This is a genomic window from Blautia sp. OF09-25XD (assembly GCF_003482095.1).
GTDB classification, from domain to species: Bacteria; Bacillota; Clostridia; order Lachnospirales; family Lachnospiraceae; genus Fusicatenibacter; species Fusicatenibacter saccharivorans.
The window spans coordinates 1-57,671 of the sequence record NZ_QUMG01000019.1; the positions used below are offsets into that span (position 1 = coordinate 1).

Here is a 57,671-nt window from a genome sequence, read left to right on the forward strand (position 1 = left end):
ACCACCTATGGCGAGTTTAAGACCGTCAGAGACGATTTACACCGTCTTTGGAAGGTCAAGTCATGTGTAGATACTGCCGCCCGATTTAACGAGCGTACAGAGGAACAAATGCTCCAAAATCGACCCCAAACACGACACAAAAAGGAGGAACTATCACGATGAATTACACCCAAGCGCAGATTGACCGGGCAAACGCCGTCAGTCTGGAAGATTTTCTCCGCACACAGGGAGAGACGCTTATCAAAAGCGGACGGGAATACCGCTGGAAAGAACATGACAGCCTGACCGTTCGTGGAAACAAATGGTTTCGCCACAGCCAGAGCAAGGGCGGCTATCCCATTGATTTTGTCATGGAGTTTTACGGCAAGTCCTTTCCCGAAGCAGTCCAGCTCTTAACCGGCGAAAGCGCCGAGGGACAGAGCGAAGCCAGCACAGCACCGCCCACAGCGTTTCACTTGCCCTTGCACAACAGAACAGCCGGCAGAGCAATTCAATATCTTTGCGAAAGCCGAGGTCTCAACAAAACGCTTGTTGAGGCTTTTCTTCTTTCCGGGGATATTTACGAGGACGCAAAGCGGCACAATGTTGTGTTTGTCGGCAGAGACCGAAGCGGTACGCCGAGATACGCCCATGTGCGAGGAACGGCAGACCCATTCAGGCAGGACATTGCCGGGTCTGACAAATCCTATCCGTTCCACTATGAGGGAAACGGCAACCAGCTCTTTGTCTTTGAAGCACCGATTGACCTTTTGTCCTTTATCTGCCTTTATCCGCAGGACTGGCAGACAAGGAGCTACCTTGCCCTGGGCGGCGTTTCAGGCAAAGCCCTTGACCGTTTCCTTTCTGAACGTAAGGACACCCGAAAAGTGTTCCTCTGCCTTGACAGCGACACCGCAGGAAGTGAAGCCTGCACCCGGCTGGCACAGGACATTCCCGGCGAGATCGCCGTCATTCGCCTTGTCCCGGCAAGGAAAGACTGGAACGATGTTCTCCGTCAGCAAGGGGACATTCCCAGCCGCAAATTCATAGCCGAGACAATCACGCTGCGAGAGCTGCCCACCGCCCAGCCTGTCCCAATGCTCCGTATGGCAGATGTGGAGCTTACGAGCGTGGATTGGTTATGGTTTCCGTATATTCCCTTTGGAAAGCTGACCATCATACAGGGCAACCCCGGCGAGGGCAAGACCTACTTTGCCATGCGTCTTGCGGCGGCTTGCACCAACCGAAAGCCTTTGCCCGGTATGGAGACAATTGAGCCTTTCAATATCATCTACCAGACCGCAGAGGACGGTCTGGGCGATACCGTCAAGCCCCGGCTGATGGAAGCGGAAGCAGACCTTGAAAGAGTGCTTGTCATTGACGATAGGGACACACCGCTGACCCTTGCCGATGAGCGCATAGCAAGGGCAATCCGTGAGAACAACGCAAGGCTTGTTATCATTGACCCGGTACAGGCGTTTCTGGGCGCAGATGTGGACATGAACCGGGCAAATGAAGTCCGTCCCATCTTCCGCAGTCTGGGAGACATTGCACAGGCTACTGGGTGCGCTATCGTGCTGATTGGACACCTGAACAAAGCCGCAGGAACGCAAAGCACCTACCGGGGATTGGGGTCTATCGACATTACGGCGGCAGTCCGCAGTCTGCTGTTTATTGGCAAGCTGAAGGACAGTCCGACAACGAGGGTGCTTATCCATGAGAAAAGCTCCCTTGCGCCGCCCGGACAGTCCCTTGCCTTTTCTCTGGGAGATGAGAAAGGTTTTGAGTGGATAGGGGCTTATGACATTACCGCTGACGAGCTTCTTGCCGGGACAGACACCGCCAAGACCGAGAGCAAGACCGCACAGGCGCAAATGCTCATTCTGGAACTGCTTGCGGACGGAAAGCGTATGCCGAGCGCAGAGTTGGAAAAGGCAGTCAATGAGCGTGGGATTTCTTCACGCACCATGAGAACGGCAAAGAGCCGTATCGGGGACAGACTTGTGACCGAGAAAGACGGCACAGCATGGGTCTGCTATCTCCGAAACTGACAACAGGAACACGGCAAGCGTGGCAAAGACGGCAAGGTTTTTATAGATACCTTAATGTTGCCGCCTTGCCTTGTTCCATCATACCGACACCGCCCGATGATGAACAGTCACCGGGCATTTTTCATTTACAGGAGGATTTTGAATGAACAATACCGCAACTAACACCGCCACTTGCCCGACTGTCAGAAAGCAGATCGGCAAGACAACCTATATCGTCCGTGTCCATTTCAGCCAGACCGCAAAAGAGACGATGGAGGACAAAATCAAGCGTCTGCTCCGTGAGGAAGTCCGCAAAATGTGACTTCTTTGTGAATTTGATGAAAAAGTCCTTGACTTTTCGTCTCTGGAAAAACAGCCAAGTCGATCCTGATTTCCTGTGGTGCGCGCCTTGCGGTATTCGACATTGCAGAGCTGCGTGAGGTCACAGCCTATGATGAGCTGGAGCTGGACACTCTGGGAGACCAGAAAACTGCCCTGTTCCTCATTATGAGTGATACAGATGACAGCTTTAACTTCCTGATCTCTATGTGCTACACCCAGCTGTTTAATCTGCTCTGCGAAAAAGCCGACGATGTGTATGGCGGCAGGCTCCCGGTCCATGTGCGCTGTCTCATTGACGAGTGCGCCAATATCGGCCAGATCCCTAAGCTGGAAAAGCTGGTGGCCACCATCCGAAGCCGTGAGATTTCCGCCTGTCTGGTGTTGCAGGCACAGAGTCAGCTGAAGGCGATCTATAAGGATAACGCAGATACCATCATCGGCAACATGGATACTTCCATCTTCCTGGGCGGTAAGGAGCCAACCACCCTCAAGGAGCTGGCTGCCGTGCTGGGAAAGGAAACCATCGACACCTACAACACCGGAGAGAGCCGTGGGCGTGAAACTTCCCACTCTCTCAACTATCAAAAGTTGGGGAAAGATATGCCATACTTGTTCGTGAAGAGTTCAGTTGCCTTGAATTTATCATGAACAGGGACACGATCAACTGGATTCTGAAATAACTGAATACAGGAGGTCGAACATGGAGCATTTACCAAAGAAAATCCATCAAAACGGAATCAGCTACACGCTGGTGGGAGACTACTACATCCCCGATCTGGAGCTACCGGAGGAAAGCCGCCCCATTGGGCGGTGGGGCCGGATGCACAAAGCGTTTCTGCAAGAACACCGGCCCGGCCAGTACAATGCCCTGCTTCTGTCGGGAAAACTCTGGACATATCTTGCTGACCTGAACGAACAGGCCGCTGACCGGCTGGCGTGTATCGTCTCGCAGATGCAGGAGGCGGAGGGTGTCACCGAGGAACTGAAAGCCCGTGACCAGCTTGCGTGGGTCGGGGGCATGAACAGCATTCGCAGCCGAGCAGAGGAAATCATCCTCTCTGAGATGATTTTTGTTTAAGGAGGTGCCTGTCTATGAGATACCGTATCGAATACGCCGATGGGCGTTATTGTAACTTTGCCAACGGCAGGGCTGAGCTGCTGAAATGGCTGAAACTGCTGAAGCAAGAGGAAATCTCCGACATCCGCAAAGTATATAAAAGCGGTGTGTCAGATTCCGTCCTGGAAACATACCGGAATTATATCCGCCCAGCATAAGGAGGGGCGCTTATGGGTACAGATATAGAAAAATTGGTTGATTTGATGATTCAGGAGCGGATGCAGAGCCAGTTTGCTAAGTGGCGGGAGGCAGAAACCGGCACGGAGAAAAAAGAGGACTGCCTTCGCTTGGAAAACGAGTATGAAAAAGCAATCAGCGCATTGTCTGAGGAACAGAAGGACGCTGTAAGACACTACTGTGATTCTATTTTCGATTCTGGTGCAGAAAGCGAGTGCTTCTTTTACCGGCTGGGCCTCAAAGATGGCATCCGTCTCTGGAAGTTTATGAAAAAGCTGATGAAAACGGTCAGCTAACGGATGTATAACCACATATTTTATTCCGCCCACAAACGGGTCGAAAGCCGTCCAACGGTACAGATTGGGCGGCTTTCCTGTTATCTGCGTTTCTTCCGCTTGGGCGCATAGTACGGCTGCGGCTTGGCCTTTCCTCTCATGTTGTTGGGATTTTTGAGCATTTTGGACAGGCTCAGTATCCGCAAAAATGCAGAGAAGTCCTCTGAGGAAATCTTCTCGAAGGGTATCTGCATTCTGTCGCAAAATTCGTGGATTACCACTTCCTCTTGGCTGCCCTGTTCGAGCGCCTGTTCAAACTTTTCCTTGACGTCATCCAGCGTGGGCTGCGGGTCGGCGGTGGTCTTGTCCTTGCGGTGTGCTTCCCGGATGTCCCGGACGATGCTGTCCAGATCATCGTGCATGACATGGCTGTAAAAATCGCTTTCCTGCACCTGCCCCAGTTCCAGCGTCCGCATATAGAGGTCATCCTCTCCGGGCGCATACTTGCTCATGACGGTCTGCCGGGTGGCCTCCAACACCAGATTCATCTGCTCCACCCGCATATTGGCGATCTGGTCGATGCAGATTTCCATATCTATCATCAGCCGCCGGAAATTCGGGTGGGCAGCCAGTTCGCAGAGAAGCCGGTTGTTGATTTTGCCGCTGCTCAAAAGTTCCACCATATCATCACTCAGATGCAGAGATTGAAGTTCTGTGTTTGGGTGATTTTTATTTTCCGTCAGCCCCATCAGATAGTCGGTGGACACGCCGTAAAAGTCCGCCAGCGTTGCAATCGCAAACGGGCTGATGTCCTTGTAGTCATCGGTTTCGTATTTTCCCAGCGCGGATTTAGACAGGCCGGTCTGCTCCGCCAGTTGTTCCAGCGTCAGGTGCTTGTCCACCACCCGCAGGTCTTTGAGCCGCTCCGGGATTGTCAGCTTTGCGTACATCCAAAGCCCCCTCTCTCGTTATCTTTTTCAGTGATTACACCCATTATAGCACGATTCCATAAGCGTGGAAATATGCGGATTTCGAGCGTTTTTCCGACGTTTTGGATATACGGGAAAGGGCCTCTTTTTTCGGTAAACTGGTTCTTGCAGACAGGCACAGAACCTTGAAAATCGAATGACCGGCTGCAAGGGGTATGGCCTCCGGGGAAGTGACGCCAGGACAGAAATCGAGCACACCAAAGAGGCCGATACGCCGGGAGAAATTCCGGGCAGGAGCGGCTTGCAGGCAGACCGGCGGACAGGAAACAAGTTTATCATGCGGGGCGCATGGCTCCGCAGCAAAGAAATGGAGGAAATCATTATGACACTGAGTATGAAAGAAAAGAAGATTCTCTACGCTTACGGCTGTCTCAGCCACCACAATACGGTGACACGGCTGAAATGGCTGACGGCTCTGACGGTTGACCCGGAGGCCAAACGCCGGATGCTGGGGCTGGCCCGGAAGGTGGAGACGGAGATGAACGAAAGCTGGTACGAGGATTTTTATCACCATCTGCGCATGGAGATGGACGAGTACCGCCGTCTCAAGCGCAACCTGCGTGTGCTGAAATCTTACACCGATTATGAGGAGGATCTGTATGAAGAAGCTGTCTAAGTATGAGAAAGAAACCATCATCAACTGGAACGAGGCGGAGAACCTTGCCAGCGTCTACACCTTCAACGCCAGCTTGAAGCGCAGGCTGGCTGATTTCAGCCGGAAGTACCCACTGTTGTGCCGGTTGGAGCGCAGCACGCCGGAGGGCAGCGTGACCTATGTGCTGGACAAGTCCCGGCTGTCGATCCGGCTGGTGCCTCCGTACAGCGAAGAACGGAAAGCCGCCGCAAGGGAGTACGCAAAGGAGCATGGCTTTCAGGTGGTGGTAACGGAAGAAAAAATCGCCTAAAATCGGGGTGTTTACGGGAAAAATGACGGGTCTGCACCCGATGTTTTGACCGGCAATCCCCGCAGGCGTATTCCGTATCCACTCCCCGCCTATGGGCGCAAATGTGTGGATACGGAGCCGGTGAAACTGGCAAACACCGTCCTGCGGTGGAAGCCAGCTTCGCCGGTGCGGAAGTACAGAGGCGGCCAGCCCTTTGTGGCGGGGTGCAGGGGCGGCAGCGCACTGCTGGGGTCAAGGGGCAACGCCCATTGGCAGGTTAAGGGCGGCAGCCATTATCGGGTCAAGGACGAAGTGCTTGGCAGTTGAGGGCAGCCGCCCCATCGGGTCAAGGGTGAAACGCCTTGCCCAGGGAAAGTTGATGCCTGCGTCAACTTGTATTGGGTATTACCTGACGCAAAATTCGCAGGATTTGCGGCTTCGCCGCCCCTTCCCCGGCCCCAGAACATCTTCGCAGGAAGGAGGAAATCTGTTTGAAACTGACACGACACAATGGACGCTCCGGCAAGCATGGCACCTATAATCCCCGCCACAATGACCGCCGGTTCGATGTGGAGAACAGCGAACACATTGACGCAGAACGGGCAAGGCAAAATGTCTACTGGGACTGCTACCGGGGCTTTACCACCCATGAGTTCCGGGAGAACCCGGAGCAGCCGGATTTCAGCTTTGAGGAAATCGAGCGGATGTATTACTACGAGCATTACGGCGGCTATGTGGAAGCTCAGAACGCCCGGAATGAGAAAACCCGGCACACCGAGCGCAACCGCACTGTGGAGGACTTGCTGAAAAACAACAAGACCTGCCCGGAGGAAAGTATCTACCAGATCGGCACGATGGGAGAATCCGTCTCGCCGGATACGCTCTTTTCCATCGTCAATGAGTTTTATCAGGAATTTGAGCGCCGCTTCGGTTCCCATATCCACATCCTGGACTGGGCGCTCCATCTGGACGAGGGGACGCCCCACATCCATGAGCGGCACGTCTTTGACTGTGAGAACCGCTATGGGGAACTGTGCCCCCAGCAGGAAAAGGCGCTGGAAGAACTTGGCATCCCTCTCCCCAACCCGGAGAAGCCCAAAGGCCGGAACAACAACCGCAAGCAGACCTTTGATGCGGTCTGCCGGACGATCCTGTTTGACATCGCCAGACGGCATGGGCTGCATCTGGATCAGGAGCCGTCCTACGGCGGGCGGGACTATCTGGAAAAACAGGATTATATCCTGATGAAGCAGAAGGAGCAGCTTGCGGCGCAGGAGCAGAAGCTGGAAGAACTGACGCTCAAAATCGAGGACGTGGAGACGCTGTTAGATGATGTTTCCGATGCGGCCTATGACAAGGCGGTGGAGGTGGTGACCGATACCGTCCGGCAGGAGACACACAAAGAAGATATTCGTCTGATCGAGGAAACGAAAAAGTGGGTGCTTTCGCCGGAGCGGAAGGCCCCGAAGAAGGAGCGTGACTACGCTGCCGCCCGTCTGGATGGAGTGATTACCAAAATCAAACGGGTCATGCAGAACGCCCTGGCAAAAATCCAGAAAACTCTCATGCAGCCGGAGGTCAAGAAGGCCGGTAAGGAGCAGATTAAGGAGAAGGCCAGAGAATCCATCCGGGAGAAGCTGGCGAAAGGCAGGCTGAACGCTGACCGAGATAACCGGGAACGCTGGGAACGTGAGGGGCGGATTGCTCCGAAAAAGAAACACGATATGGAGTTATGAGGCACCTGATTTTCTGCGGAAACGGGTGCTTTTTTCTCTGCCTGGAGGTGAGAAAATCGAATATATTTGAAGCGGTGAAGGAGTCTGTCACCACAAGGCAGGCTGCGGAATATTACGGGGTGCAGGTTGGCAGGAATGGCATGGCCTACTGTCCCTTCCATGATGACAAACATCCTAGTATGAAGATTGACCATCGGTTCCACTGCTTTGGCTGTCAGGCAGATGGGGATGTGATTGATTTTACCGCCCGTCTGTTTAGTCTGAGCAGTAAGGAGGCGGCGCTGAAGCTGGCGGAGGATTTCTCTGTCCACTATGACGCCAAAGGCCATGACCCGCCCCGCAGGAGGCCGGTCAAGCGAAAAATCAGCGAGGAACTGCGTTACCGGCAGGCGGAGCAGAAATGTTTCCGGGTGCTGTGCAATTACCTGCATCTGCTGGAACGCTGGGAGAAGGAATACGCCCCGCAGACGCCGGATGAAGCGTGGAATCCGCTGTTCGTGGAGGCCCTGCAAAAGAAACCGTACACGGAATATCTGCTGGATATTCTCTTGTCCGGCAGCATGGAGGAACGTGCTTCCGTGGTCGCTGAGTATGGAAAAGAGGTGAGGAAGATTGAGCAGCGAATATCAGAGTTTACCGCTAGCCACCCGGCAGGCCGCCATGAGCGCAGCCGAAGCCTTAGCGCCGGAGCGGAGCGTTGATGAGGTGCGGGAAAGCCTGTCCGTCACCGAGAAGGGCCAGCCCGCCAACACCATCGGCAACTGCCGGACGGTGTTCTGCCATGACCCTCTCCTGCGTGGGGCGATCCGCCTGAACCTTTTGACTGACCGGGTGGACATTGTACAGGATTTAGGCTGGCGCAGGAATACCAGTGCCCTGACGGATACGGACGTGAAATATCTGCTTCTCTATTTTGAGCAGACCTATGGCCTGACCAGTGAGAAAAAGATGACGGCGGCGCTCTCCATCGTGGCGAATGAGAACTGCTACCATCCCATACAGGACGTGCTAAACGGCCTTGTCTGGGACGGGACGCCCCGCATCCGCTCCTGTCTCCATCATTTCTTAGGTGCGGACGAGAGCGACTATGTGGAGGAAATGCTGAAACACTTTTTGCTGGGGGCTATCCGGCGGGTATTCCGCCCCGGCTCCAAATATGAGGAAATGCTCTGTCTGGTGGGCGGTCAGGGGGCTGGCAAGTCCAGCTTCTTCCGCTTGCTGGCGATCCGGGACGAGTGGTTCAGTGACGACCTGAAAAAACTGGACGATGACAGGGTGTATCTGAAGCTGCAAGGACACTGGATTATCGAAATGTCGGAGATGCTGGCTACCAGCAGCGCCAAAAGCATTGAAGAAATCCGCTCCTTTATCAGCCGCCAGAAGGAAACCTACCGGACGCCCTACGAGGCCCAGCCCAAAGACCGGCTGCGGCAGTGTGTGTTCGGCGGTTCGTCCAACACACTGGACTTCCTGCCCCTTGACCGGGCCGGAAATCGGCGCTTTTTGCCGATCATGATTTACCCGGAGAATGCAGAGGTTCACATTTTGGAGGACGAGGACGCCTCCAGAGCCTATCTTTTACAGGTCTGGGCGGAGGCCATGACGATTTACCGCAGCGGCCACTACTCTATGAAGTTCAGCAAGTCCATCCAGCGCCAGCTGGTGGAGGTGCAGAAGGATTTCATGCCGGAGGACACCGAGGCCGGACAGATACAGGGCTTTCTGGAACACTACACCGGCAGCATGGTCTGCTCCAAACAGCTGTTCAAGGAGGCGCTGGGCCACACCTACGATGAGCCGAAGCGGTGGCAGCTGCACAATATCAACGAGATCATGAACACGGTGGTGACGGGCTGGAAACCATTCTCCAATCCCCGGATGTTCACCGGATATGGCAGGCAGAGGGGCTGGGAACGGGACGTTTCCGGCAACGAACTGCCCGGCAACGAAGATGGATTTGTGGAGCTGACCGAGGAAGAATGCTGCCAGCTGGAACTGCCGAAGGAGTGGATCGCATAAAATTAGCGGTCTGTTGCCGGGATGGTTGCCACTTGGTTGCCGGGTTTGTTGCCGGGGATTCTCCGGTCTGGATACGGAAAAAGCCTGTAAATAAGGTATTTTCTAATATCTATCTCTATCTCCGGCAACGAAAACAACGAGATTTTTCAAGAAAATTGATAAAGTAAGATTTGCAGGTCAGACGGTAGTTTACAGGTTTTCAGAGGTTCGTTGCCGGACTTCGTTGCCAGTGCTGCCGTCTGGCCTGCTACTCTATGGAGGTAGCCTATGGAAAAAAGCAAACAGCAGAAAAATAAAGTCCGTTTTGTGGTGGTGCGGGAGTTCTCCGGGGAGAAGTCCATGCGGGAAGCCTTTGAGCAGCTGATCGAGCGCCAGACCTGCGAACACTTCGAGGAATGGCGTCAGCAGCGGGAAATGGCCGAAAACGCTGCGTAAAAACGGTTGATTCAGGGGCAGGGACATGGTACTATAATGGTATCGTGTCCCTGTTCATAGAAGGAGAACGCTATGAGCAGGAAAAAACAAGTCTATGAGAAAATCACCGCTCTCTACTGCCGCATCTCTCTGGATGACGGCGGCGACAACGAGAGTATGAGCATCAGCAACCAGAAAATCATGCTTCGGGACTTTGCTGAAAAGCATGGAATGTTCCAGTATGAATATTATGTGGATGACGGCTATACGGGCCGCAATTTCAACCGCCCTGCCTTCCAGCGCATGATCGCTGACATTGAGGCGGGGAAGATCGGCTGCGTCATCACCAAAGACCTATCCAGGCTTGGTAGGAACTATATTGAAGCTGGCAGCTATATCGAAATCTTTTTCCCCAAACACAATGTACGCTATATCGCCATCACGGACGGCGTGGACAGCCTGACCCGTCAGGAGATGGACATTACGCCCTTTAAGAATATCCTGAACGATATGTACAGCCGGGATATTTCTAAAAAGGTGCTGGCAGGCATCACCACCCGCTCCCGGCAGGGGAAGTTCTGCGGAGGGACGCCGCCCTTCGGCCTGATGCGTGACCCGGAGGACAAGGGGCATCTCATCATTGACCCTGAGACAGCGCCAATCATCCGCAAAATCTATGACTATGCCCTTGACGGGCTGGGCTGCATGAGGATTTCCAAACGTCTGATGGAAGAAAAAATCCCAATCACCCATGTCAAAGCCAACACGGAGTTTGACGCCAACTATTATTTCTGGGGCGGAGCCAGAATCAGTCACATCCTGAGAAATCCATTCTATAAGGCGCACATTTGGTCTTTCGGACGCATCAGAAAGGCATCCGCTCCAACACCTATGACATTATTCCCCGTGACCAGTGGGAAGTGATCGAGGCTGCCATGAGGCCATTGTGACGCCGGAGGAATGGGAACAGGTGCAGGAACTCATTGACCGCAGGCCGACCATTCAGGGGAATTCCTGCCCCTTTTATAATCTGTTCCACGGTCTGGTCTACTGCGCCACCTGCGGGAAGTCCATGCAGGTGCGGTATGAGAAAGTGGGCCGAACCGGGAAGAACCGCTTCACCGGCGAAATGCGGGAGCCGATTGACAAGGCGTACTATATCTGCCAGACCTACAACCGCATGGGCTGCAAGGTCTGTTCCAGCCACAAGATAGAGGCCAGGGATTTATACAATCTGGTGCTGAAAGACATTCAGGAACTGGCGGCGCAGGCTATGAAGGATGCCGATGCGTTCTACCAGCGGCTCAGCCGCCGGATGGAGCACCGGTATCTGGTGGACGCCTCCCAGACAGAAAAGGAACGCCTGCGGCTGGAAGCCCGAAATCAGGAAATTGACGGGATGTTCCTGAGCCTGTACACCGATAAGGCCAAAGGCATCCTGACCGAGCAGCGGTTTGTGAAGCTGACGGCGGCGCTGGAACAGGAGCAGGAATCCAACCAGAAACGCCTGCATGACCTGGCAATGATGCAAGGTCGTGCCGATGCGCAAGAAAGCGAAGTCCGCACTTTTATCAAGGAAATCCGGCGCTATGCCGCCATCGAGGAACTGGACGAGGCGGTGCTGAACCGGCTCATTAGCCGGATTCTGATTGGAGAAATCAAGAAGATTGATGGTCAGAGGACACAGGAGGTTAAGATTATTTACAATTTTGTTGGGGAAATGTCAAGGTAGAATTTAGACGCTAAATACTTTTAATTTATATCAAAAGTGATACAACAATTTTCTTTTAATGCTATCAGGCAATAAAGTTATTCCTTTGGCCAGAGTAAAAGGGATAACTTTATTTTGCTAAAGCATACTAAAAAGGGCGCGTTGCAGAAAATTATCCGCAACACGCCCTCTTCTATAAGTCCTTATGTCAAAATCAAATTATTGGTAATCTTGAATATTGGGATAAGCGGCACCGTTATTATGCGCGTAAGCTGCTTCAAAGTAGTCGAGGCTTTCAAAAGTAATGCCTGATAGTTTCCGACATTCAACACATCAAAAGTTAGATTCAGAACATCACCAGCGGAATATTGGTCAAGAAGATTTCCTGCAAATTTCCATCCTATGTTTTCCTCATAAGTATCCTCGGTAAAATAAAATGTAGTCGCATCCTCAGTCGCATCATAACTAATGTCAATAATTATATCAGAGAAATGAACTTGATCTCCAGCATTAAAGTCTTTGAGATAATCTACAGTTTTTCCATCAGCAGGATTAATAAATTGAGCATTAAGTTGTGTCATATCAACAACCTCTGGAGGAAGAGAATTAAGTCTGTAAGATTCTGCAACAGAGAATTGATAAACTCTGTTATTATCCCCAAAGTAAAATCCATCTTCCGTCATAGGAACACTTGAACGAGCATTGGCATTGTAATAATGGGCATAATACAACTGCCATTTGTATGTCTCAGTTGAAACAAACTGTGCTTTCCATGTACCAGAACTGTCTCCTGCTTTCTTTGTATAAAACATATACTGATTTGTACCAGTAGTTGCTTGACTTACCGTATCACCAGAGGCATCTGACAAGATGAGTGCAATCTGTGTAAAAATATCGACAAAGATAATCCTATGTCCATGCATACGGATAGAACCAACGCTGTTATCTACTTCTGGACGAAAATAAACCTCAGGCCCCATATCACCCGTGTTATATTCTATGCTAGGTGAAACAAGATAGGCCCAACTACTATCCTTTTCACTCTGTCCATCGAGATCGATAAGCTTTTCCACATAATCTGAAAGGATAATCCAGCCAATCTTCCACCAATTCACTTTGCTTGCTTCAGCAGAAGAACTGATATTCTCGTTGTCGGCATAAGCAAAAGTAGTGTTAGAAAAACTTATGCACATAACCAAGGAAAGAGTAAGTGCAACAATCTTACGTGTTAGCTTTTTCATTAAAAGCCCCCCTTCTCTTATAAAACCAAAACAATAATGCAAATGATGGATGCAATAAAAAAGAATACTCCAGCAACCCGCATCAAACCAAGATATAAATCTGTAGGTTCACCGCCTTTTACAGAAAAGAAGTGTCAATTTTCCATAAAAGTTCCGGCTTAAAAATCATAAAAAAAACTTAATAGAAGCAAAAGGATAAGCCATATGTTATCTATGTATAACACTTCCTTTCTGCTAATACTGAAAATTCAAATAAAAAAGCGCATAAGTAGACAAATAATCATGCCTAACTTATGCGCAAATAGAAACAATTTTAATTCTAAGCCTCCAAAGGCTGGCAGCGTCGGTAAAAATGCTCCATTATTAAGTTAGGCAACTTAACCTTAAAACAAATCATCGGTCTTACCTCCCAACAATATAAATTTCGACTTTTCACTTTTATTTTATCACCTAAAGCAGAACTTGTCAATGAATTTGTCTAAAATAAGTCGATTTTCTTTTTTGATTATGTGCATTTTTAACTAATAGAAAGAAAGTTGTATTGAGGGCGATTGGTGTTCCTTATTCCATATGTCGGAACTGTATGAAGTGAAAATAGTTTATCCGTTGAAGAGTCACTCCACAGGTTATGCTTGATTCTTTCAAAGTTATGTTTCTATAATATGCATCCGTACTGTCATATTATAATTCACATTATTGGATAATATAAATTGACAAGTATAAGATAAACAGACAAGGAGTCGCTGCCACCCGTAAAACGGGTGGCTCGGGACGCAGGCTTTAAGCCCACTCTACTTGGCCGCGCCTCAAGGCGCTAGCTTTCTCTTTTAGGCTATACTAAAGTTTTTATTTCCCTGGTACAACCGGGGATTTTTTTGCTTCAAGCCGCCAATTAGAACGGCAGCCACAAAGATTTTTCTTTGCGGCTGCCGTTTTCTTGAATTCATCACTTGACAATGTGGCAAAGAGCTGATGAGCCAGGATGAGCTTGCTGTTATGGATGGCGGCAAGTGTATTCTCCAGCTGCGCGGTGTGCGTCCTTTTCTTTCGGACAAGTACGACATTACCAAGCACCCCAATTTCAAGTACACTGCCGACGCGGATGACAAGAACGCTTTTGATATTGAAGCATTCTTGTCCGCAAGGCTGAAACTCAAGCCCAATGAGGTCTGCGATGTATATGAAGTAGACACAAAGGGCGCTTAATTTCGTTCCGCTTTAGAAGGGAGTGATCTTATCTATTCGCCGCACCTGCCCTCTATGGGCCATTGGCGTACAAAGCGGACAATCGCAAGAAAAAATAATGAAAAAGGAGGACAGCCGGAATCATGCCCCCCGGAAACCGGGCGGCAGATTGTTCCGGCTTTTGTATGCCTATGAAACATGACAAACCTATTTTTTAATCAGATTCCGGCTAACAAACTATATGGCATTTTTTGAACAGGCAATCACCGTTCTTCAGACCCTCGTTATCGCGCTCGGTGCCGGTCTCGGTATCTGGGGCGTTATCAACCTGCTGGAAGGTTACGGCAACGACAACCCCGGCGCCAATGCTCATGTACGGTAAAGAAGCAAGCAACCGAAAACAAGAGATAGACCGCAAGCACCACACTATTCCGAACAAAAGAACCAAAGACAAGCATTATGGAAATGTGCATAACAGGCTATGGAATCATGGATAACTCTATTCACAGGACATGGAAAGCTAAGGTGCAGCTTTCCCACGTTCTGTAAGAAGAATTTACTGGGCTTGTATTCCTGTCTGCTGAAGATATGGGATAATGGGAAAGGCTACTGACCTTTTTACTATTGCATATACAATATTTTTGTATTCTCTCTCCCACCATAATAGTATCATACAAATTTCATGATTACAAGACTGTTTATATAGGCAAACGTGTGCTAAACTAGCCTAGCAATGTATCAGTGAGAATTTTTCTGTTGTTTTTTATCAAGGAGGGTATTTTTTATGGGAAATAATCAATCAGAAAGAGAGTACGAAGAAATAAGATTAAAGCAAACTATATCTTTAGCCGAGGAACAATTAAAACAAGCAAAAGAAGCAGCAGAAAAAAAGAAATCACAAATTATCGAAGCCAAAAAAGAAGTTCGTGAAAACGCAACACATAGTGTTACAAATCTATACACTTCTGACGGATTTGAGGCACTTGTTGAGTTAAGTCAATATATGAACCCTGTTACAGATAAAATTGTAGATTATGAAGAAGAAGAACACAGAATACTTTTACTGGAAAACATGATAAAATCACCATATTTTGCCCGTATTGATTTTAAATTTGATGATGAGGAAGAATGTGAAAAAATATATATCGGACGTTCCTCTCTACGGAAAAACAGTTATCAGGAGATGTATGTTTATGATTGGCGATCACCGATTGCAAGTATTTTTTACCGCTTTATGAAAGGAGAAGCATTTTATGACGCTCCATGCGGGCGGGTAACAGGTGAACTCAAATTAAAACGTCAGTATGAAATAAAGAATGGAGTGTTAAAGTATTTTTTTGATACAGATGTGCAGATTGTTGATGAATTTTTAAGACAACTATTATCACAGAATACCACCGCCAAAATGAAAGCGATAGTTGAAACAATACAACAAGAACAGGACGCTGTTATCAGAGATATGGAAAACGACCTGTTAATGGTGCAGGGCGTGGCAGGAAGCGGTAAAACTTCCATTGCCCTTCATCGGGCAGCTTATCTTATGTATCAAGGATTACAGACAAAGTTGTCCGCAAATAATATTATGATTATTTCCCCTAATACTATATTTGAGCAATATATTTCTAATGTGTTGCCCGAATTGGGAGAAGATAATGTTATCTCCGTTGTATTTGAGGATATTCTAAAAATGCTGTTAAAAGGCAGGAAAATTCAGTCCAAGAACGATTTTTTAGAAAAAATAATTGCTCCCTCACAATACAAAAAAATTTATAAAGACAGTATCGAGTTTAAAGCGTCAAAACTTTTTGGGGAAATATTAGACAAATTTATTTATGATATTCCATGCCAATGGATAGAATTTGATGATGTTTATTATGAAGGAACATGTGTTGTAAACAGGCAGACTCTACAAGATAAGATACTGGGAAGAACAGAAACTCCATTAGGCATAAAGTTAGAGCAATTAGAAGATTATATTTTAGAACTAATATTTGGAACAGGAAAGGGACGGGGACATAAAGCAGAAAAAAATTTAGTAAAGCAGGAAATACAAAAATTTATAAAAATTGATATATTTGAGTTGTATAAAACATTATTTAGCAATGAATCCTATTTTTTCAGTTTATTGCAAAATAATAATTCCTCAGAGAGCATAAAGGAAATCCGGGAATATACGAAAGAAAATCTGGAAGCAGGCTGTATATACTATGATGACGCAATAGCAATGCTTTATTTATATTTAAAAATATACGGAACGAATGAATATAAAAATATCAAGCAGGTTGTCATTGATGAAGCTCAAGACTATTACCCGCTTCAATATGAAATATTCGGCTTATTATTTCCAAATGCTAAATTTACAATCTTAGGGGATATGAAACAAACCCTTGCCAAAAAAGAGGATATATCTTTCTATGAAGAAATTCATAAAATACTGAATAAGAAAAAATCTTCTCTTATCGTGTTGAACAAAAGTTTCCGTTGTACGAATGAGATATTAAATTTTAGCTTAAAATTCATAGAACAAAGTCCACAGATAAAAAGTTTTAATCGGAAAGGGGATAGCCCGGAAGTATTTATTGCGGATAATTCCGAAGTCTTTATTGACAAGATTGTTGAAGAGGTAAAATCATGCCAAGAAAAAGGATTACAGTCAATAGGATTAATTTGTAAAACTGAAAATAATTCCATCTGCTTGTATAACAAAATAAAGCACAAACTAGATATACAAATAATCAGAAATGGAAGTGCAGCAGAGTTACAAGGTGTATTCATTATACCAGTATATATGTCAAAGGGGTTGGAATTTGATGCCGTCTTAATTTGTGATGCAGACAATCAAAACTACTATGATGAAGATGATAAAAATCTCTTATACGTTGCCTGTACCAGAGCACTCCATAGACTTAGCTTATTTTGTGAAAAAGAAGTTAGCCCATTGATATATGCAACTTCTAAACATACAAAACTAGCGCAGACAGAATAGGTCATGAAAACACATGGATAAGTTAATAATAATTCGGACAGATAATCAGAACAACTTATATGAACAAATTATATCGTTAATAACTGCCAATCAAGCTAAAATGGAAACCATGTCTTTTGGTGTTTTTCCTACACTCTTTTTTCCGGGACTGGAAATAAGGCAGCACCAACGCCGGGTATTTAGGGACGGGGAGGAAATAAACCTTACCCGCCTTGAATACAGTACCTTGTATTCCTTGCTTCCAATCCCGGCAATGTCCTCACACAAGAACAGATTTTTGAAGCCGTTTGGAACATGGATAGCGATAGCTGCCATTCAAGTGTTGTCAACGTGATTTACAACCTACGGAAAAAGATAGAGCCGGACAGCAAAAACCCCACCTACATAAAGACCGTTTTAGGCATAGGCTACAAGTTTGCTTCCGGGGAATGACAACCGAATAACCGCCGCCCTTTTTGGCAGTCAGTAAACAGGAAATCAGAAAAAGGTTTCCTGTTTTTTTGCGCCCGTTTTTGTCAAATACTGTTACGAAAACACGAAAAGATTTTCCGGGGGACTTTGCCATATTTTTCTTCCAGTGCGTAGTATAATGACGGGAAAAATATTGCCGCAAAGTTGGCAGAAGCCCCGCCCTCTCCGTCGAGGGTATCAGCAGAAGCCTACACAGCGGAATCCGTCACTTTCTTAGAGCAAGATTCTACCGCAGTACCAAAATTCGCTTTTCGCTCATTTTGCCCCTGCGGGAATCTTGTTGGGGAGTGCCTTCCCCAAACCCTGCTTATGCGGCTTGCGCCGCTTAAAAATCCCTCAAAATATTTTTTCGGATTTTTCAAAAACAGTTCCGCTTCACACCCCGTTTTTCTCCTATTAGTGAGAGGACACCACGCACAGAAAGGAGGTTTTACCATGCGAAAACGATACAACACACCGCACCGCAGCCGGGTAGTCAAGACACGCATGACCGAGGAAGAATACGCCGAGTTTGCGGAAAGGCTTTCTGCTTACAACATGAGCCAAGCCGAGTTTATCCGGCAAGCCATAACCGGGGCAGCCATACGCCCCATCATAACCGTTTCTCCTGTCAATGACGAGCTGCTTGCCGCTGTCGGGAAACTGACCGCCGAATACGGCAGGATCGGCGGCAACTTAAACCAGATAGCCCGGACGCTGAACGAGTGGCACAGCCCCTACCCGCAGCTTGCCGGGGAGGTGCGGGCGGCGGTTTCCGACCTTGCTGCCCTAAAGTTTGAAGTCTTGCAGAAAGTGGGTGACGCTGTTGGCAACATTCAAACATATCAGCTCTAAAAATGCCGACTATGGCGCAGCGGAAGCCTACCTCACATTTGAGCATGACGAGTTTACCATGAAGCCCACCCTTGATGAAAACGGGCGGCTGATACCGAGGGAGGATTACCGCATTTCTTCCCTTAACTGTGGGGGCGAAGATTTCGCTGTTGCCTGTATGCGAGCCAATCTCCGCTATGAGAAAAACCAAAAACGGGAAGATGTGAAAAGCCACCACTATATCATCAGCTTTGACCCACGGGACGGGACAGACAACGGCTTGACCGTAGACCGGGCGCAGGAGCTGGGCGAGCAGTTCTGTAAAGAGCATTTCCCCGGACACCAAGCCTTGTATGCACCCACCCGGACGGGCATAACCACAGCGGCAATATCCATGTGCATATCGTCATCAACTCCCTGCGGATTTATGAAGTCCCGCTTCTGCCCTACATGGACAGACCAGCCGATACACGGGAGGGCTGCAAGCACCGCTGCACCAACGCCGCTATGGAATATTTCAAGAGTGAAGTCATGGAGATGTGCCACCGGGAGGGGCTTTACCAAATCGACCTCCTAAGCGGCAGCAAGGAACGGATAACGGAACGGGAATACTGGGCGGCAAAGAAAGGGCAGCTTGCCCTTGATAAAGAGAACGCCGCCAGAGAAGCCGCCGGACAGCCGACCAAGCCCACCAAGTTTGAAACGGACAAGGCGAAGCTGCGCCGGACGATACGGCAGGCACTTTCCCAAGCTACCAGCTTTGACGAGTTTTCTTCCCTTTTGCTGCGTGAGGGTGTGACTGTCAAGGAGAGTCGGGGGCGGCTTTCCTACCTCACGCCGGACAGGACAAAGCCTATCACAGCCCGGAAGCTGGGGGACGATTTTGACAAGGCTACTGTCCTTGCCCTGCTTACACAGAACGCCCGCAGAGCCGCCGAACAGACCAAAGCCATACCCGAATACCCTGCCGCAGTTAAAAAGCCGTCACAAGGGGAAAAAACCACAAAAACCACCCCGGCAGACAACACCTTGCAGCGCATGGTTGACCGGGAAGCCAAGCGAGCCGAGGGCAAGGGCGTGGGCTATGACCGCTGGGCGGCAAAGTACAATCTAAAGCAAATGGCGGCTACCGTTACCGCCTACCAGCAGTACGGCTTTTCTTCCCCGGAGGAACTGGACGAAGCCTGTTCTGCCGCCTATACCGCCATGCGGGAAAGCCTTACAGAGCTGAAGCAGGTGGAAAAGACGCTGGACGGGAAAAAGGAGCTGCAACGGCAGGTGCTTGCCTATTCCAAGACCCGCCCTGTCCGGGACGGGCTGAAACAGCAGAAAAACGCCAAAGCAAAAGCAGCCTACCGACAGAAGCACGAAAGCGACTTTATCATAGCAGACGCAGCCGCCCGTTATTTTAGGGAGAACGGCATTTCCAAGCTGCCAAGCTATAAAGCCCTGCAAGCAGAGATTGAAACCCTTATCAAAGAGAAAAACAGCGGCTACAACGATTACCGGGCAAAACGGGAGGAATACCGCCGCTTACAGACCGTCAAGGGCAATATCGACCAGATTTTACGCCGGGAGCGCAAGCCTGTGAAAAGGCAGGAACAGGAGCGATAAAAACCACCCCAAAATGTACCTGAACCCATACAGAACAAGGGGGCTGCCCCGTACCCTATCCCCAATACCAAAGGATTTTTTAACGGGCTTACAGGGCAGAAAAACCCCGAAAATGATACCGAGATGATACAGAATTACCGCCGATACCGCCACACCAGCGGAAACGGCAGAAAGGAGCGCACCCATGCCAAGAATGAGCAAGAAACGGCGGCTGGAATGGTCTTTTTTCCTGCGGCAAGTGAAAGTCGGGAATGCCACCTGCGACCGTATCACATACAACGACCTCTGCCGGAGCTGTACCCATAGCTGCAAGCAGAGCTTCCGGGCGGTTATCATACTCTGCCCCCGCTACTACTCCAAACGCCGGAAAAAGGAGGACAGGGACAATGGCAGATAACCGCAAGTATTACTACCTCAAGCTGAAAGAGAACTTTTTTGACAGCGACTCATTGTACTGCTGGAAGATATGAAAGACGGGATTTTATATTCCAATATTCTCTTGAGCTGTACTTAAAATCGCTGAAAAACGGCGGGAAGTTGCAGCTTGACGAGCATATCCCCTACACAGCGCAGATGATAGCGACACTGACCCGCCACCAGATAGGGACAGTTGAGAGGGCTTTAGAGATTTTCCGGCAGTTGGGGCTTGTGGAGCAGCTTGACAGCGGGGCTTTCTATATGACCGACATTGAGCTGATGATAGGACAGTCCTCTACCGAAGCCGAGAGGAAACGGGCTGCAAGGCTGGAAAACAAGGCACTTTTACCGCCCCGGACAAAAGGCGGACATTTGTCCGACATTCGTCCACCAGAGATAGAGATAGAGTTAGAGAAAGAGATAGAGATAGAAAAAGAGAGAGAGGGAGAAACGGGATACCCCGCCCCCGCCGCTTATGGCAGATACAACAATGTGATACTGACCGATACAGAGCTTTCCGGGCTGAAAACAGAGCTGCCCGACAAGTGGGAGTATTATATTGACCGGCTTTCCTGCCATATCGCTTCCACCGGGAAGCAGTACCACAGCCATGCAGCCACCATTTACAAGTGGGCGCAGGAGGACGCTGCCAAAGGCAAGGCTGCCCCGAAACAGGGCATACCCGATTATTCATGCAAGGAGGGCGAGAGCTTATGAAAAACGAGATTGAAGCTATGATTACGGACATTACAGCCACTACCGCCGAAGCAGAGGACTACACAGGCGAGGACGGGCTTTTATACTGCGGCAAGTGCCATACGCCAAAAGAAGCATACTTTTCAAAAGAAACCGCCCAATGGTTAGGGCATGACCGACACCCGGCAGAGTGCGACTGCCACCGGGCAGCCCGTGAAAAGCGGGAAGCCGCTGAAAGCCGACAGAAGCACCTTGAAACAGTGGAGGACTTGAAACGCCGGGGCTTTACCGACCCCGCTATGCGGAACTGGACATTTGAGCATGACAACGGCAGAAACCCACAGACCGAAACCGCCCGCTTTTATGTGGAGAGTTGGGAAACCATGCAGGCTGAAAATATCGGCTACCTGTTTTGGGGCGGCGTGGGGACAGGAAAAAGCTACCTTGCCGCCTGTATCGCCAACGCCCTTATGGAAAAAGAGGTTGCCGTTCGCATGACAAATTTTGCAACGATACTGGGTGACCTTGCCGCCAGCTTTGAGGGCAGGAACGAATATATTTCCCGCCTTTGCAGCTACCCTCTGCTGATACTTGATGATTTTGGTATGGAGCGAGGGACAGAGTACGGGCTGGAACAGGTTTACAGCGTGATTGACAGCCGTTACCGAAGCGGCAAGCCGCTGATCGCCACGACCAACCTCACGCTGGAGGAATTGCAGCACCCGCAGGACACGCCCCACGCCCGTATCTATGACAGGCTGACTTCCATGTGCGCCCCCGTCCGCTTCACGGGCAGCAACTTCCGAAAGGAAACCGCACAGGAAAAGCTGGAACGATTAAAGCAACTGATAAAGCAGCGAAAGGAGAGCCTATGACAGAAACCAAACAGACAAGCACCACCAAAACAGACCGCCGCCCGGACTGTGTAACGGAAATCCGCATGGGCAACTCCGTCCTTACCGTTTCCGGCTTCTTCAAGCAGGGCGCAACCGACACCGCAGCCGACAAGATGATGAAAGTGCTGGAAGCGGAAGCTGCTACACAAAAAACGGCGATTTGACAGACCATAAAGAAGCAGATTTGACGCTTTTGCCGCTATACAGACAGCCGCCCCATGTGGTACAATCAAGGTACGGAATAGTGGGGCTGGCTGTCGGAAACGGAGGATTTTATGTTAAGACAGACCAACCAACAACCAATTACCGCCCTTTACCCAAGACTTTCCCATGAGGACGAGCTGCAAGGCGAGAGCAATTCCATTTCCAATCAGAAGCGTATCCTTGAAACCTATGCGAAGCAGAACGGCTTTTCCAATCTGCGCTGGTACACGGACGACGGTTATTCTGGTGCGAACTTTCAAAGACCCGGTTTTCAAGCCATGCTTGCGGACATTGAAGCCGGAAAAGTCGGGACAGTTATCGTAAAGGATATGTCGAGGTTAGGGCGAAACTACCTGCAAGTGGGAATGTACACGGAAATGATTTTCCCACAGAAAGGCGTCCGCTTCATCGCTATCAATGACGGAGTGGACAGCGCACAGGGCGACAATGACTTTGCCCCGCTGCGGAATATCTTTAACGAATGGCTGGTGAGAGATACGAGCAAGAAAATACGGGCGGTAAAACGCTCAAAAGGCATGAGTGGCAAGCCCATCACAAGCAAGCCTGTGTATGGCTACCTCATGGACGAGGACGAAAATTTCATCATTGACGAGGAAGCTGCACCCGTAGTCAAGCAGATATACAACCTCTGTCTTGCCGGGAATGGTCCGACCAAGATAGCCCGTATGCTCACAGAGCAGCAAATCCCCACGCCGGGAACGCTTGAATACCGCAGGACGGGCAGCACCCGCCGCTACCACCCCGGCTATGAGTGCAAGTGGGCGACCAATACCGTAGTGCATATCCTTGAAAACCGGGAATACACAGGCTGTCTGGTAAATTTCAAGACAGAAAAACTTTCTTACAAAGTCAAGCACAGTGTAGAAAATCCCCCGGAAAAGCAAGTGATTTTCGAGAACCACCACGAGCCTATCATAGACACCCAGACATGGGAACGGGTGCAGGAGCTTCGCAAACAGCGCAAACGCCCAAACCGCTATGATGAAGTGGGTTTGTTCTCCGGCATACTGTTCTGTGCGGACTGCGGCAGCGTGATGTATCAGCAGCGATACCAGACGGACAAGCGCAAGCAGGACTGTTATATCTGCGGCAACTACAAGAAACGCACCCATGACTGTACGGCGCACTTTATCCGCACCGACCTCTTGACCGCTGGTGTACTCTCCAATCTGCGGAAAGTGACCAGCTATGCGGCAAAGCATGAAGCCCGGTTTATGAAACTCTTGATTGAGCAGAACGAGGACGGGGGCAAACGCAGGAACGCCGCCAAGAAAAAGGAACTGGAAGCCGCCGAGAAACGCATAGCCGAGTTATCCGCTATCTTCAAGCGGCTGTATGAGGACAGCGTGACCGGGCGCATATCAGACGAGCGTTTCACAGAACTGTCGGCAGACTATGAAGCAGAACAACGGGAGCTGAAAGAAAGAGCCGCTGCTATCCAAGCGGAGCTTTCCAAAGCACAGGAAGCCACCGTGAACGCAGAAAAGTTTATGAATGTTGTCCGGCGGCATACCAGCTTTGAAGAACTTACCCCTACTCTGCTGCGGGAGTTTGTAGAGAAAATCGTTGTGCATGAGTGCAGCTATGACGAGAACAAGACCCGCAGACAGGACATTGAGATTTATTATTCTTTTGTTGGCAAGGTGGACTTGCCCGAATAACCGCCCGACCTATCCGACACAATGCGCAAGTGCCGGATAGGAACGGCAAAATTTTTTACACTTCTATTACTTCTTTATCGCACATCAGTAAAGAGCCAGGGCATGAAGCAGTTCATGGCTAATTAGTTGGAACAAAAAACGAAAGGAAAAGCACAATCCAGACGGTATCAGCGGCAGGCTACAAGAATAAATTGTGATTTCACAAGATTGGTGCTATAATAAGAGAAAAGTTCCTGCCGGGGCAGCCGCCCCGGTGGTATAGATAGAAAGGCAGGAAAACAATATGCACATCAGCTATAAGCCACTCTGGCACACACTGTTAGAGCGTGATATGAGAAAAGAGGATTTAAGGCTTGCCGCTGGTATGACAACAAATATGATTGCCAACATGAGCAAAGAGGGAAAGCACATCAGCATGGATACATTAGCCCGTATCTGCGAAACGCTGAATTGTGAGATTACCGATGTGATTGAGTTAGTACCAGACGAGCCTGCTTCCACAGGAGGTAAGGAACATGAGCGAATTGAAACCAAGAATAACGGAAAACGGAATTGATTATATCCTTGTCGGAGATTATTACATCCCGGACTTGAAACTGCCGGAGGAACACCGCCCTATCGGAAAGTACGGACGGATGCACCGGGAATATTTAAGGGAAGTCCACCCAGCCAGATTGAATACATTGATACTGACCGGGGAATTGTGGACATATCTTGCAGACCTGAACGAACAGGCACAGGAACGGTTAGACACCATCATGGAGCAGATGAAAACTGCCGAGGGCGTAACCGAGGAATTGAAGCGTACCCACCAAATGGAATGGGTGCAGCGTTGCAATAACATTCATAACCGGGCAGAAGAAATTGTTTTGCATGAGATGATTTATTCATAACGGGAGCAATTAAATCGGAGGTATATAAGATGATTGAAATTGTATTTGGTGAAAGTGCCTGTGGAAGTTTGAAAATTGCCCAAACTTACGGCAAGGGAAAGTATAGAGGAAGTGCTGTTTCAATATTTATGAGGCATGAAGACGGGAGTGTTCCATCTTCAGATGAAATGAAAAAAGCACAGCTTCAAGCACAGGAACAAGAACGCATTGCTTGGGAGAATGCTATTCCATTGGGAGGCAAGAGCTGTGATGTTTATTGTTTTGATATGGCTCTTAGTGTGGGAGATATTTCTGATAATGGAATTGGCGAACAGCGGAAAAATGTTTTCAAGAAAATGCTGTCTGTCTGCTTTGTAGAGGATTTAGATTATCAGGTTGAAGAAAAAATACAGAAAATTAAAACTACATTGACCTCAGTGATTGAACGATATGTAGCTGGGGAAGAAATTCGCATTTGGTATAGCTATAATCCAGATGAGCTTTGTGGTATGTATTGGCTTATGAAACAACTTCAACCCTTAAACTGCCAGACAACAATTTATTTGGTTAAGTTACCTACATGGGAATATGGAAAAGAAAATACTATGACATCCAAAATAGCATGGGGCGAGGTCTCTCCTGGCGAATGGGGAAACTATATAACTCTACAAGAGAAAGCTAATCCTGTATTTCTTTCAGCTTGTGCTATGAAATGGAATCAACTTCAAAATGAAAATGCACCTTTGCGTGCAATGTTAAATGGTAAATTGCAAAGCGTTTCAGAAGATATATATGATAGTTTCATTCTTCGTGAAATTGCGGAACAGCCAGAGCAATTCAAAATGGCTATTGTCATAGGTAATGTTTTAGGAAAATATCAACTTGGAATTAGTGATGTATGGATTTCCAATCGCATTGATAAAATGCTTGAAGATGGTGTGTTGGAAATTATACAGGACGCACCAAAGGGAGAAACAAATTATCGCCGAATATTAAGAAAACGAATGAAGTAATAACCACAGCACAAACCGCTGCTACATGGAATCCAACAAACCATGCAACAGCGGTTTTCCTTTACCGTTTTTTCCTCTGGTTGATAGGCGTTCCCGTTTTCTTTGATTTTTGGAGAATCCGAATAAGCCAGCGAAATTCTTCATCTGACAGATTTTTATAGTTGATACCGAGCTGCTTGCAGTAAAGCACTGCCAGTTTTTCCAAACGGCTGCCCTTGAAATTTTCGACCGCTTCCAGATTTTCTTTCAGTTCATTGGCAACAGTGGTCTGGGGCGCACTCTCACTATCCTTTTTATGGGTTTCCCGAATATCCCGGATAATCAGGTTTAGGTCATCCAGAACCATGTGGCTGAAATATTCATCATCACTGATATGGGCGGCTTGCAGCACTTTCAAATGTGGGTCATCTTCGCCAGGGCGATACCGTTCTATGATTTCATGTCGGACAGTATCGACAAGGGTGTTGAGGTTTTGAATCTGCATGGTGGCAATCCCATCCACATAAATCTCAATGTCCGCAAGAAACTTGATAAAGTCCTTATGGGTGGCAAGTTCGCAGAGCAGACGGTTGTTGATCCGACCGCTTTTCAGAAGTGCAACCATTTCATCGTTCAAATGCAGCTCCGTCAGTGGCGTGTTGATCTGCTCCCTGTTCTCTGTCCGGCACAGCAGATAATCGACGGAAACCCCATAGAAGTCTGCCAGCGTGATAAGGTTGCCATGATTGATTTCCTTAAAATCTTCTTTTTCATAACTGCCAAGGGCTGATTTAGAAATACCCGTTAGTTTTGATAGTTCTTCCAGATTTAAGCCTTTGTCCTTGCGGAGTTCCCAAAGGCGTTCCTGTATGCTTGTTGCTCCTTTCATGGGCACACGCTCCTTTCCAACGGTTTCATTGCTGCCGCTTATCTGGATTATATCACACTTTCCGTAATCGTGGAAATTTCTGATTTTTACCCTTAATTCCTACTTTGTGGACATACGGCACAGGGCACAAAAATGTTCTATGATACAGGTAGTTCATCGATGGATTATTCCAATCGAATGACCAGCCTGTGTGGGATATGCTTCCCCGGCGATGTAGCGCCATGAATTTTGGCAGGGATATGGAGGAACCCTGACCAAAACGAGCGTACCAAAGGGAGCGATACGCCGCTGTGAGATTCAGGGGAGGAACGACACCGGGGAGAACTGGCGAACTGACACCGAAATGATACCGAAACACAACAATCTGATAGGGGGACAGTCTACCCTATCGCTGATACTTCGGGAGATTTTAAGCGGCTCTATGGCTGTAATTTTACCGAAAATCGCCCCGAAACCATACACTAAAACGGGAGGAAGCGCAATATGCCGAGAATGAGCAAAAAGAGGAAGTATGAGCTTTCCTTTTACCTCAATGACCGGGGGCGTGTCACTTACAACGAATTATGCCGGAAATGCCAGCATGGGTGCAAGCAGAGCTTCCGGGCGGTTGTGATTGACTGCCCCTGTTATTTATCCAAACGAGCAAAGAAAAAGGAGGAACACACAGAATGAATTTTGAATTTATGACGATAGACACACCATTGCCGCCCTGTATGCCTTTTCCCAGAGCGTTGACAGGATTTCCAGTCAGCAGCACCGCAAAGGTCATGTACTGCCGGATGCTGGACGCTATGCTCTCCAAAGGGCAGGAGGACGAGAACGGAATCCTCTTTGTCTGCTTCCCTGTCACAGCCATTGCCGCAGTCCTGTCCCGCAGCTCCATGACGGTCAAGCGTTCTCTGAATGAACTGGAAACTGCCGGACTTATCATGCGGGTGCGTCAGGGCATTGGAGAACCAAACCGGATTTATGTGCTGATACCGGGAAAGGAGGACGCTGCCCTTGCCTGATACCTCAAAGCTGGAAAAACTCAATCGGGAGTTGGAAAAAAGCGAAAAGAAACTGCGGAAAGCCATCAATGATGAAAAGGCATTGCAGCACCAGTTGAAACAGCTTACCCGAAAGGAACGGACGCACCGGCTCTGTACCCGTGGCGGTATGCTGGAAAGTTTTCTGCAAGAGCCGGAACGCCTGACAGATGATGATGTCATGCTGTTGTTGAAACTCATTTTTCACAGACAGGACACGCAGGAACTATTGAAAAAACTGCTGGAACGGGAGATGCCGGAACCCCCTTAGTTTACTAAGGGCGCAATTATACACCACCCAAAGGTTGGTGCATTGCGTTCTCCGAAGGCTCCTCGCCGGAGGGCTGTGATTTTCCGCAGTCATGGTCTGCTCCAAATCATACAGGGGACGCTACGCTTCCCCTGCGCTGGCTGTCGCCAGCTACCCTTTTGTGGACTTGCCGCCCGGAAACACCTTGCGCTGCAAGCTGTTCCCGTCCAGCAAGTTTTATCAGTCGAGCTATCCTTATCTACGGTAATTTAGTATAATAAGGTCAAAAAACAGAACGCTATCATTGTGCAACCGATATGCAACTGATAATTGCTTGATAGTTGGTGGTAGCAACACGGTAATTCAGATAGAATAAAGCCAACAAAGAAAGGAGGTCATCCAAATGTTAGTAAACATCATTATGATTGTAGTCGGAATAGTTTTCTCATGTATCTTTGTCGGCTTGCTTATCCTTGTTATTCGTGCATTGCTTAAATATATCCGTACAGAGAAATGAAGCCAACAGCAACATTAGGAGGTGGTCAAATGAAAGTAACCGTATTTATGATAATCGTTGGAATAATTTTCTTATGTATCTTTGTTGGTTTGCTTACCCTTATTGTTCGTGCATTACTCAAATATATCCATTCAAAAGATGTACGGCAGGAAAAATCCGTAGTGAGGAAATCGTTGGGTGAAGCACTCAAAGTACACAGAACACAGTGCAAAATGACGCAGGAATTTGTTGCTGAAACGATTGGTGTTAGCAGGCAGGCTGTTTCAAAATGGGAAAATGGAGTTTCCCATAGTTAAAGATACCACACCAAACATAACAACACCACGCTTATACGGGACTTAGCACACCCCAAAAGAACATACAGAAATCCCCCATAAGCAACAAGGTTTGCTTTATGGGGGATTTCTTGTTTTAATTGTCGTTTTTGATATTATTCAACAGTCTCAATAGAATCCACAATGCTCATTCTTGCAATAGAACGCAGAGGAATTGCCGTTGCAAGCAGGCAGGCCACAATAGAAATAATCGCAGCTTCCACAATCGCCATAACCGGAACAGCGACAAGCTGTAAAGCATCGGTCTGTGCTGCTCCGACAAAGATACAGCAGACATAGCCAAACACTGCTCCAATCACTGACGCAATGATACCGTAATAAGCGCCCTCCCACAGAAATGTTTTATAAAGGCTTGCGGCACTCATTCCAATAGCCCGCTGCATCCCGATTTCACCGACACGAGTATGAATATTGCTGTAAACGGTATTGATGATGTTCAGGATGCCAATGATACCGATAAAGATGATAAGCACCCAGCACAGCATTTTGATCTGTTCAAAGCTTTCTATCATCTCATTGCTGCTTTGGAGATAGGAAAGCCAATGTGTTCCTGGATAATTGCTGCACCAGCTATCCAACCAGCTTTCAAAGGTATCTGTATCGGCGTTATCCTGTAATGTAGGATAGACTTCTGAATAACTGTCGTTTCCGAGCAGTGAACAGTATATTTCGTCATTCACGATGAGTTGAACACCATTCGTAAAGCCATCATTATTGATTGTGATTGCTGTATCGATCAATCCTAATACAGGAAGTGTTCTGTCTCCCAGTTGAATGGTATCACCTACGGTAAGATCAGTCTGCTGAACAGTTGTATCTCCATAAGAAAAGGCAATGGGATTTTTTACAAGGCAGCCTGTTCCATCTTTCAAAGCCTGTTTATCCTGAGCAGACAAGTTAGGAGCATAGATTTGTAATTGTGCTTCATCCACATTTACAAGCTGCAAGGTTTCATGGCTCTGTACGGAAAGATCAGTTTCAAAGGGCAGTATATCACCGGCACCTGGCATAAATACAGAAAGCCGTGTAGTGGAAACACTTTCTACTGCGTCATTTTCCGCTAATGTTTTTACGGCTTCTGATGGGATGCCAACGGTTTCATTTGTAACTGCATAGTCGCTGAAATACATGTCCTGAACGGAACTGCTGGCATCAAGCAGCCCTGTAAAGCTCTGCAAGGCAACAAATACGGTAATACTCATAACCAAAGACAGAATGGTAACTGCTGTTCTTCCACGCCCTCGTTTTAGGTTGAGCCTTGCATAATAGGCTTCAAAATTACGGATGTTGCGGTTCCTTTTTATCCTGCGTTTGATTTTCACAGTCTGCCCCGACATAGCAACAGTAGGAGATACATGGGATGCGTACCGGGCAGCAGGAAAGGCAGCCAGCAGAGCAAACAGAAGTATGACTGCGATACTGGCAAAGAGCATCGGTAGTTTTACCGTACTGGCGGTGTTGATTGCAGAGTTCAATTCGGAAGTGCTGTTTGCCATGAACAGATCGGGATTGAGAAGCCCCGTAGCCGCAATCAATACACCTTTTGCCGACAATATACCGAGCAGCAATCCGATAGGAATACCGGCTCCACAGAGAATCAAAAGCTGCAAAGAAACCAAACGATAGATTTGCCCTCGTTCTCCACCAATCGCACGAAGTGTTCCGTATTCTTTGATGCGTTTTGTGATAGAGATTTTCAGAATGTTGTAGATTACCAGCCCAGCCGCCAGCAAGACCAGAACACCCACCAAAATACACGCCGCAGTCATAAATGAAAATCCCGTACCGGTATCGCTGTCTGCCGCTTCATCATAGGAAATACCAATAGCGTCAAGCAAAACCCAGTTATATTGGATATACCGTTCATCCACGTTCAAATCTTCTGCGAGAGCATAAATGATGCTTTGAAAATTTTGCTTGTCATAAGTCTTAAAATCTGTGGAATAAAGCAGATACTCTTCTGGCAACAGTTCTTCTGCGGTTCCCTCACCGACAATCCCCTCAACCGTACCAGATGCGTAGCCGATATAGCTGCTTTCCAGAATGCCCGTCAATACAAAATCAGCAGAATATTCTAACTCTGACAGCGATCCATCCATAACGGAAACACTCAAATCCAGAGAAACGGTATCGCCAATTACAGCGTCCAATCCAAGATATTGAAGCGCATCCTCCGACAGGGCAATCTCAATCGCTTCCTCTGGTAATCGTCCCTCTTTTACGTTTCCGATTGCCGGGTACATAGATAATGCGTTATCGTGATATTCCCGAAGATATAAAGATAAACTACTGTTGCCTAATGGTGTGCTGCCGATAAAGATCGTATCGCCTACATCATATAGGCGATCATCTTCATGCAGCTTTTGCGCTTGTTCCTTGCCAAGCTGATGAAAGGTTGCATAACGGTTTCCGTTCAGACCCGCCGCCTGCTGAATACGCATGGATTGCAATATACCAATAGACTGACCGATCACTGTCGTCATAATCGTGGACATGATAACTGCAACCAAGATCAGGATTGCCGTGATTTTCTGTGCTTTCAGTTCTTTCCATGCAAGAGCTAAATAAGATTTCATCTTGCTGTCACCTCCGAAAGAACACCGTCCACAATTACAAATTGCCGGTCTGCCATTCTTGCAATGCGGCTGTCGTGAGTGATGATAACAAGCGTTTTCCCCATCTTTTTCCATATGCTTTGCAGCATTTCCATAACCTCGCCGCCGCTCTTGCTGTCCAGATTTCCAGTCGGTTCGTCAGCAAAAATAATATCCGGCTTTGCGATCAGGGCGCGGGCAATCGCTACACGCTGTTGCTGACCGCCGGAAAGTTCATGGGGCAAATGGGTCAGCCGTTCACGAATACCTAACAAATCCGTAAGCTGATTTAGATATACTTCGTCCGGCTGCTTTTTGTCCAGAAGCAGGGGCATGATGATGTTTTCTTTTGCGGTCAGCACAGGGAGAAGATTGAATTGCTGAAAGATAAATCCGATGCGCCGACGGCGAAATGAGGACAGTTCTTTGTCATTAAAACGATAAATGTCTTTTCCATCGTATGTCAGACTGCCGGAAGTCGGCTTGTCCAGTCCAGACAGCAGGTGGAGCAAGGTACTTTTGCCGCTGCCAGATGGTCCCATAATAGAAATAAAATCGCTGGATGCAATTTCAAGGTTGACTTTATCCAACGCAACGACACGGCTCTCGCCGCTGCCGTAGATTTTCGATAGTTCCTTTGCTTCAATGTTCATAAAAAACACTCTCCTTGTTTATAATATAAGGAGAGTGTAAAACAGAAATCTCAAAAAACGCTCAAGGTTTCTGATTTATTTGGAAAGAAGCAGTAGCCGTTGCGCCATAACTTTTGCTGTTTTCCAGTGTAAGTGTTCCTCCATGCTTCAGACATAGTATCTGGCTGCTGTATAGCCCCATACCAAAGTGTGCGGAGTCTTCTTTCATTTTTCCAAACGGTTTCGGGCCGCTTTGTATTAACTCCACAGGATAGCCTGGCCCATCGTCTGTAACTGATAGATGCAAGAAGTTTCCTTTCCGTTCCAAATGAATTTCAATTTTACTCTTTGCAAACCGAGCCGCATTTCCAATTAGATTTTCAGCAACGGTTAAAACCAATCCATGATCTAATTGTATTGTCCCCTTATCAGGTGCGGAAACAGACGGTTCTAATGCTCCTGCAAGAATTTTTGCTGTTTCCTCTAATTCAGAATGTAGCAGTGAATAGGAATACTCGTTTATCCGCACCGGCATTTGTTCTAATCGTTGGATGCTACTCATAGCTTCTGCATACTGTTCAATCCGTAATGTATAGCTTTCCAATCTGTCAATGGCTTGTTCATCTGCTGTTCCCTGCCGCAGTAATTTTATAGTTCCCTTTAAGACCGTGATCGGATTGCGCAAGTCATGGGAAAAGGCGGCATTTAGCCTTTTCCGTTCTTCTGCCTGCCGCCACAGTTCCTGATTTGATTTCAGAAGTTCTTCGCGCATAGTATCAAAGGCGGTGCAGAGCTGCCCCAATTCATCATCAGAATGGACAGGCATAGAAAAGTCAAGGTCATGGTTCCGAATCCGTGAAATCCCATTCCGTAGCGTGGAGATCGGCTGTTTCAATTTGATATGATAATATAATATGCCGGATAGAGCCAGCCCGCCCATAGGGAGAACAATGCAGGACACAATTTGAATGATTCCAAGCATGGACAATATATTTTGCTGGGTCTCTGTGGGGGTTTCCATTTTAACGATTGAACCGTCTGCTAAAATTTCTATTCCACCGGAGGGAAAGTTGCTGCTGATTGAATTGCATATCATAAAGACTAAGCCTAACATCAGGAGAGCCACCAAAACACAGGAAGCAGATAGGACGAGAAAAGTTTTCTTTAATTCCATATTTTTCAGACGTTCCACCGATAACCACACCCCCAAACTGTATCAATATAACTGTGAAGCGTACAAGCAGCCAGCTTCGCCCGGATTTTCCTGATATGTTCCATGACAGTATCACTGTTACCCTCGCCGTCAAGTCCCCACACTGTTTCATAAATACGCTCCCGGTCAAATACCTGTCCGGCATTCAGCGAAAGCAGCTCCACAATATCAAATTCCCTTTTTGATAAAGCAACAGGTTCACCCGCCACTGTGACGGTTCGGGCTGAATAATCAATCGTCAGTTCACCAAAGAAGCGAATTGTCGCTTTATTCCTGTGTCGCTGCTCCCTCCTCAGATGTGCGGCAACTCTCGCCCCTAATTCGTCCAAATCAAAAGGCTTAATGATATAATCGTCGGCACCTGCCTGAAAGCCGATGATTTTATCGGCAGATTCGACCCTTGCCGTCAAAAAAAGAATGGGGCAAGTAATAAGCTCCCGAATTTTCTGACAAAGGGTCAATCCGTCTATGTCCGGCATATTGATGTCGAGCAGGATTAAATCGGGCTGTCTTGCTAATTTTTGAAGTGCTTCATTTCCGCAATAAGCGGTCAACACCTCATATTGAGAAGAAAAATAACTCGCCATCATATCTACAATTCCCGGTTCATCATCAACAATAAGAAGCCTTTGTTTCATGCTATCATCTCCATTTGCAATTCATAATATTTATCGTAACAGCCAAATCTCAAAAAACGCTCAAACTTTTGCCGTCAGGAAAGTATAAAATCAATAGACTGATAAATTTATTATAATATTACTCTGCTGATACAGCCAGTCCGTAAATTCTTTCGGGCTGGCTGTCTTTTCTTTTACAGCCTTTTTTCTCTTCAATGCTTCTTTCTTGAACGCTTCAAAAGCAGTCAGCATTTCTTCCAGCTGGTCAGCCGGGAATCCCGCTGTCCTCTTCGCTTTGTTGATCTTATTGCGCCAGTTCTGGCATTCATTTTTATAAAGCAGGTCATAGTTATTTTCTCTTGCCCTCTCGTCAAATTCCCGCTTGTTTTGAAGCGCCTGTGCTTTTCGGCAATTGTCGCTGCACAGCTCATACCGCTGGCTCTTTGCCAGAAAATATTTTCCACAAACCTTGCACCGCCGGAAGCAAAGCCCCCAGTCATTCAGCCTGTTCAGATAATAGGTAATCAACGGGTAGAGGGACGCATAGGCAGACACACATTCTTCTGTGCGCCGGTTGTCCGGGAACCAGAGGTCAAGCCGGGTATCTTCTGACGGTGCGCCTTTGAAATAAAGGCTGCCAGTTTGAAAATGTTTCGGTTTTCCTGTTTCTCTGTCAAAGATCATGGTTTCGTTATGGAATACCCCGGTCAGGCTGCTCATTTTATCCATGAAGCGGTCACAGGCAGCGTTACGGTCACGGGGTTCTCTGGCAAGCAGATAGCTGTTCCAGATACGGAACGCCACATACATTTTCAGAGGGTCGTTGCTAAGATATTTCTCCCAAAGAAATTCGCTTGCCGCCTGCTCCAGCTCCGGCTGTTCCCATCGGTTGGAGTGGAGGGCTTGCCGCAGCGGAGAAAGCCCGTATAAGTTCCAGTCTCTGTCCGTGTCACGCTCAAAGTTTATCAAAAAAGTTCCCAGTGGGCGTGTCATATCACAAAGCACCTCTGCGTTTTGGCTCCCGTTCAAACGGAAGCGGATCTGCTGTTCTTCCCCAATCAAAATCCGTTCTTTCATTTTCTTCCTGTCCAGCGTCAGGACAAACAAAATCCTTTCAAAACATGGCTCATGCCGTATAAATTGATTCTCCATCCCTATCCCCTGCCTTTGTTTATGGTAATTATATAATTTAGTTATATCCATTACACTCATGGTATCGCAGAAGCATTGTTTTGTCAAGGATAGTCCGCTATGATGATTGCAGTTGGTAATTTCGTACCAAACAGTACTTTGACAAGTGAATGACCGTCCAAAAAGGATATGACCGGCAGGAGAAGTGACGCATCCGGCGCACCAATGCAGGGAAACACCGCAGGAATGGGGCAGGAAAACGGATTTTGGGGAGAACGGCAACAGGAAGCATTTTAACCTATTTGATTTATGGGAGGAACAGAATGAACGATAAAAAGAGATTGAACAGCTACGAGGATTTACCGCTGGTTCTGGATGTGGCGGACATCCAGCGGATTATGGGAATTTCAAGAGCGAGCGCCTATGAGCTGGTACACACCCCCGGCTTTCCGGCGTTCCGCAGGGGCAGGCTTATCAAGGTCAGCAAGATTGCTTTCTTTGAATGGATGGCAAAAGGCTCCGAAACCGTACCGGGAAGTGACAAATAAGCGTGAGGTATCATTCCCTGACTGCAATACTGCCGCACTTTCCAAAGGGGCATACAGAGGGAAAAACCTTAAAAATGATACCGAGACGCTACACCAAAACAGCCTATCTGCGTACATCAGATAGAAACGGAGAAAGGAGCCGGTTATGGCAAGAATGAGCAACAAGCGACGGCTGGAATGGTCTTTCTTCTTAAATGACCGCAGCCGTATCACTTACAACGAACTGTGCCGGAAATGCCAGCACGAATGTAAACAGAGCTTCCGGGCGGTTGTGGTTGACTGCCCGAAGTATCTTTCCAAGCGTTCCAAGAAAAAGGACAAGACTGCCGGAAACGGCAAAATCCCTTAGGAACTAAGGGCGCACTTCTATACATAGTCTAAAGACCATGTATCGTGCGTCCTGCGGAGCTACCTCTGCCGCTGATAAAATCAGCAATCCGAGGTCTGCGTTCGCTTTGCTCCGACAAGGTGGCTACACCCCCTTGCGCCGCTAAAGCGGCTATCCCCTGTGTACCCGCCGCAAAGAGAAATCCGCTCTGTGGTTTTCCCTTTTCATCGGGCTTTATAGAAGCACTGACACAGACTGTCTGCGGATGGTCTTTCTTTATCTTATAAGCAAAGGATGTGAGAACATGGAAAAATCTTTGGAACAGTTAAAGCAGGAATATGAAAAAACCACTGTCCTGCTGGAACGGGAAAAACGGAAAATGCAGCGTTTGAAAAACCGGCAGGCGTATCTGGAAAGCGGTTCCCGGAAACAGAGGACGCACCGGCTGATTACCCGTGGGGCAGCCGTTGAGAGCATTGTGCCACAGACAAAGGAGCTGACCGAAACGGAATTTTATTCCTCATGGAAAGCATTTTGAATCTGCCGCAGGCGGAGCCTTTCATCCGGTCTGCCGCAGAAAACCACGCCCGTATTTCCGGGCAGGAGAAAGGCGGTGACTAAGGATAGCACTTTATCATTTTTCAATCGCACAGATAAAGCGCAGCGCCGGTCAGAGCGCCATTGCCAGCGCAGCCTACCGAGCCGGGGAGCGTCTTTACAGCAGCTACTATGGAGAAGTCAGCGACTACACCAAAAAGGGCGGCGTGATCGCTTCGGAAATCATGCTGCCGCCCCATGCGCCGGAAATATATCTTGACCGGGCGACCCTCTGGAATGCTGTGGAGAACTGCGAGAAACATCCAAAAGCACAGCTTGCCTATTCATTTGATATTGCCATGCAGAATGAATTGACGCTGGAAGAAAACATGGAGCTGGCGAGGAAGTTCGTGCAGGAGCAGTTTGTGGCAAAAGGCATGATTGCCGATCTTGCTTTTCACAGTCCGGAGAAAGAGGACGGCGGTATCCCAAACCCGCATTTCCATGTGATGACAACAATGCGCCCTTTGAACCCGGATGGCACATGGGGACAAAAACAGCGGCGGGAATATCTTCTTGATGAAGATGGAAACCGAATCCGGGATAAAAATGGCGATTATATGTTTAATGCTGTCCACACAACAGACTGGCACGAGCCGGAAACACTGGAACACTGGCGGGAGCAGTGGGCGGCTGCCGTTAATACAAAATTTGAGGAAAAAGGACTGGATGTGCGTATCGACCACCGTTCCTATGTGCGGCAGGGGCTTGACCTGATACCTACTGTCCACGAGGGAGCTAATGTCCGGCAGATGGAAGCAAAGGGCATCCGCACCGAGAAAGGGGAACTGAACCGCTGGATTAAAGCCACCAACCGGCTCATGCAGGATGTGAGGAAGAAGATCAAAGCCCTGTTTGTCTGGATGGCAGAGGTAAAAGAAGAACTTTCCAAACCACAGACACCGAACCTTGCCGACCTGCTGATCGCTTATTACAACCAGCGCAACGCAGGGGCATGGAGCAATAAAGCCAGAACCGGAAACTTAAAGCAGTTTGCCGAAGCCGTCAATTATCTGACGGAAAACAAGCTGCTCACATTAGAGGATTTGCAGGAGCGTCTTTCCTCTGTCAGTGAAGAATTTGAAGCATTAAGCGGCTCCATGAAAAAGAAATCTGCCAGGATAAAGGAATTGCAGGAATTGATACGGGAGGGCGAGAATTACCAGCGGCTAAAACCTGTCCATACGGAATTGAACAATATCAAGTTTAAGAAACAGAGGGAGAAATTTGAAACATCCCACGATGCGGAGTTACGGCTGTTTTATGCCGCCCGCCGTATTCTGAAAGAAAAACTGGACGGAAAACCCATTGCCCTGAAAGCATGGAAACAGGAATACGCACAGTTAAAAACAGAGTATGCCGAACTGTCTCCGCAGCACAAGCCACTCCGGGAGGAAGTCATACGGCTGCGGCAGGTGCAGAACGCCGTAGATACCGCACTGCGCCGGAGGGAGCAGCCACAGGAAGTACAGAGAAAGAAACATGAGATGGAGCTATGATATAACCGGCAGCTTTACCGCTACCGGTATTTTTACGGAGGGAGCATTTGAATGTATTTGAAGCGGTGAAACAGTCTGTTACCACACGGCAGGCTGCTTCATTCTATGGAATCCGGGTGGGGAGAAACGGCATGGTCTGCTGTCCATTCCACAATGACCGCACGCCCAGCATGAAAGTGGACAGCCGCTTTTACTGCTTCGGCTGCGGGGCTTCCGGGGATGTGATCGACTTTGCCGCTTTGCTGCATGGATTGGGGAAACGGGAAGCTGCGGTCAGGCTTGCGGAGGACTTCGGCGTTTCCTATGAGAAATCCGGCAATGCGCCGCCAGATAGGAAGCGTCACAACAGGTCACAGCCCCGGCAAAAATCAGCGGAGCAGAGATTTCAGGAAACGGAACGGTATTGTTTCCGGGTGCTATGCGATTATCAGCGCCTGCTGGAGCATTGGAAAACAGCATACGCCCCACAGCCGCAGGATGCCATCTGGCATCCTCTTTTTGTGGAAGCGTTGCAGAGGATAAGCTACACAGAATACCTTTTGGATATTTTGTTATACGGAGAAATAGAAGAAAAAGCGGAATTGATCGCCGCACAGGGAAAGGAGGTGCTGCGGCTTGAACAGCGAATTTCAGAGCTTGCCGCCGGAAACGCAGGAAGCGGTCAAAAGGACGATGGACACAATGGAACCGGCGCAGACACCGGAAGAAATCCGGGAGACATTAGAGGGGACGCAGAAAGGCGGCGTGAAGAACAGCATCCGAAACTGCCTGACGGTGTTCCAGCGTGACCCGCTGTTTCGTGGGGCGCTGCGTCTGAACCTTTTGACGGAGCAGATTGACATTGTGAAGCCGCTAGGCTGGGAGCGCACCAGTACCACGCTGACCGACATGGACATGAACTACCTGCTTTTGTATCTGGAAGAAAATTACGGGCTTATCAGCGAGAAAAAGGTGCAGAGCGCCATCAAGATTGTTGCCAATGAAAACCGCTACCATCCGGTCAGGGATTACCTGAACAACCTGCAATGGGACGGCACAGAGCGCATCCGTTATGCCCTGCATCACTTTCTGGGAGCCGATACGGACGAATACACTTATGAAGCCTTGAAACTGTTCCTGATGGGAGCCATCCGGCGGGTATTCAGACCGGGGAGCAAGTTTGAGGTCATGCTCTGTCTGGTTGGTGGTCAGGGAGCCGGGAAATCTACCTTTTTCCGGCTGCTGGCAGGCAGGGACGAATGGTTTTCAGACGATTTGAAGAAGCTGGACGATGAAAATGTGTACCGCAAGCTTCAAGGGCATTGGATTATCGAGATGTCGGAGATGATCGCCACAGCCAACGCCAAGAGTATTGAGGAAATCAAGTCATTCTTAAGCCGCCAGAAAGAAACCTACAAAGTGCCGTATGAGACACATCCGGCAGACCGGCTGCGGCAATGTGTATTTGGAGGGACGACCAACCGGCAGGACTTTTTACCCCGTGACCGCACCGGCAACCGGCGCTTTCTCCCCGTGACGGTGTACCCGGAACGGGCGGAGGTTCACATACTGGACGATGAAGCGGCGGCGAGGGCGTATATCGAACAGATGTGGGCGGAAGCCATGACGGTTTACCGCAGTGGGAAGTATAAGCTGTCATTCAGCATGGAAATGAACCGATACCTGAACGCCCATCAGCAGGACTTCATGCAGGAGGACACACAGGCTGGCATGATCTACGCCTATTTGGAGGACTACACCGGCGACAGGGTATGTTCCAAGCAGCTTTATGAGGAAGCGCTGGGGAACTTAAATTCCCCGGCAGACTGGGAGACACGGGCAATCTGCGAGATTATGAATACCGGCATTGCGGGCGGCATCATACAGGGCTGGGCAGCCTACAAAAGCCCGAAGCGGTATAAGAAATACGGTTCTCAAAAAGGCTGGGAGCGTGTCAACCAAGACCCGCCGGAGGGGGACGGTTTTCAGGAAATCACGGAAGAAGAAGCCCGGCAAATGGAACTGCCATTCTGAAAAGCCACCGGTTGACAGTTTGGTTAACGCTTCGGTTGACAGCCGGTTGACGGGGAAAAGCCTGATATTTGGGGCATTTCTCTCCTTTGTCAACCATGTCAACCAAGAAATCAAAGAAAAAGTAAAAAGTAATCATAGAGCGCCTATGGATTGTTTTCAAAGTCTTTTCTGCCGGTTGACACAGTTTGGTTGACATGGAGACAGTCTGCGGCTGTACACCTGCCTGACATTCCCTTGTCGGGCATATTTCATTTATGGAGGTAACTGCCTATGGCAAAAAGCAAAAACGAGAGCAATAACAAAAACAGCGGCACCCTGCTTACCGAAAAAGACGGCACCCAGTATTTTGTCATGGGGAAAGTCCGTATCAAAGTATCGGAGCATTTCGCACAGGATGGGAAGCCGCTTGACAGTCTGCTGGAAGATGTGATCCAGCACGCTGCCGCCGCTTCCTGAAAAAATACGGAATAACGACTGTCAATCAGCCCACGCTTATGATATACTTGTACCAGCGAGTATTGTATAAGCGTGGGTTGTTTCTTTTAGAAGGAGGATTTTTAACCGTGAAACAACCATACAATACAACGATTTATAACACTGCACTATATTTGAGATTGAGCCGTGACGATGAATTACAGGGGGAAAGCGGCAGTATCCAGACCCAGCGCATGATGCTTAGGCAGTATGCCGCAGAGCATGGGCTGACCGTTGTAGACGAGTACATTGACGATGGATGGAGCGGGACAAATTTCGAGCGTCCAAGTTTCCAAAGGATGATTGATGACATCGAGGACGGGAAAATCAACTGCGTTGTCACAAAGGATTTATCCCGTCTGGGAAGAAACTATATCCTGACCGGTCAGTACACGGAAATCTATTTCCCCAGCAAGGGAGTACGCTACATTGCCATCAATGACAATGTGGACACCATCAACGGAGAAAGCGAGCTTGCCCCGTTCTTAAACATCCTGAATGAAATGCACGCCCGACAGACCAGCAAAAAGGTCAAGGCTGCCATGCACACAAGATTTGCCAATGGCGCACACTATGGAGCCTATGCACCGCTGGGCTATGTAAAAGACCCGGACAAAAAAGGTCATCTTCTGATCGACCCGGAAACACGCTGGATTGTAGAGAAGATTTTTGACCTTGCCGTACACGGGAGGGGTGCCGCCAGCATTACACGGATTCTGGTGGAAGAAAAAGTACCTACCCCCGGCTGGCTGAACTATGAAAGATATGGGACTTTCGCCAATATCTACGCCGGTGCGCCCGCAGAAAAAGCCTATGCGTGGACGATAGCACAGGTCAAGAGCATTTTGAAAGAGGAAACCTACATCGGTCACAGCGTTCACAACAAGCAGAGCAACATTTCATTCAAGAACAAGAAAAAGGTGCGGAAGCCGCAGGAAGAATGGTATCGTGTGGAAAATACCCACGAAGCCATCATTTCCGAAGAAGTGTTCCAAAAAGTTCAGGAGCTGATTGCAAGCAGACGCAGACGACAGAAGAATGGCACAACGCAGATATTTTCCGGGCTGGTAAAATGTGCGGACTGCGGATGGTCATTGGCTTATGGTGTAAACAGCCAGAACAAAAATCCCTATGCACACTACCATTGCAGTAAGTACGGACAGGGATTACGCCAGTGTTCCATGCACTATATCCGCTATGATGTACTGTATGCCTATGTGCTTGCAAGACTGCAATACTGGTCTATGATGGTACAGAAAGACGAGGACAAGCTGCTGAAACGGCTGCTCAATGCCAGCGACAGGGAAAGAAACTCTGCGAAGAAAAAGCAGGCTGCGGAGCTGAAAAAGGCAGAGAAGCGTAAAGCCGAGGTTGACGGGCTGTTTGCTAAAATGTATGAGGACTGGTCTGCCGGACGCATAACCGAGTATAACTTCAATATGCTGTCCGAGAAGTACCAGAACGAGCAAAAGGAACTTGAAACAAAAATAAGACAGCTTCACGAAACGATGGAAGCCGCCGTACAGACCGCAGCGGATGCTGAAAAGTGGATTGCCCTAATGAAACAGTATGTCAACCCTGTGGAGCTGACCGCCGAACTTCTGAACACTCTAATTGAAAAAATAACCGTCCACGAAGCTGTCAAGGGCGAGGACGGAAGTCGTGAGCAGGAAGTAGAAATCTACTACCGCTTCATCGGCAAAATCGACTGACCTTTCTTTTTTACCCAACAATATCTTTAATTAAGGGAAACGGGAACATCCGACCCTTCCACATCAAATCTTTTTGCACTTGCAAAACTTTACGGTATTTCTGTTGAAGAATTACTAAAAGAAGTTGAATAATCTTCATGCAGATATTTTATTTCATCATCGGGCCACCCTGACCCGAACTTTCAAAACTGAATACCAGCCGCCCACCGGCGGCACCACCGAGCAGGAAATCTGAAAAGGTCTCCTGCTTTTTTTCTGCCCCAAATGAGGTGGTAAAACGCCACCCCATCCACCAATTACCGAAAGGAGGGACACGAAATGCCCTGCCCACACAACGAAATCACGATTGTTCAGCGCAGCCAGCGACAGTCTGCGGTTGCCGCCGCTGCTTACCAAAGCGGCGAAAAGCTGTTCTGTGAATACGACCAGCAAGTGAAGCACTACCCGGAAAAGCGTGGTATTGTCCACAATGAAATCTTGCTTCCGGCAAATGCCCCACGGTCGTATGCAGACCGCAATACTTTATGGAACGCCGCCGAAGCGGTGGAGAAGCAATGGAATTCCCAGCTTGCAAGGCGGTGGGTGCTTACCATCCCCAGAGAGATACCGCCCGACCAGTACGCCGCCCTTGTCCGGGATTTCTGCAATCAGCAGTTTGTTTCCAAAGGAATGTGCGTGGATTTTGCCATCCATGACAAAGGGGACGGAAACCCTCACGCTCATGTCATGCTGACTATGCGGGCAATGGATGAACATGGGAAATGGCTTCCCAAGAGCCGCAAGGTTTATGACCTTGACGAGAACGGGGAACGGATAAAACTTCCGTCCGGCAGATGGAAAAGTCACAAGGAAGATACGGTTGACTGGAACGACCGCAAGTATTGTGAAATCTGGCGGCATGAATGGGAGATCATCCAGAACCGCTATCTGGAAGCCAACAACCGCCCGGAGCGGGTGGATCTCCGTTCTTATGAAAGACAGGGGCTTGATATTATCCCTACCGTCCATGAGGGTGCTGCTGTCCGGCAGATGGAAAAGCGAGGGATTCAGACCAACATCGGAAATCTGAACCGGGAAATCAAAGCCGCCAACAGCCTGATGAAGTCTATCCGGCAGCTTATTAAAAATCTCAAAGGCTGGATTATCGAGCTTAGTGAAAAACGAAAAGAACTGCTTGCGGAAAAAGCTGCGGAGGAAGCGGTATTTCTTCCCAATCTGTTGATGAAGTACATGGAGGTACGAAAGGCAGAACGGAGCGACTGGACACGGGCGGGACAAAACCGTGGAACTTCCAAAGACTTAAAGGCAGTCAGCGAAGCCCTGTCCTATCTTCAGAGAAAGGGACTTTCCACCGTGGAGGATTTGGAAAACTTTATAGAAACGTCCGGGAAATCTGCCGCCGACTACCGAAAGCAGATGAAGCCAAAGGAAACCCGCAGCAACGTGATTGACGCTATCCTTGCCGCCCGGACGGACTGTAAGGAATGTAAGCCCGTTTATGAGAAATACCAGAAGATATTTTTCAAGAAAACTAAGGAAAAATTCAAGCTGGAACACCCGGAGGTTGCCCGGTTTGAGAAAGCCAGTGCCTACCTTGCCAAGCACCCGGATGATAAGGACAGCACGAAAAAGGAGCTTTTGCAGGAACAGGCGAAGCTTGTGGGCGAAATCGCAGACTTGAAAGTACCGTTGACCGAGGTGCAGGAAGATTTGAAGAAGCTGCGGGACATCCGCTACTGGGTACGGAAAGCCACACCCGGCACAGAGGAAAGCAAAGAGCCGCCCAAGAAGCAGCCCCTCAAAGAAGTCTTGCAGGATAAGGCTGACGAGAAGAAAGCACAGAAAAACGCCCCGGCGCAGACGAAACACAAACAACAGGATATGGAACTTTAACAGGCACTTGCCATTTTCAGATTGAGAATGATAAGTGCCTTTTCTTTTTTACAAGGAGGAATTGATTTGAATGTATTTGAAGCTGTGAAGCAGTCCGTTACGACAAGACAGGCTGCGGAGCATTACGGAATCCGGGTAAACAGAAACGGGATGGCTTGCTGCCCGTTCCACAACGATAAGACCCCCAGCATGAAGCTGGACAAGCGTTTCCACTGCTTCGGATGTGGTGCAGATGGGGATGTGATTGATTTTGTAGCTGCCCTGTACGGGCTGGGGAAAAAGGAAGCCGCCGCACAGTTGGCGAGTGACTTCGGGCTTGCCTATGAGGACTGGAAGCCACCGGGCAGGGCAAGGAAGCCCAAGCCCCGGCAGAAATCCCCGGAAGAACAGTTCCGGGAAGCAAAGGCACATTGCTTCCGTGTCCTTGCCGATTATCTACACCTCTTACGGGTATGGAAAACCGACTATGCCCCGCACTCCCCGGAGGAAGCGTTTCATCCCCGGTTCGTGGAAGCCTTGCAGAAGCAAGCCCATGTGGAATATCTGCTGGATGTGCTGCTGTTCGGGGAGACAGAGGAAAAAGCGGTTTTGATTATGGACTACGGAAAGGATGTGATACAGCTTGAACAGCGAATGGCAGAGCTTGCAGCCGCAGACGCAGCAAGAACTAAAAAACACCATGAACGCCATGCAGCCGCCCCAGAGCGTTGAGGAAGTAAAGGCAACTCTGGAAACCACCGAGAAAGGCGGCGTCCGCCAGAGCATACGGAACTGCCTGACCGTATTCCAGCGTGACCCTGTGCTTGCCGGGGCAATCGCCTACAACATCCTGACCGACCGCAAGGACATCATAAAGCCCATCGGTTTTCACAGAGAAAGCACAGCCCTGACCGATACGGACATGAAGTATCTGCTTCTCTATCTGGAGGAAACCTACGGGCTTACCAGTGAGAAAAAGATTGAAACCGCCATCGGGATTGTGGCGAATGAGAATAAGTACCACCATCCGGGATTTTCTGAACAGCCTTGCATGGGACGGGACTGAGCGCATCCGCTTCTGTCTGCGGCACTTTCTGGGAGCTGATGTGGACGATTACACCTATGAAGCCTTGAAGCTGTTCATGCTGGGGGCGATTACAAGGGCATTTAAGCCCGGAAGCAAGTTTGAAATCATGCTGTGTCTGGTAGGCGGTCAGGGGGCTGGCAAATCCACCTTCTTCCGGCTGCTGGCAGTCCGGGACGAGTGGTTTTCCGATGATTTGCGGAAGCTGGACGATGATAACGTGTACCGCAAGCTGCAAGGTCACTGGATAATTGAAATGTCGGAAATGATGGCAACCGCCAATGCCAAGAGCATTGAGGAAATCAAGTCCTTTCTAAGCCGCCAGAAAGAGGTTTACAAAATTCCCTATGAAACTCACCCGGCAGACCGCCCCCGTCAATGCGTGTTCGGCGGCACTTCCAACGCCCTTGACTTTCTCCCCCTTGACCGTTCCGGCAACCGCCGATTTATCCCGGTCATGGTGTACCCGGAGCAAGCCGAGGTTCACATTTTGGAGGACGAAGCCGCTTCCAGAGCCTATATCAGCCAGATGTGGGCGGAAGCAATGGAGATTTACCGAAGCGGCATGTTCAAGCTGTCATTCAGCCCAGCCATGCAGCGGTATCTCAAAGAACACCAGCGGGATTTTATGCCGGAGGACACCAAAGCCGGGATGATACAGGCTTACCTTGATAAGTACACCGGGGAAACGGTCTGCTCCAAGCAGCTCTACAAGGAAGCCTTAAACCACACCTTTGATGGTAAGCGTCCAATAAGAGGGTGTATCGAAATTTCTGGCTGTTGCATGTAAACTATTGATTAGAGTTTTGGGAGTTGACTCTAAAAACTCTAAATCTAATCTAAGGAGCAGGCTTATGGATCTTTCTTCTTTGACTCCAGACAAACAGGTGAAACTTCAATACTGGCTGGATGTAATACGGCAATGCAGGGCCTCCGGACTGACAAATCAGATCTGGTGTGAACAACACGATATCTCTTTGAAAAGTTATTATTACTGGCTTTCCAAAATTCGAAAGCTTGCCTTGGAAGAACTGCCCCGCAAGAAAAACGGCATCCACATGTGTACAGACCAACAGTCAACTGCTTTAACGGAATCCCCGGCTGAGTTTGCGGAGCTTTCACTTCCGGACAGAAACATTTCCCGTTCCACTCCTGCAGCCATACTTCATATCGGATCCATAACAGTGGAACTTTATGAAGGCACATCTGCCCAGATGCTGGAAAACATTCTGAAAGCCGTGCAGTCATGTTAGGAGAGCTTTCCCAGGTGGAGAAAATCTATATCCGATGCGGCTACACCGATATGAGGAAGCAGCTCAATGGCTTGCTGGATATCATCCAGTACAACTTCAAACTGGATCCTTACAGCAATTCCTTATTCCTGTTCTGTGGAAAGAGGGCTGACCGGATCAAAGCAGTCCATTACGAGGGAGACGGTTTCTGCCTTTTATACAAACGGTACGAAAACGGACGTCTCCAATGGCCGCGGACCGGCGAAGAAGCAAAACAGATTTCTGATCAGCAGCTGCGCTGGCTTCTGGAAGGTTTGAACCCGGAGCAGCCAAAGGCGGTTCAGAAATGGCTCCCGCATAAGTCTGAAAATACTGAAAATCCTTAGAAATGCTGGGAAATCTGACGATTCTATGGTATAATAATCCTATCGAAGCGAAAGGGTTTTCAGGTTATGTCAGCTACGGAACAGGAGTATAAAAATCATATCAAAGAACTGGAACAGCAGGTCCGGCTCCTGAAAGAGCAGGTTGATTTCCTGACCCGTAAACTTTATGGAACAAAATCCGAGAAGACATCTACTCTCGAAATCGAGGGGCAGATGTCTCTTTTTAATGAAATCGAAACCTGTGCGGATCCTGATGCACACGAACCGGAGCTTGTTGAGATAGAGAAGCACCTACGTAAAAGGAAGTACACCGGTCAGCGGGAAGAACTGGTAAAAAATCTCCCTCACAGCAAAGTACTCCATACCATAGATGAAAGGGAACAGATATGCGATAACTGCGGGAGTACGATGGTGAAAGTAGGGGAAGAATTCGTCCGCACGGAAGTACAGTTTATCCCTGCAAAACTCAAGGTGATTGACCATTACCGGGAAACGTATGAATGCAGGTCGTGCCGGAAAAACGGAACTCCTTATATGGAGAAGGCTCCGGTGCCATATCCTCCCGTCCTGCATTCTCTGGCATCTGCATCTACCATCACCTGGCTCATCCACCAGAAGTTTGAATTAAGCATCCCGCTGTACAGACAGGAAAAAGAATGGGAGGCTTTGGGATTACGTTTAAGCAGAGCGACTATGTCAAACTGGCTTCTGGTTGTCTATCGGGACTGGCTTGTACACATCGTCCACCGTCTGAAGCTGGAACTTCTGAAACAGAGATACCTTCATATCGATGAAACACATGTACAGGTGCTGAAAGAACCGGGACGGAAAAATACGTCCGATTCCTATATGTGGGTTTACTGCAGCATCAGAGATGCTGTAAATCCCATCCGCTACTTCGAGTACCAGCCGGGACGAAGCGGGAAATATCCGGAAGCGTTTCTGAGGGAATATGAAGGTTATATCCATACAGACGCTTACTCCGGATACAATGCAGTTTCAGGAGTAAAAAGATGTCTTTGCTATACGCATCTGCGCCGGGCTTTCGTGGATGCGCTCCCAAAAGACATCCATAATTCGGAAGCATCAAAACCTGCGGAAGCAATCCTCCGTCTGAATCAACTCTTTAACATAGAGTCAGAGTTGGAGGCGCTCCCTCCTGATCAGAAGAAAAAAGAACGTCTTATCCGCGAGAAACCGCTTCTCGAGGCTTTTTGGTCATGGGCAGAAAAAAGTGCCATCGGAGAGCTGCCGAAATCCAAACTTTCAAAAGCTTTTCATTACGCCTTAAATAACCGTGAAGGTTTTTGGAATTATCTGGAAGACGGGAATTGTTCCATCAGTAATTCGCTTGCGGAAAACTGTATCCGTCCCTTTGTGATCGGCAGAAAGAACTGGCTGTTCTCCGGCAGTCCGAAAGGGGCGGAAGCCAGTGCAGGAATCTATACACTGGTAGAGACAGCGAAAGCGAATGGGCTTGCCCCGATGAAATATATAAAATATATCCTGTCCGACATGCCGGGGAGTGCTTTTCTTGAACATCCTGAATATCTGGATGATTATCTGCCTTGGAATCCTCTTGTAAAAGAATTCTGTCGATAACCGTTGACCTTTTAGTATAAAAGGCTGACGGTTATTTTTCTATACACTGTTTTATTTGACACTTACCTTTGATGAGCCGAAGCAATGGGAAATCCGGGAAATCAACGAGATAATGAACCAGTGCATTACCGGGTGGAACTACTTTTCCAATCCGAGGATGTTTGCGGAATACGGCAGACAAAAGGGCTGGGAGCGTGAAATCCCGGCAACGGACACCGACAACCCGCCCGAAAAATCTATGGACGGTTTTGTGGAGGTCACAGAGCAGATGGAGCTTCCATTCTGAAAATGACAGCCCGTTGCCGACTTCGTTGCTATCCCGTTGCCGAGCCGGTTGCCGGGGAAAATCCCTTATTTCCGGGCTTTTTCCCTCTCTGACAACCAAAACAACAGAAAAATAAAAGAAAAGTATAAATAGTAATCAACGCCAGATTGAGATTGTTTGCAAGGTCTTTTGAAGCCCGTTGCCGGACTTCGTTGCCGACCGTTCTCTGTCTGGCTATTTTCATGTATGGAGGATAACTGCCTATGGCGAAAAATAAGACCAAGATTGAAGTGACAACCGTATTTGACGGGGAACTGGACGCCACCGATGTGTTCGTCAGCCTGATTTCCCAGAAATACGGCAAAACAAATACAAAAGAATATCTTGCTAAAAAGAAAGATTTGAAGTATAATGAAGATGAGGTTCAACAGAGCCAGATACCGTCTGGATTGTGTGGGTAAATGGCTATGATGAACGAAATGGAATACAGAACAATCGGTTCAGCACTTGCCGGGGGCTATCGTGCGGCGGTCTATTGCAGGCTGTCAAAGGACGATGACCTGCAAGGCGAAAGTGCCAGTATCGCAAACCAGCGTGATATGCTGGAAAAATACTGCGAAAAGCAGGGATGGGAGGTTGTGGCAGTCTATCAGGACGATGGCTTCACAGGTCTTAATATGGAGCGTCCTGATTTACAGAGAATGTTGAGAGCCATTGAGCGCAGGCAAATCAACCTTGTCATCACGAAAGACCTCAGCCGACTGGGGCGTAACTATTTGCAAACAGGGCATTTGATTGAGGACTTTTTCCCAAGAAACGGTGTCCGCTATATCGCCATGAATGACGGTATCGACACCCTGCGGGATAACAACGACATCGCCCCGTTCAAGAATATCCTGAACGAGATGTACAGCAAGGATATTTCCAAGAAAGTCCATTCCTCTTATCTTCTGAAAGCGCAGAAAGGACAGTTTACCGGGTGTCTTGCCCCGTTTGGGTATCGGAAAGACCCGGAGGACAAAAACCATCTGCTCATTGACGAGGAAACCGCCCCGATTGTGCGGCTGATTTTCGGATATGCCCTAAACGGTCATGGTCCGAACTATATCCGCAGACGGCTGGAGGAAGAAAAAATCCCCTGCCCCACATGGTGGAACCGGGAACGGGGGCTTCGCAATACCCGCACCAAATGGGAAAAGAAAGACCCGGAAAACGGGCGGTATATGTGGGACTTTTCCGTTATCAAAGACCTTTTGATGAATCCCGTTTACACTGGGGCGATTGCTTCCCAGAAAAAGGACTACCGTTTCAAAATCGGCACGATTGGGGAAAAGAAGCCGGAGGACTGGATTGTAGTGGAAGGACAGCATGAACCGCTGATTGACCGCATGAGCTTTGACATTGTGCAGAACAAGCTGAAATCCCGCCAGCGTCCGGGGCAGACCAATGAAATCAGCCTGTTTGCCGGACTGATAAAATGCGGCGAGTGTGGGAAGTCTCTGACGGTACGCTACACAAACGCAAAACATCCCCAGCAGATTTACTCCTGCAAGACCTACAATGCCTTTGGAAAGAACCACTGCACCCAGCACCGGATTGATTATGACACCCTTTACAGTCATGTGCTGCGGAAAATCCGGGAATGTGCCAGAGCTGCCCTGATGGACGGGAAAGCGGTTGCTGACCGCCTGACCAATACCTGTGAAGCCGAGCAGCGGGAACAGCGGGAAGCAATGGAACGCTCCCTTACAAGGGACGAGGAACGGATTGAGGTTCTGGACAAAATGGTAATGCGGCTTTATGAAGATATGATTGCAGGGCGTATCAGTGAGCAGAACTTCAACACCATGCTGGAAAAGACACAGACCGAGCAGACGGAACTTAAAACAAAAGTGTCCGAGGGCAGAAAGCGGCTGTCCGATGAAGTCCAGCTTGCCAATGACGCAAAACAATGGGTGGAAGCCATTCAGGAATATGCCAACATCACAGAGTTGGACGCAGCCACCCTCAACCGCTTAATCAAAGAAATCGTCGTGCATGAGCGCATTGACGAAGATAAAACAAGACACATTTCTATCGAAATTCATTTTAATCTCAAACCCATCCCGGAGGTGGAACAGGTCACTGCCTGACCTGTCCCGCCGGGACGGTTCTCTTAAAAACACCATATAGATTTTTTGTACGCCGCCGCCCGCCATCGAGCAGAGTTTTTACACCTAATTGGGGATAAAACAGCTCATGGCGGGCGGCGGCGTTGCCCTTATCGGCATGACCCTTGTACCGCTGCTTTCCGGCCTGTTCGGTTAAGAAGCGCGGGTAAAGGCTTATGCAGAGCATACTTGACGCGATTAACGAATGGATAAAGGAAATCCTCATAGGAGCCATAAACGGTAATCTGTCAACTATGTTCGGGGACGTGAACGAGAAAGTCGGCACTATCGCCGCAGAGGTAGGGCAGACCCCGCAAGGTGGAACGCGGGTATCTTCTCCATGATACGCACACTATCGGAGAATGTAATCGTACCCATTGCGGGGCTTGTCATTACCTACGTCCTATGCTATGAGCTTATCAGCATGGTAACGGAAAAGAACAATATGCACGACGTTGACACTTCCATGTTCTTCAAGTGGGTATTCAAGGCTTACGTCGCAGTCTACCTTGTGACGCATACCTTTGACATCACTATGGCGGTGTTCGATATGGCGCAGCACGTTGTTTCCGGCGCGGCGGGGGTAATCGGCGGCAGCACAAATATTGATGTTGCCGCCGCCCTTGCTTCCATGCAGAGCGGGCTTGACGCTATGGAAATCCCCGAACTGCTCTTACTTGTCATGGAAACAAGCCTTGTGAGCTTGTGCATGAAGATAATGTCCGTACTGATAACCGTTATCCTCTACGGGCGCATGATAGAGATTTACCTTTACTGTTCGGTATCGCCTATCCCGTTTGCAACATTCACTAACCGGGAATGGGGACAGATAGGAAACAACTACCTAAAATCCCTGTTCGCCCTTGGCTTTCAAGGCTTCCTCATAATGATATGCGTCGGCATTTACGCCGTATTGGTGAACAACATGATAATAGCGGACAACCTGCACAGCGCGATATTCTCCCTTGCAGCCTATACCGTTATCCTCTGTTTCTCCCTGTTCAAATCCGGCGCACTGGCGAAGTCGATTTTCTCCGCGCATTAGCGGCGTGTCAAGGGTAGGGTGGAGATTTTCAGAGCAAAGCGGCGAAAATACTACCCGACCTTGACGCGGGAAAAACCCCATAGAATAGGGACGGGCAAAGGGCAGAAATTGACCTTTGCCTTGATTGCCCCTATGGGAAGTTACAGCAACACAAAACATAACGAAAGGAGGTTTTCACTTGGCGTATGTACCCGTACCCAAAGACTTATCCAAAGTCAAGACAAAAGTAGCGTTCAACCTTACCAAACGGCAGATTGTATGTTTTGCGGCGGCTCTCATTATAGGTTTGCCGCTTTTCTTTCTGCTCAAAGACAGCACAGGCACAAGCCTTGCGTCTATGGCTATGATTGCGGTCATGCTGCCCTGTTTCCTCTTTGCCATGTATGAGAAGCATGGACAGCCCCTTGAAGTGGTGGTGAGGAACATCATACGGACGAAATTCATAGCCCCAAAGGAACGACCATACAGGACTGAAAATCTATATGCTGACCTTGAACGGCAGCGAAAACTTGAAAAGGAGGTATCAGCGATTGCAAAAGGAAACACGAAGAAACAGCGTGGCGGGAAACGCGCCTGCAAAGGCTAACCCGCCCCACAAGCTCACCCGCGCCGAAAAGAAACAGATTGCGGAAATCATCAGACAGGCAAAGGGCGACGGGAAAGCGCACACCGCGCAGCAGACAATCCCCTATATCCAGATGTACCCGGACGGTATCTGCAAGGTTACGGAACGGAAATACTCAAAGACCATAGCCTTTGAAGATATTAACTATCAGCTTGCACAGGCAGACGACAAGACCGCCATTTTTGAAAACTGGTGCGACTTCCTCAACTACTTTGACGCTTCCGTTTCGGTGCAGCTCTCTTTCATCAATCAGGGGACGCAGCGGGGCGAAGCGGAGAAATCTATCCATATCCCGGCACAGGACGACGCTTTCAACTCTATCCGCAGCGAATACCGGGATATGCTCAAAAACCAGCTTGCAAAAGGCAACAACGGGCTTGTCAAAGCAAAATATATCACCTTTGCCATTGAAGCCGACAGTCTGGGCGCGGCGAAATCCCGCCTTGCCCGTATCGAAACGGACGTACTGAACAACTTCAAGCTCTTGGGCGTGTCTGCCCACCCCATGACAGGCTATGAACGCCTTAAAATGCTGCATGGGATTTTCCACCCGGAGGCGGGCAGTTTGCCTTTGATTTTTCATGGCTTGCCCCGTCTGGGCTTTCCACAAAGGACTTTATCGCCCCGTCCTCTTTCCGTTTTGGCGAGGGGCGTTACTTCCGCATGGGGCGCAAAATCGGCGCGGTTTCATTCCTTGAAATCCTTGCCCCGGAATTAAACGACCGTATCTTATCCGACATACTGGACTTGGAAACGGGCGTTATCGTCAATCTGCATATCCACAGTATCGACCAGACCGAAGCCATAAAGACAATCAAGCGCAAGATTACCGACCTTGACAAAATGAAAATTGAGGAACAGAAGAAAGCGGTACGCAGCGGCTATGACATGGATATTATACCGTCCGACCTTGCCACATTCGGCAGCGAAGCGAAGAACCTCTTACAGGACTTGCAGAGCCGGAATGAAAGAATGTTCCTTTTGACGTTCCTTGTGGTGAACATGGCAGATACGAAGCGGAAACTGGAAAATGACGTGTTCGCGGCGGCGGGCATTGCACAGAAGAACAACTGCGCCCTCACCCGCCTTGACTACCAACAGGAAGCGGGGCTTATGTCCTCTGTACCGCTTGGGGAGAACCTTATCCCCATACAGCGGGGGCTTACCACGTCAAGCACAGCTATCTTTATCCCCTTTATCACACAGGAGCTTTTTCAGACAGGCGCGGCGTTGTACTACGGCTTAAATGCCCTGTCTAACAACATGATACTCTGCGACCGCAAGCAGCTAAAAAACCCCAACGGCTTAATCTTGGGGACGCCGGGAAGCGGGAAATCCTTTGCAGCCAAACGGGAAATGGCAAACGCTTTCCTCATTACGGACGACGACATTATCATCTGCGACCCGGAAGCAGAGTATTTTTCCCTTGTGCAGCGGCTTGACGGGCAAGTGATACGCTTGTCGCCTACGGGCAAGGGCATTGACGGGAAGCCCCAGTATGTGAACCCTATGGATATTAACCTCAACTATTCCGAGGACGACAGCCCGCTTGCGCTGAAATCCGACTTTATCCTCTCCCTCTGCGAGCTTGTCATAGGCGGCAAGGAGGGCTTGCAGCCCGTCGATAAGACCGTCATTGACCGCGCTGTTAGGAACGTGTACCGTCCTTTCCTTGCAGACCCCGACCCGGAGAAAATGCCTATCTTGGGCGACCTCTACGACGAGCTTTTGAAGCAGCCGGAACCGGAAGCGGCGCGTATCGCGTCGGCGTTGGAGCTGTATGTTTCCGGGAGCCTTAACGTCTTTAACCACAGGACGAATGTAGAGCTTTCAAACCGCCTTGTCTGCTTTGACATCAAGCAGCTTGGGAAGCAGCTCAAAAAGTTAGGTATGCTCATTGTGCAAGACCAGGTATGGAACCGCGTCACTATCAACCGGGCAGAGAGGAAATCCACCCGCTACTACATGGACGAATTTCATCTTCTCTTGAAAGAGGAACAGACCGCCGCGTACAGCGTGGAGATTTGGAAGCGTTTCCGTAAATGGGGCGGCATACCCACAGCCATTACGCAGAACGTCAAAGATTTGCTTGCTTCCCGCGAAGTGGAGAATATCTTTGAAAACTCTGATTTTGTCCTCATGCTCAATCAGGCGGCGGGCGACCGGGCTATCCTTGCGAAGCAGTTAAACATTTCCCCGCAGCAGATGAAGTATGTCACCCACACCGAAGCGGGCGAGGGGCTTATCTTCTACGGGAACGTGGTGCTGCCCTTTGTAGACCGCTTCCCGAAAGATACCGAGCTTTACCGGGTAATGACGACGAAGCCGGAGGAAGTGGGCGAAGCATGACAGAGCTGAACATAGACACCATTATCAACCGGGACGCGCTCTATGCCTTGCGGGAGCTTCCAGAGGAAAGCGTACACTGTTGCGTCACAAGCCCGCCCTACTACGCACTTAGGGATTACGGGCTTGACGCACAGATTGGGCGGGAGGACACGCCGGAGCAGTACATTGACAGGCTTACCGAAGTTTTCCGCGAAGTGCGCCGGGTACTGCGTACCGACGGTACTTTCTGGCTGAATATCGCGGACACCTACTGCGGCACAGGGAATAAAGGCTACCATGCAGACCCGAAGAACCCCAGAGGGAGGAACGGTCAAGCCGTATCAATCGCAAGACAGGCGGCGGGCTGCAAGCAAAAGGACTTAATCGGTATTCCGTGGCTCTTGGCTTTTGCCCTACGCGCTGACGGGTGGTATTTAAGGAGCGATATTATCTGGCAGAAAGAGAACCCCATGCCGGAGAGCGTGAAAGACCGCCCTACCCGCTGCTATGAACATATCTTTCTGCTTACGAAGTCAAAGAAGTATTTCTATGACGCAGCCGCCATAGCCGAGCCGTTAGCCCCTACAACGGCGGCGCGGTACCGCACCGGGCGCAGCGCGGGACAGAAATATGCGGACGAAGTACCCGGACAGGGGAAAGTACAGGGGCTTAACCGGGCAAGGAGCGGCAGCTACTACGACGAAGCCCTCATGCCGACCATGCGGAACAGGCGGGACGTGTGGCTTATCAATACCGTTCCCTACAAGGGCGGGCATTTCGCCGCGTTCCCGCCGAAGTTAGCCGAAACCTGTATCAAGGCGGGCTGTCCGAAAGGCGGCGTTGTGCTTGACCCCTTTTTCGGCAGCGGCACGACGGGGGCAGCCGCAAAGCAGCTTCACAGGCATTATATAGGCATTGAGATAAACGCCGAATATTGCGCCCTTGCAAGGCGCGGATTGGAGGGACAGAAAAATAAAACAGTATAAAGCGCGTGAGAAAGTCACGCAGAAAATGACCCGCGAGGGAGCCGTTGAGGTAAACGCCGCCACAGGCAAGAAGAAGCGTATCAGCAACCGCATAAGGGACGCTGACCTTACCAGAAAGGAAGCCGCCCCGCAGCAGCCGGAACAGGCAGCGCAGCCCCTACCGGGCGGCACAGCTCCCGCGCCCACAGCCGACGCGCCGACGCTTCCCCATGCGCCGGGGGCAGAACGGGAACAGGACACCGCCGCAGCCGAGCGCGTCATGGAGCATATCGACGGGGCGCATACCAGAAAGACGAGCAAAAAGGCGGCGAGGAAAGCACAGGCAGAAGCCGAAGCCCGCACCCGTACTTCCCGCTTGCAGTTTACCGAGGAAGAACGGGCAACGCCGGAGCTTGAAAAGTATATCCGAAAATCGGACAAAGCAGCCGACCGTCTGGACGCGGCAAAGGCAGCTATCCCCAAAGAAAAGAAACTTGTGGGGGAGCGCACCTTTGACGAAGCCACCGGGAAAGGCAAGACCCGCCTACGCTTTGAGGAACGGGAAAAGCCCATAGGAAAGAACAAGCCCCACAATAACCCGCTATCCCGCCCCGCACAGGAAGCGGGTATTTTCGTCCACAACAAAATACATTCCGTTGAAAAGGACAATTCCGGCGTTGAGGGGGCGCACAAATCCGAAGAACTGGCAGAACGCGGCGCAAAGTACGGGGCGCGGAAAGTCAAGGAGGGCTACCGCAGCCACAAGCTCAAACCCTACCGGGCGGCAGCAAAGGCAGAGAAAGCGGCGTTCAAGGCGAATGTGGATTTCCAGTACCACAAAGCCTACATGACAATCCGCAGATTGGGGGCAACCCCCTTTCCCGCTTCATGCAGAAGCAGCAAATCAAGCGGCAGTATGCAAAGGCGGCAAGGAAAAACGGCGCAAAAACGGCACAGAAAGCCGCAGAGAACACCCGCAAGGCAGCGAAGAAAACAGCCGAGGAAACAAAGAAAGCGGCGGCGTTTGTGGCAAGGCACCCGGCGGGCGTTTGTATCGCCGTTGCCGCGCTGCTCTTATTCATTATGATTTCGGCGGGGCTTTCCTCTTGCGGCTCTATGTTCTCCGGCTTGATGAACGGCATTGTCGGGACTTCCTACACGTCGGAGGACAGCGACCTTGTGGCGACGGAGAACAATTACGCCGCAAAGGAAAACGAGCTTCAGCAGCGGATTGACAATATCGAGCGCGACAATCCGGGCTATGACGAATACCGCTATGACCTTGACAGTATCGGGCATAACCCCCATGAATTAGCGTCCTACCTCACCGCGCTTTTCCAGACCTACACCCCGCAGAGCGCACAGGCAGAAATAAACCGCGTCTTTGATATGCAGTACACTTTGACGCTGACGGAAGAAATCGAAGTGCGCCACAGGACGGAAACCCGCACAGGCACACGCACCGTCACCGACCCGGAAACGGGAGAAACCTCTACGGAAACCTACGAATACGAGGTTGACGTTGCCTATAACTATTACATTCTCAACGTGAAGCTGACAAACAAGCCTGTTTCCGAGATTGCGGAGGAACTTCTTACGCCGGAGCAGCTTGAAATGTACCGCGTCTATCTGGAAACAAGCGGCAACAAGCCGCTGATTTTCGGCGGCGGTTCTCCCGATACGGGCGCGTCCGAGGATTTAAGCGGCGTACAGCTTGTGAACGGCACACGCCCCGGCAACACCGCCATTGTAGAGCTTGCGAAGCGGCAGGCCGGAAACGTGGGCGGGCGGCCTTATTGGAGCTGGTACGGCTTCAACAGCCGCGTGGAATGGTGCGCCTGTTTCGTTTCGTGGTGCTACGGACAGGCGGGGCTATCGGAGCCGCGCTTTGCCGGGTGCCAGTCACAGGGCGTACCGTGGTTCCAGTCACGCGGGCAATGGGGTGCGAGGGGCTATGCGAATATCGCCCCCGGCGACGCTATCTTTTTCGACTGGGAC

General features: G+C 49.1%; 49 protein-coding genes and 15 pseudogenes (1 of these 64 running past the window's edge). 56 read left to right on the forward strand and 8 right to left on the reverse strand.

Annotated features, from left to right (window positions below; translation table 11 throughout):
- The 7 genes and pseudogenes from DXA93_RS14000 to DXA93_RS18650 form a co-directional block, all read left to right on the forward strand.
- Nucleotides 1-162, forward strand: a pseudogene (locus DXA93_RS14000) (MobQ family relaxase); the annotation flags it as partial.
- The gene (locus DXA93_RS14005) at nucleotides 159-2,030 is read left to right on the forward strand and encodes an AAA family ATPase (protein WP_119208611.1); all 1,872 of its coding nucleotides are present in this window, start codon (nucleotides 159-161) and stop codon (nucleotides 2,028-2,030) included. The pseudogene DXA93_RS14000 and the gene DXA93_RS14005, both read left to right, overlap by 4 nt.
- 142 nt (nucleotides 2,031-2,172) lie before the next feature.
- Entirely contained in the window at nucleotides 2,173-2,331 is a 159-nt protein-coding gene (locus tag DXA93_RS14010; RefSeq protein ID WP_006428300.1) for a transposon-encoded TnpW family protein, read from the forward strand.
- Between the two features lie 41 nt (nucleotides 2,332-2,372).
- A pseudogene (locus DXA93_RS14015) lies at nucleotides 2,373-2,954 on the forward strand (VirD4-like conjugal transfer protein, CD1115 family); the annotation flags it as partial.
- A 97-nt stretch (nucleotides 2,955-3,051) separates the two neighbouring features.
- Nucleotides 3,052-3,429 carry a TnpV protein gene (locus DXA93_RS14020; protein WP_055219871.1) on the forward strand — a complete coding sequence of 126 codons (378 nt, stop codon included), beginning with the start codon at nucleotides 3,052-3,054 and terminating at the stop codon, nucleotides 3,427-3,429.
- Nucleotides 3,430-3,443: 14 nt separating this feature from the next.
- Nucleotides 3,444-3,626, forward strand: coding sequence for a hypothetical protein (locus tag DXA93_RS14025; protein WP_055219873.1), 183 nt, complete (start codon nucleotides 3,444-3,446; stop codon nucleotides 3,624-3,626).
- 12 nt (nucleotides 3,627-3,638) lie between these two features.
- Nucleotides 3,639-3,941 (forward strand): hypothetical protein, encoded by a 303-nt coding sequence (locus DXA93_RS18650; RefSeq protein ID WP_055219875.1) that lies wholly within the window; start codon nucleotides 3,639-3,641, stop codon nucleotides 3,939-3,941.
- Nucleotides 3,942-4,021: 80 nt separating this feature from the next.
- Here the strand turns inward: DXA93_RS18650 and DXA93_RS14035 are convergent, their stop codons facing one another.
- Complete coding sequence (locus DXA93_RS14035; RefSeq protein WP_055266762.1) at nucleotides 4,022-4,870, reverse strand: helix-turn-helix domain-containing protein; 849 nt, start codon at nucleotides 4,868-4,870, stop codon at nucleotides 4,022-4,024.
- Nucleotides 4,871-5,045: 175 nt separating this feature from the next.
- On the opposite strand from DXA93_RS14035, the gene DXA93_RS18655 reads away from it, so the two are divergent.
- The 7 genes and pseudogenes from DXA93_RS18655 (at nucleotide 5,046) to DXA93_RS20705 (ending at nucleotide 11,694) form a co-directional block, all read left to right on the forward strand.
- Nucleotides 5,046-5,525: a hypothetical protein gene (locus DXA93_RS18655; RefSeq protein ID WP_226906287.1), complete on the forward strand. Its 480-nt coding sequence runs from the start codon at nucleotides 5,046-5,048 to the stop codon at nucleotides 5,523-5,525.
- Nucleotides 5,509-5,814, forward strand: coding sequence for a hypothetical protein (locus DXA93_RS14045; RefSeq protein WP_055222220.1), 306 nt, complete (start codon nucleotides 5,509-5,511; stop codon nucleotides 5,812-5,814). Before DXA93_RS18655 ends, DXA93_RS14045 begins: the two co-directional genes overlap by 17 nt.
- Before the next feature lie 470 nt (nucleotides 5,815-6,284).
- Nucleotides 6,285-7,529: a hypothetical protein gene (locus DXA93_RS14050; protein WP_055266764.1), complete on the forward strand. Its 1,245-nt coding sequence runs from the start codon at nucleotides 6,285-6,287 to the stop codon at nucleotides 7,527-7,529.
- On the forward strand, nucleotides 7,526-8,230 hold the full coding sequence (locus DXA93_RS14055) for a CHC2 zinc finger domain-containing protein (protein WP_118533435.1): 705 nt from the start codon (nucleotides 7,526-7,528) through the stop codon (nucleotides 8,228-8,230). The genes DXA93_RS14050 and DXA93_RS14055 overlap by 4 nt, the downstream gene beginning before the upstream one ends.
- A complete protein-coding gene (locus DXA93_RS14060; protein WP_055221981.1) occupies nucleotides 8,190-9,548 on the forward strand; it encodes a virulence-associated E family protein in 1,359 nt (452 codons plus the stop codon). The genes DXA93_RS14055 and DXA93_RS14060 overlap by 41 nt, the downstream gene beginning before the upstream one ends.
- 267 nt (nucleotides 9,549-9,815) lie before the next feature.
- Nucleotides 9,816-9,983 (forward strand): hypothetical protein, encoded by a 168-nt coding sequence (locus DXA93_RS18030; protein WP_171027916.1) that lies wholly within the window; start codon nucleotides 9,816-9,818, stop codon nucleotides 9,981-9,983.
- A gap of 72 nt (nucleotides 9,984-10,055) precedes the next feature.
- Nucleotides 10,056-11,694, forward strand: a pseudogene (locus DXA93_RS20705) (recombinase family protein).
- A gap of 182 nt (nucleotides 11,695-11,876) precedes the next feature.
- Here the strand turns inward: DXA93_RS20705 and DXA93_RS14075 are convergent.
- On the reverse strand, nucleotides 11,877-12,914 hold the full coding sequence (locus DXA93_RS14075; RefSeq protein ID WP_117813726.1) for a hypothetical protein: 1,038 nt from the start codon (nucleotides 12,912-12,914) through the stop codon (nucleotides 11,877-11,879).
- A 960-nt stretch (nucleotides 12,915-13,874) separates the two neighbouring features.
- On the opposite strand from DXA93_RS14075, the pseudogene DXA93_RS14080 reads away from it, so the two are divergent.
- The 15 genes and pseudogenes from DXA93_RS14080 to DXA93_RS14150 form a co-directional block, all read left to right on the forward strand.
- A pseudogene (locus tag DXA93_RS14080) lies at nucleotides 13,875-14,120 on the forward strand (VirD4-like conjugal transfer protein, CD1115 family); the annotation flags it as partial.
- A 220-nt stretch (nucleotides 14,121-14,340) separates the two neighbouring features.
- Complete coding sequence (locus DXA93_RS14085) at nucleotides 14,341-14,481, forward strand: Maff2 family mobile element protein (protein WP_007037419.1); 141 nt, start codon at nucleotides 14,341-14,343, stop codon at nucleotides 14,479-14,481.
- 402 nt (nucleotides 14,482-14,883) lie between these two features.
- Entirely contained in the window at nucleotides 14,884-17,085 is a 2,202-nt protein-coding gene (locus tag DXA93_RS14090; RefSeq protein WP_117739290.1) for a HelD family protein, read from the forward strand.
- 100 nt (nucleotides 17,086-17,185) lie between these two features.
- Nucleotides 17,186-17,517, forward strand: a pseudogene (locus tag DXA93_RS20710) (winged helix-turn-helix domain-containing protein).
- A gap of 474 nt (nucleotides 17,518-17,991) precedes the next feature.
- On the forward strand, nucleotides 17,992-18,390 hold the full coding sequence (locus DXA93_RS14100) for a plasmid mobilization protein (protein ID WP_002569238.1): 399 nt from the start codon (nucleotides 17,992-17,994) through the stop codon (nucleotides 18,388-18,390).
- Nucleotides 18,362-19,983 (forward strand): annotated as a pseudogene (locus tag DXA93_RS14105) (relaxase/mobilization nuclease domain-containing protein). The gene DXA93_RS14100 and the pseudogene DXA93_RS14105 overlap by 29 nt, the downstream one beginning before the upstream one ends.
- Nucleotides 19,984-20,167: 184 nt before the next feature.
- Nucleotides 20,168-20,380 carry a hypothetical protein gene (locus tag DXA93_RS14115; RefSeq protein ID WP_087212865.1) on the forward strand — a complete coding sequence of 71 codons (213 nt, stop codon included), beginning with the start codon at nucleotides 20,168-20,170 and terminating at the stop codon, nucleotides 20,378-20,380.
- Nucleotides 20,370-21,117: pseudogene (locus DXA93_RS14120) on the forward strand (phage replisome organizer N-terminal domain-containing protein). Before DXA93_RS14115 ends, DXA93_RS14120 begins: the two are co-directional and overlap by 11 nt.
- The gene (locus DXA93_RS14125; protein WP_117962489.1) at nucleotides 21,114-21,971 is read left to right on the forward strand and encodes an ATP-binding protein; all 858 of its coding nucleotides are present in this window, start codon (nucleotides 21,114-21,116) and stop codon (nucleotides 21,969-21,971) included. Before DXA93_RS14120 ends, DXA93_RS14125 begins: the two are co-directional and overlap by 4 nt.
- Complete coding sequence (locus DXA93_RS14130) at nucleotides 21,968-22,156, forward strand: transposon-encoded TnpW family protein (protein ID WP_002569233.1); 189 nt, start codon at nucleotides 21,968-21,970, stop codon at nucleotides 22,154-22,156. Before DXA93_RS14125 ends, DXA93_RS14130 begins: the two co-directional genes overlap by 4 nt.
- A gap of 111 nt (nucleotides 22,157-22,267) precedes the next feature.
- Nucleotides 22,268-23,878 carry a recombinase family protein gene (locus tag DXA93_RS14135; RefSeq protein ID WP_117962491.1) on the forward strand — a complete coding sequence of 537 codons (1,611 nt, stop codon included), beginning with the start codon at nucleotides 22,268-22,270 and terminating at the stop codon, nucleotides 23,876-23,878.
- Between the two features lie 21 nt (nucleotides 23,879-23,899).
- A pseudogene (locus DXA93_RS20990) lies at nucleotides 23,900-23,998 on the forward strand (Maff2 family mobile element protein); the annotation flags it as partial.
- 163 nt (nucleotides 23,999-24,161) lie between these two features.
- A complete protein-coding gene (locus DXA93_RS14140; protein ID WP_002593556.1) occupies nucleotides 24,162-24,434 on the forward strand; it encodes a helix-turn-helix domain-containing protein in 273 nt (90 codons plus the stop codon).
- Nucleotides 24,394-24,771, forward strand: a complete 378-nt coding sequence (locus DXA93_RS14145; protein ID WP_005927690.1) for a TnpV protein — start codon at nucleotides 24,394-24,396, stop codon at nucleotides 24,769-24,771. Before DXA93_RS14140 ends, DXA93_RS14145 begins: the two co-directional genes overlap by 41 nt.
- Nucleotides 24,772-24,800: 29 nt before the next feature.
- Nucleotides 24,801-25,763, forward strand: coding sequence for a DUF3658 domain-containing protein (locus tag DXA93_RS14150; RefSeq protein WP_005927687.1), 963 nt, complete (start codon nucleotides 24,801-24,803; stop codon nucleotides 25,761-25,763).
- 61 nt (nucleotides 25,764-25,824) lie between these two features.
- Here DXA93_RS14150 and DXA93_RS14155 read toward each other — a convergent pair whose 3' ends face one another.
- Nucleotides 25,825-26,631, reverse strand: a complete 807-nt coding sequence (locus DXA93_RS14155; RefSeq protein ID WP_005924756.1) for a helix-turn-helix domain-containing protein — start codon at nucleotides 26,629-26,631, stop codon at nucleotides 25,825-25,827.
- 483 nt (nucleotides 26,632-27,114) lie between these two features.
- On the opposite strand from DXA93_RS14155, the gene DXA93_RS14165 reads away from it, so the two are divergent.
- From DXA93_RS14165 to DXA93_RS14180, 4 genes are all read left to right on the forward strand, one after another.
- Entirely contained in the window at nucleotides 27,115-27,303 is a 189-nt protein-coding gene (locus DXA93_RS14165; RefSeq protein WP_005927683.1) for a hypothetical protein, read from the forward strand.
- On the forward strand, nucleotides 27,300-27,641 hold the full coding sequence (locus DXA93_RS14170) for a DeoR family transcriptional regulator (RefSeq protein ID WP_005927681.1): 342 nt from the start codon (nucleotides 27,300-27,302) through the stop codon (nucleotides 27,639-27,641). The genes DXA93_RS14165 and DXA93_RS14170 overlap by 4 nt, the downstream gene beginning before the upstream one ends.
- Complete coding sequence (locus DXA93_RS14175; RefSeq protein ID WP_005927679.1) at nucleotides 27,634-27,930, forward strand: DUF3847 domain-containing protein; 297 nt, start codon at nucleotides 27,634-27,636, stop codon at nucleotides 27,928-27,930. The genes DXA93_RS14170 and DXA93_RS14175 overlap by 8 nt, the downstream gene beginning before the upstream one ends.
- A gap of 525 nt (nucleotides 27,931-28,455) precedes the next feature.
- The gene (locus DXA93_RS14180; RefSeq protein WP_046442306.1) at nucleotides 28,456-28,722 is read left to right on the forward strand and encodes a helix-turn-helix transcriptional regulator; all 267 of its coding nucleotides are present in this window, start codon (nucleotides 28,456-28,458) and stop codon (nucleotides 28,720-28,722) included.
- Between the two features lie 134 nt (nucleotides 28,723-28,856).
- On the opposite strand, the gene DXA93_RS14185 is transcribed toward DXA93_RS14180, so the two are convergent.
- The 5 genes from DXA93_RS14185 to DXA93_RS14205 all read right to left on the reverse strand — a co-directional run bounded on the left by DXA93_RS14185 (nucleotide 28,857) and on the right by DXA93_RS14205 (nucleotide 34,969).
- Nucleotides 28,857-31,337 (reverse strand): ABC transporter permease, encoded by a 2,481-nt coding sequence (locus tag DXA93_RS14185; protein ID WP_004850550.1) that lies wholly within the window; start codon nucleotides 31,335-31,337, stop codon nucleotides 28,857-28,859.
- Nucleotides 31,334-32,008 (reverse strand): ABC transporter ATP-binding protein, encoded by a 675-nt coding sequence (locus DXA93_RS14190; protein ID WP_004850548.1) that lies wholly within the window; start codon nucleotides 32,006-32,008, stop codon nucleotides 31,334-31,336. Before DXA93_RS14190 ends, DXA93_RS14185 begins: the two co-directional genes overlap by 4 nt.
- 61 nt (nucleotides 32,009-32,069) lie before the next feature.
- On the reverse strand, nucleotides 32,070-33,179 hold the full coding sequence (locus tag DXA93_RS14195) for a HAMP domain-containing sensor histidine kinase (protein ID WP_308796015.1): 1,110 nt from the start codon (nucleotides 33,177-33,179) through the stop codon (nucleotides 32,070-32,072).
- Entirely contained in the window at nucleotides 33,167-33,838 is a 672-nt protein-coding gene (locus tag DXA93_RS14200) for a response regulator transcription factor (RefSeq protein WP_004850543.1), read from the reverse strand. The genes DXA93_RS14195 and DXA93_RS14200 overlap by 13 nt, the downstream gene beginning before the upstream one ends.
- A 90-nt stretch (nucleotides 33,839-33,928) precedes the next feature.
- Nucleotides 33,929-34,969, reverse strand: a complete 1,041-nt coding sequence (locus tag DXA93_RS14205; protein WP_119208613.1) for a DUF6076 domain-containing protein — start codon at nucleotides 34,967-34,969, stop codon at nucleotides 33,929-33,931.
- Between the two features lie 302 nt (nucleotides 34,970-35,271).
- On the opposite strand from DXA93_RS14205, the gene DXA93_RS14210 reads away from it, so the two are divergent.
- The 23 genes and pseudogenes from DXA93_RS14210 to DXA93_RS14330 form a co-directional block, all read left to right on the forward strand.
- Nucleotides 35,272-35,496: a helix-turn-helix domain-containing protein gene (locus DXA93_RS14210; RefSeq protein WP_005362423.1), complete on the forward strand. Its 225-nt coding sequence runs from the start codon at nucleotides 35,272-35,274 to the stop codon at nucleotides 35,494-35,496.
- 145 nt (nucleotides 35,497-35,641) lie between these two features.
- Nucleotides 35,642-35,845 carry a hypothetical protein gene (locus DXA93_RS14215; RefSeq protein WP_004614949.1) on the forward strand — a complete coding sequence of 68 codons (204 nt, stop codon included), beginning with the start codon at nucleotides 35,642-35,644 and terminating at the stop codon, nucleotides 35,843-35,845.
- A 283-nt stretch (nucleotides 35,846-36,128) separates the two neighbouring features.
- Nucleotides 36,129-36,445, forward strand: a pseudogene (locus DXA93_RS14220) (DUF3847 domain-containing protein).
- A 2-nt stretch (nucleotides 36,446-36,447) separates the two neighbouring features.
- Nucleotides 36,448-37,920 carry a MobQ family relaxase gene (mobQ, locus tag DXA93_RS14225; protein ID WP_072850453.1) on the forward strand — a complete coding sequence of 491 codons (1,473 nt, stop codon included), beginning with the start codon at nucleotides 36,448-36,450 and terminating at the stop codon, nucleotides 37,918-37,920.
- 47 nt (nucleotides 37,921-37,967) lie between these two features.
- The gene (locus tag DXA93_RS14230) at nucleotides 37,968-38,708 is read left to right on the forward strand and encodes a CHC2 zinc finger domain-containing protein (RefSeq protein WP_119208614.1); all 741 of its coding nucleotides are present in this window, start codon (nucleotides 37,968-37,970) and stop codon (nucleotides 38,706-38,708) included.
- The gene (locus DXA93_RS14235) at nucleotides 38,593-39,933 is read left to right on the forward strand and encodes a virulence-associated E family protein (protein WP_117994939.1); all 1,341 of its coding nucleotides are present in this window, start codon (nucleotides 38,593-38,595) and stop codon (nucleotides 39,931-39,933) included. The genes DXA93_RS14230 and DXA93_RS14235 overlap by 116 nt, the downstream gene beginning before the upstream one ends.
- A 270-nt stretch (nucleotides 39,934-40,203) precedes the next feature.
- The gene (locus DXA93_RS14240) at nucleotides 40,204-40,389 is read left to right on the forward strand and encodes a hypothetical protein (RefSeq protein ID WP_004849804.1); all 186 of its coding nucleotides are present in this window, start codon (nucleotides 40,204-40,206) and stop codon (nucleotides 40,387-40,389) included.
- 107 nt (nucleotides 40,390-40,496) lie between these two features.
- A complete protein-coding gene (locus DXA93_RS14245; RefSeq protein ID WP_032508026.1) occupies nucleotides 40,497-42,119 on the forward strand; it encodes a recombinase family protein in 1,623 nt (540 codons plus the stop codon).
- A gap of 318 nt (nucleotides 42,120-42,437) precedes the next feature.
- On the forward strand, nucleotides 42,438-44,012 hold the full coding sequence (gene mobQ, locus DXA93_RS14255) for a MobQ family relaxase (RefSeq protein ID WP_118639939.1): 1,575 nt from the start codon (nucleotides 42,438-42,440) through the stop codon (nucleotides 44,010-44,012).
- 66 nt (nucleotides 44,013-44,078) lie between these two features.
- On the forward strand, nucleotides 44,079-44,723 hold the full coding sequence (locus DXA93_RS14260) for a CHC2 zinc finger domain-containing protein (RefSeq protein WP_025544160.1): 645 nt from the start codon (nucleotides 44,079-44,081) through the stop codon (nucleotides 44,721-44,723).
- Nucleotides 44,692-45,862, forward strand: a pseudogene (locus DXA93_RS14265) (VapE domain-containing protein); the annotation flags it as partial. The gene DXA93_RS14260 and the pseudogene DXA93_RS14265, both read left to right, overlap by 32 nt.
- Nucleotides 45,863-45,929: 67 nt before the next feature.
- Nucleotides 45,930-46,328, forward strand: coding sequence for an IS66 family insertion sequence element accessory protein TnpA (gene tnpA / locus DXA93_RS14270; RefSeq protein WP_005422927.1), 399 nt, complete (start codon nucleotides 45,930-45,932; stop codon nucleotides 46,326-46,328).
- 14 nt (nucleotides 46,329-46,342) lie between these two features.
- The gene (tnpB, locus tag DXA93_RS14275; RefSeq protein ID WP_158526524.1) at nucleotides 46,343-46,693 is read left to right on the forward strand and encodes an IS66 family insertion sequence element accessory protein TnpB; all 351 of its coding nucleotides are present in this window, start codon (nucleotides 46,343-46,345) and stop codon (nucleotides 46,691-46,693) included.
- Between the two features lie 66 nt (nucleotides 46,694-46,759).
- Complete coding sequence (locus tag DXA93_RS14280; protein ID WP_004611469.1) at nucleotides 46,760-48,295, forward strand: IS66-like element ISRob1 family transposase; 1,536 nt, start codon at nucleotides 46,760-46,762, stop codon at nucleotides 48,293-48,295.
- A 55-nt stretch (nucleotides 48,296-48,350) separates the two neighbouring features.
- A pseudogene (locus DXA93_RS14285) lies at nucleotides 48,351-48,581 on the forward strand (virulence-associated E family protein); the annotation flags it as partial.
- A 242-nt stretch (nucleotides 48,582-48,823) separates the two neighbouring features.
- Entirely contained in the window at nucleotides 48,824-49,021 is a 198-nt protein-coding gene (locus DXA93_RS14295) for a hypothetical protein (RefSeq protein ID WP_002595176.1), read from the forward strand.
- Nucleotides 49,022-50,692, forward strand: coding sequence for a recombinase family protein (locus tag DXA93_RS14300; protein WP_008394601.1), 1,671 nt, complete (start codon nucleotides 49,022-49,024; stop codon nucleotides 50,690-50,692). It abuts the gene before it with no gap.
- Nucleotides 50,693-50,783: 91 nt separating this feature from the next.
- Nucleotides 50,784-50,867: pseudogene (locus tag DXA93_RS14305) on the forward strand (Maff2 family mobile element protein); the annotation flags it as partial.
- Nucleotides 50,868-50,886: 19 nt separating this feature from the next.
- Nucleotides 50,887-51,755: pseudogene (locus DXA93_RS14310) on the forward strand (VirB6/TrbL-like conjugal transfer protein, CD1112 family).
- 178 nt (nucleotides 51,756-51,933) lie between these two features.
- Nucleotides 51,934-52,341, forward strand: coding sequence for a PrgI family protein (locus DXA93_RS14315; RefSeq protein ID WP_076776092.1), 408 nt, complete (start codon nucleotides 51,934-51,936; stop codon nucleotides 52,339-52,341).
- Nucleotides 52,238-54,729: pseudogene (locus tag DXA93_RS14320) on the forward strand (VirB4-like conjugal transfer ATPase, CD1110 family). The gene DXA93_RS14315 and the pseudogene DXA93_RS14320 overlap by 104 nt, the downstream one beginning before the upstream one ends.
- Nucleotides 54,726-55,694 (forward strand): DNA-methyltransferase, encoded by a 969-nt coding sequence (locus DXA93_RS14325; RefSeq protein WP_119208618.1) that lies wholly within the window; start codon nucleotides 54,726-54,728, stop codon nucleotides 55,692-55,694. The pseudogene DXA93_RS14320 and the gene DXA93_RS14325 overlap by 4 nt, the downstream one beginning before the upstream one ends.
- A gap of 25 nt (nucleotides 55,695-55,719) precedes the next feature.
- Nucleotides 55,720-57,671 (forward strand): annotated as a pseudogene (locus tag DXA93_RS14330) (CD1108 family mobile element protein); it runs 156 nt beyond the window's last position.

Excerpts from the sequence above, each read along its gene's own strand:
- mobQ (WP_118639939.1), top strand. The coding sequence starts at position 42,438 with ATGCCCTGCCCACACAACGAAATCACGATTGTTCAGCGCAGCCAGCGA.
- DXA93_RS14005 (WP_119208611.1), top strand. The coding sequence starts at position 159 with ATGAATTACACCCAAGCGCAGATTGACCGGGCAAACGCCGTCAGTCTG.
- DXA93_RS14155 (WP_005924756.1), bottom strand. The coding sequence starts at position 26,631 with ATGAAAGGAGCAACAAGCATACAGGAACGCCTTTGGGAACTCCGCAAG.
- DXA93_RS14215 (WP_004614949.1), top strand. The coding sequence starts at position 35,642 with ATGGCAAGAATGAGCAACAAGCGACGGCTGGAATGGTCTTTCTTCTTA.
- DXA93_RS14020 (WP_055219871.1), top strand. The coding sequence starts at position 3,052 with ATGGAGCATTTACCAAAGAAAATCCATCAAAACGGAATCAGCTACACG.
- DXA93_RS14185 (WP_004850550.1), bottom strand. The coding sequence starts at position 31,337 with ATGAAATCTTATTTAGCTCTTGCATGGAAAGAACTGAAAGCACAGAAA.
- DXA93_RS14165 (WP_005927683.1), top strand. The coding sequence starts at position 27,115 with ATGCCGAGAATGAGCAAAAAGAGGAAGTATGAGCTTTCCTTTTACCTC.
- DXA93_RS18655 (WP_226906287.1), top strand. The coding sequence starts at position 5,046 with ATGACCGGCTGCAAGGGGTATGGCCTCCGGGGAAGTGACGCCAGGACA.
- DXA93_RS14135 (WP_117962491.1), top strand. The coding sequence starts at position 22,268 with ATGTTAAGACAGACCAACCAACAACCAATTACCGCCCTTTACCCAAGA.
- DXA93_RS14010 (WP_006428300.1), top strand. The coding sequence starts at position 2,173 with ATGAACAATACCGCAACTAACACCGCCACTTGCCCGACTGTCAGAAAG.
- DXA93_RS14170 (WP_005927681.1), top strand. The coding sequence starts at position 27,300 with ATGAATTTTGAATTTATGACGATAGACACACCATTGCCGCCCTGTATG.
- DXA93_RS14060 (WP_055221981.1), top strand. The coding sequence starts at position 8,190 with ATGAGCGCAGCCGAAGCCTTAGCGCCGGAGCGGAGCGTTGATGAGGTG.
- DXA93_RS14130 (WP_002569233.1), top strand. The coding sequence starts at position 21,968 with ATGACAGAAACCAAACAGACAAGCACCACCAAAACAGACCGCCGCCCG.
- DXA93_RS14090 (WP_117739290.1), top strand. The coding sequence starts at position 14,884 with ATGGGAAATAATCAATCAGAAAGAGAGTACGAAGAAATAAGATTAAAG.
- DXA93_RS14115 (WP_087212865.1), top strand. The coding sequence starts at position 20,168 with ATGCCAAGAATGAGCAAGAAACGGCGGCTGGAATGGTCTTTTTTCCTG.
- DXA93_RS14025 (WP_055219873.1), top strand. The coding sequence starts at position 3,444 with ATGAGATACCGTATCGAATACGCCGATGGGCGTTATTGTAACTTTGCC.
- DXA93_RS14190 (WP_004850548.1), bottom strand. The coding sequence starts at position 32,008 with ATGAACATTGAAGCAAAGGAACTATCGAAAATCTACGGCAGCGGCGAG.
- DXA93_RS14150 (WP_005927687.1), top strand. The coding sequence starts at position 24,801 with ATGATTGAAATTGTATTTGGTGAAAGTGCCTGTGGAAGTTTGAAAATT.
- DXA93_RS14140 (WP_002593556.1), top strand. The coding sequence starts at position 24,162 with ATGCACATCAGCTATAAGCCACTCTGGCACACACTGTTAGAGCGTGAT.
- DXA93_RS14075 (WP_117813726.1), bottom strand. The coding sequence starts at position 12,914 with ATGAAAAAGCTAACACGTAAGATTGTTGCACTTACTCTTTCCTTGGTT.
- DXA93_RS18650 (WP_055219875.1), top strand. The coding sequence starts at position 3,639 with ATGGGTACAGATATAGAAAAATTGGTTGATTTGATGATTCAGGAGCGG.
- DXA93_RS14280 (WP_004611469.1), top strand. The coding sequence starts at position 46,760 with ATGTCAGCTACGGAACAGGAGTATAAAAATCATATCAAAGAACTGGAA.
- DXA93_RS14295 (WP_002595176.1), top strand. The coding sequence starts at position 48,824 with ATGGCGAAAAATAAGACCAAGATTGAAGTGACAACCGTATTTGACGGG.
- DXA93_RS14045 (WP_055222220.1), top strand. The coding sequence starts at position 5,509 with ATGAAGAAGCTGTCTAAGTATGAGAAAGAAACCATCATCAACTGGAAC.
- DXA93_RS18030 (WP_171027916.1), top strand. The coding sequence starts at position 9,816 with ATGGAAAAAAGCAAACAGCAGAAAAATAAAGTCCGTTTTGTGGTGGTG.
- DXA93_RS14325 (WP_119208618.1), top strand. The coding sequence starts at position 54,726 with ATGACAGAGCTGAACATAGACACCATTATCAACCGGGACGCGCTCTAT.
- DXA93_RS14055 (WP_118533435.1), top strand. The coding sequence starts at position 7,526 with ATGAGGCACCTGATTTTCTGCGGAAACGGGTGCTTTTTTCTCTGCCTG.
- DXA93_RS14035 (WP_055266762.1), bottom strand. The coding sequence starts at position 4,870 with ATGTACGCAAAGCTGACAATCCCGGAGCGGCTCAAAGACCTGCGGGTG.
- DXA93_RS14100 (WP_002569238.1), top strand. The coding sequence starts at position 17,992 with ATGCGAAAACGATACAACACACCGCACCGCAGCCGGGTAGTCAAGACA.
- DXA93_RS14235 (WP_117994939.1), top strand. The coding sequence starts at position 38,593 with ATGGACACAATGGAACCGGCGCAGACACCGGAAGAAATCCGGGAGACA.
- DXA93_RS14240 (WP_004849804.1), top strand. The coding sequence starts at position 40,204 with ATGGCAAAAAGCAAAAACGAGAGCAATAACAAAAACAGCGGCACCCTG.
- DXA93_RS14145 (WP_005927690.1), top strand. The coding sequence starts at position 24,394 with ATGAGCGAATTGAAACCAAGAATAACGGAAAACGGAATTGATTATATC.
- DXA93_RS14180 (WP_046442306.1), top strand. The coding sequence starts at position 28,456 with ATGAAAGTAACCGTATTTATGATAATCGTTGGAATAATTTTCTTATGT.
- DXA93_RS14300 (WP_008394601.1), top strand. The coding sequence starts at position 49,022 with ATGGCTATGATGAACGAAATGGAATACAGAACAATCGGTTCAGCACTT.
- DXA93_RS14200 (WP_004850543.1), bottom strand. The coding sequence starts at position 33,838 with ATGAAACAAAGGCTTCTTATTGTTGATGATGAACCGGGAATTGTAGAT.
- DXA93_RS14210 (WP_005362423.1), top strand. The coding sequence starts at position 35,272 with ATGAACGATAAAAAGAGATTGAACAGCTACGAGGATTTACCGCTGGTT.
- DXA93_RS14085 (WP_007037419.1), top strand. The coding sequence starts at position 14,341 with ATGGCATTTTTTGAACAGGCAATCACCGTTCTTCAGACCCTCGTTATC.
- tnpA (WP_005422927.1), top strand. The coding sequence starts at position 45,930 with ATGGATCTTTCTTCTTTGACTCCAGACAAACAGGTGAAACTTCAATAC.
- DXA93_RS14205 (WP_119208613.1), bottom strand. The coding sequence starts at position 34,969 with ATGGAGAATCAATTTATACGGCATGAGCCATGTTTTGAAAGGATTTTG.
- DXA93_RS14125 (WP_117962489.1), top strand. The coding sequence starts at position 21,114 with ATGAAAAACGAGATTGAAGCTATGATTACGGACATTACAGCCACTACC.